At 70.6% G+C, this 56,901-nt stretch carries 50 protein-coding genes (2 of these 50 only partly in view); 15 read left to right on the top strand and 35 right to left on the bottom strand.

The window, feature by feature from the left end:
• Positions 1-15 precede the first annotated feature (15 nt).
• The 3 genes from AC1MEY_RS08500 to AC1MEY_RS08490 all read right to left on the bottom strand — a co-directional run bounded on the left by AC1MEY_RS08500 (position 16) and on the right by AC1MEY_RS08490 (position 6,771).
• Entirely contained in the window at positions 16-1,935 is a 1,920-nt protein-coding gene (locus AC1MEY_RS08500; RefSeq protein WP_480230232.1) for a hypothetical protein, read from the bottom strand.
• Between the two features lie 535 nt (positions 1,936-2,470).
• Complete coding sequence (locus AC1MEY_RS08495; RefSeq protein ID WP_480230231.1) at positions 2,471-4,396, bottom strand: cellulase family glycosylhydrolase; 1,926 nt, start codon at positions 4,394-4,396, stop codon at positions 2,471-2,473.
• 404 nt (positions 4,397-4,800) lie between these two features.
• Entirely contained in the window at positions 4,801-6,771 is a 1,971-nt protein-coding gene (locus AC1MEY_RS08490) for a cellulase family glycosylhydrolase (RefSeq protein WP_480230230.1), read from the bottom strand.
• A gap of 580 nt (positions 6,772-7,351) precedes the next feature.
• On the opposite strand from AC1MEY_RS08490, the gene AC1MEY_RS08485 reads away from it, so the two are divergent.
• Complete coding sequence (locus AC1MEY_RS08485; RefSeq protein ID WP_480231367.1) at positions 7,352-8,503, top strand: adenylate/guanylate cyclase domain-containing protein; 1,152 nt, start codon at positions 7,352-7,354, stop codon at positions 8,501-8,503.
• Here the strand turns inward: AC1MEY_RS08485 and AC1MEY_RS08480 are convergent.
• The 7 genes from AC1MEY_RS08480 to AC1MEY_RS08450 all read right to left on the bottom strand — a co-directional run bounded on the left by AC1MEY_RS08480 (position 8,500) and on the right by AC1MEY_RS08450 (position 15,307).
• Positions 8,500-8,997, bottom strand: coding sequence for a Dps family protein (locus tag AC1MEY_RS08480; protein WP_480230229.1), 498 nt, complete (start codon positions 8,995-8,997; stop codon positions 8,500-8,502). The two genes, AC1MEY_RS08485 and AC1MEY_RS08480, sit on opposite strands and share 4 nt — an antisense overlap.
• A 73-nt stretch (positions 8,998-9,070) precedes the next feature.
• The gene (locus AC1MEY_RS08475; protein WP_480230228.1) at positions 9,071-10,870 is read right to left on the bottom strand and encodes a DUF2339 domain-containing protein; all 1,800 of its coding nucleotides are present in this window, start codon (positions 10,868-10,870) and stop codon (positions 9,071-9,073) included.
• 58 nt (positions 10,871-10,928) lie between these two features.
• Entirely contained in the window at positions 10,929-11,588 is a 660-nt protein-coding gene (locus tag AC1MEY_RS08470) for a response regulator (protein ID WP_480230227.1), read from the bottom strand.
• Complete coding sequence (gene macS, locus AC1MEY_RS08465; RefSeq protein WP_480230226.1) at positions 11,575-12,717, bottom strand: MacS family sensor histidine kinase; 1,143 nt, start codon at positions 12,715-12,717, stop codon at positions 11,575-11,577. Before macS ends, AC1MEY_RS08470 begins: the two co-directional genes overlap by 14 nt.
• Positions 12,718-12,726: 9 nt before the next feature.
• Positions 12,727-13,479 (bottom strand): amino acid ABC transporter ATP-binding protein, encoded by a 753-nt coding sequence (locus tag AC1MEY_RS08460; protein ID WP_480231366.1) that lies wholly within the window; start codon positions 13,477-13,479, stop codon positions 12,727-12,729.
• A gap of 5 nt (positions 13,480-13,484) precedes the next feature.
• Positions 13,485-14,411, bottom strand: a complete 927-nt coding sequence (locus tag AC1MEY_RS08455; protein ID WP_480230225.1) for an amino acid ABC transporter permease — start codon at positions 14,409-14,411, stop codon at positions 13,485-13,487.
• An 8-nt stretch (positions 14,412-14,419) separates the two neighbouring features.
• The gene (locus tag AC1MEY_RS08450; protein WP_480230224.1) at positions 14,420-15,307 is read right to left on the bottom strand and encodes an ABC transporter substrate-binding protein; all 888 of its coding nucleotides are present in this window, start codon (positions 15,305-15,307) and stop codon (positions 14,420-14,422) included.
• A gap of 195 nt (positions 15,308-15,502) precedes the next feature.
• Here AC1MEY_RS08450 and AC1MEY_RS08445 point away from each other — a divergent pair, with 195 nt between their 5' ends.
• The 6 genes from AC1MEY_RS08445 (at position 15,503) to AC1MEY_RS08420 (ending at position 22,426) form a co-directional block, all read left to right on the top strand.
• The gene (locus tag AC1MEY_RS08445; RefSeq protein WP_480231365.1) at positions 15,503-16,111 is read left to right on the top strand and encodes an HdeD family acid-resistance protein; all 609 of its coding nucleotides are present in this window, start codon (positions 15,503-15,505) and stop codon (positions 16,109-16,111) included.
• An 88-nt stretch (positions 16,112-16,199) separates the two neighbouring features.
• Positions 16,200-17,648, top strand: coding sequence for a cytochrome ubiquinol oxidase subunit I (locus tag AC1MEY_RS08440; protein WP_480230223.1), 1,449 nt, complete (start codon positions 16,200-16,202; stop codon positions 17,646-17,648).
• A gap of 27 nt (positions 17,649-17,675) precedes the next feature.
• Positions 17,676-18,716, top strand: coding sequence for a cytochrome d ubiquinol oxidase subunit II (gene cydB / locus AC1MEY_RS08435; RefSeq protein WP_480230222.1), 1,041 nt, complete (start codon positions 17,676-17,678; stop codon positions 18,714-18,716).
• On the top strand, positions 18,713-20,341 hold the full coding sequence (gene cydD / locus AC1MEY_RS08430) for a thiol reductant ABC exporter subunit CydD (protein ID WP_480230221.1): 1,629 nt from the start codon (positions 18,713-18,715) through the stop codon (positions 20,339-20,341). The genes cydB and cydD overlap by 4 nt, the downstream gene beginning before the upstream one ends.
• A complete protein-coding gene (locus AC1MEY_RS08425) occupies positions 20,331-21,875 on the top strand; it encodes an ATP-binding cassette domain-containing protein (protein WP_480230220.1) in 1,545 nt (514 codons plus the stop codon). Before cydD ends, AC1MEY_RS08425 begins: the two co-directional genes overlap by 11 nt.
• A complete protein-coding gene (locus AC1MEY_RS08420) occupies positions 21,872-22,426 on the top strand; it encodes a DUF4190 domain-containing protein (RefSeq protein WP_480230219.1) in 555 nt (184 codons plus the stop codon). Before AC1MEY_RS08425 ends, AC1MEY_RS08420 begins: the two co-directional genes overlap by 4 nt.
• On the opposite strand, the gene AC1MEY_RS08415 is transcribed toward AC1MEY_RS08420, so the two are convergent.
• The 13 genes from AC1MEY_RS08415 to AC1MEY_RS08355 form a co-directional block, all read right to left on the bottom strand.
• Positions 22,423-23,307: an acyl-CoA thioesterase domain-containing protein gene (locus AC1MEY_RS08415; protein ID WP_480230218.1), complete on the bottom strand. Its 885-nt coding sequence runs from the start codon at positions 23,305-23,307 to the stop codon at positions 22,423-22,425. The two genes, AC1MEY_RS08420 and AC1MEY_RS08415, sit on opposite strands and share 4 nt — an antisense overlap.
• A 51-nt stretch (positions 23,308-23,358) precedes the next feature.
• Positions 23,359-24,780 (bottom strand): pyruvate kinase, encoded by a 1,422-nt coding sequence (gene pyk, locus AC1MEY_RS08410; RefSeq protein ID WP_480230217.1) that lies wholly within the window; start codon positions 24,778-24,780, stop codon positions 23,359-23,361.
• Positions 24,781-24,833: 53 nt separating this feature from the next.
• On the bottom strand, positions 24,834-26,342 hold the full coding sequence (locus AC1MEY_RS08405; RefSeq protein ID WP_480230216.1) for a glutamate synthase subunit beta: 1,509 nt from the start codon (positions 26,340-26,342) through the stop codon (positions 24,834-24,836).
• Positions 26,335-30,912: a glutamate synthase large subunit gene (gltB, locus tag AC1MEY_RS08400; RefSeq protein ID WP_480230215.1), complete on the bottom strand. Its 4,578-nt coding sequence runs from the start codon at positions 30,910-30,912 to the stop codon at positions 26,335-26,337. Before gltB ends, AC1MEY_RS08405 begins: the two co-directional genes overlap by 8 nt.
• 76 nt (positions 30,913-30,988) lie before the next feature.
• Positions 30,989-31,399: a DUF2752 domain-containing protein gene (locus tag AC1MEY_RS08395; RefSeq protein WP_480230214.1), complete on the bottom strand. Its 411-nt coding sequence runs from the start codon at positions 31,397-31,399 to the stop codon at positions 30,989-30,991.
• Positions 31,389-31,874 (bottom strand): TM2 domain-containing protein, encoded by a 486-nt coding sequence (locus AC1MEY_RS08390; protein ID WP_480230213.1) that lies wholly within the window; start codon positions 31,872-31,874, stop codon positions 31,389-31,391. The genes AC1MEY_RS08395 and AC1MEY_RS08390 overlap by 11 nt, the downstream gene beginning before the upstream one ends.
• 60 nt (positions 31,875-31,934) lie before the next feature.
• Positions 31,935-34,280 (bottom strand): prolipoprotein diacylglyceryl transferase, encoded by a 2,346-nt coding sequence (gene lgt / locus AC1MEY_RS08385; RefSeq protein WP_480230212.1) that lies wholly within the window; start codon positions 34,278-34,280, stop codon positions 31,935-31,937.
• Positions 34,277-35,068, bottom strand: coding sequence for a tryptophan synthase subunit alpha (gene trpA, locus AC1MEY_RS08380; protein ID WP_480230211.1), 792 nt, complete (start codon positions 35,066-35,068; stop codon positions 34,277-34,279). Before trpA ends, lgt begins: the two co-directional genes overlap by 4 nt.
• Positions 35,065-36,333, bottom strand: a complete 1,269-nt coding sequence (gene trpB / locus AC1MEY_RS08375) for a tryptophan synthase subunit beta (RefSeq protein WP_480230210.1) — start codon at positions 36,331-36,333, stop codon at positions 35,065-35,067. Before trpB ends, trpA begins: the two co-directional genes overlap by 4 nt.
• A gap of 36 nt (positions 36,334-36,369) precedes the next feature.
• The gene (trpC, locus tag AC1MEY_RS08370; protein WP_480230209.1) at positions 36,370-37,185 is read right to left on the bottom strand and encodes an indole-3-glycerol phosphate synthase TrpC; all 816 of its coding nucleotides are present in this window, start codon (positions 37,183-37,185) and stop codon (positions 36,370-36,372) included.
• Between the two features lie 92 nt (positions 37,186-37,277).
• Positions 37,278-37,877, bottom strand: coding sequence for a TIGR02234 family membrane protein (locus AC1MEY_RS08365; protein WP_480230208.1), 600 nt, complete (start codon positions 37,875-37,877; stop codon positions 37,278-37,280).
• The gene (locus AC1MEY_RS08360; protein ID WP_480231364.1) at positions 37,874-39,394 is read right to left on the bottom strand and encodes an anthranilate synthase component I; all 1,521 of its coding nucleotides are present in this window, start codon (positions 39,392-39,394) and stop codon (positions 37,874-37,876) included. The genes AC1MEY_RS08365 and AC1MEY_RS08360 overlap by 4 nt, the downstream gene beginning before the upstream one ends.
• Positions 39,395-39,451: 57 nt before the next feature.
• A complete protein-coding gene (locus tag AC1MEY_RS08355; RefSeq protein WP_480230207.1) occupies positions 39,452-40,162 on the bottom strand; it encodes a phytanoyl-CoA dioxygenase family protein in 711 nt (236 codons plus the stop codon).
• Positions 40,163-40,227: 65 nt separating this feature from the next.
• Between AC1MEY_RS08355 and AC1MEY_RS08350 the strand changes: the two genes are divergently transcribed.
• Genes AC1MEY_RS08350 through AC1MEY_RS08340 form a run of 3 tightly spaced genes read left to right on the top strand, consistent with a single transcriptional unit; the run spans position 40,228 to position 42,067 of the window.
• Positions 40,228-40,701: a peroxiredoxin gene (locus AC1MEY_RS08350; protein WP_480230206.1), complete on the top strand. Its 474-nt coding sequence runs from the start codon at positions 40,228-40,230 to the stop codon at positions 40,699-40,701.
• On the top strand, positions 40,701-41,492 hold the full coding sequence (locus tag AC1MEY_RS08345; protein WP_480230205.1) for an ABC transporter ATP-binding protein: 792 nt from the start codon (positions 40,701-40,703) through the stop codon (positions 41,490-41,492). Before AC1MEY_RS08350 ends, AC1MEY_RS08345 begins: the two co-directional genes overlap by 1 nt.
• Positions 41,489-42,067: a hypothetical protein gene (locus AC1MEY_RS08340; protein ID WP_480230204.1), complete on the top strand. Its 579-nt coding sequence runs from the start codon at positions 41,489-41,491 to the stop codon at positions 42,065-42,067. Before AC1MEY_RS08345 ends, AC1MEY_RS08340 begins: the two co-directional genes overlap by 4 nt.
• A gap of 15 nt (positions 42,068-42,082) precedes the next feature.
• Here the strand turns inward: AC1MEY_RS08340 and hisI are convergent, their stop codons facing one another.
• The 8 genes from hisI to hisD are packed head-to-tail and all read right to left on the bottom strand — an operon-like array spanning position 42,083 to position 48,611.
• The gene (gene hisI, locus AC1MEY_RS08335) at positions 42,083-42,430 is read right to left on the bottom strand and encodes a phosphoribosyl-AMP cyclohydrolase (RefSeq protein WP_480230203.1); all 348 of its coding nucleotides are present in this window, start codon (positions 42,428-42,430) and stop codon (positions 42,083-42,085) included.
• A 28-nt stretch (positions 42,431-42,458) separates the two neighbouring features.
• Positions 42,459-43,256 carry an imidazole glycerol phosphate synthase subunit HisF gene (gene hisF, locus AC1MEY_RS08330; RefSeq protein ID WP_480230202.1) on the bottom strand — a complete coding sequence of 266 codons (798 nt, stop codon included), beginning with the start codon at positions 43,254-43,256 and terminating at the stop codon, positions 42,459-42,461.
• The gene (locus AC1MEY_RS08325; RefSeq protein WP_480230201.1) at positions 43,253-44,080 is read right to left on the bottom strand and encodes an inositol monophosphatase family protein; all 828 of its coding nucleotides are present in this window, start codon (positions 44,078-44,080) and stop codon (positions 43,253-43,255) included. The genes hisF and AC1MEY_RS08325 overlap by 4 nt, the downstream gene beginning before the upstream one ends.
• A gap of 10 nt (positions 44,081-44,090) precedes the next feature.
• Complete coding sequence (priA, locus tag AC1MEY_RS08320; protein WP_480230200.1) at positions 44,091-44,837, bottom strand: bifunctional 1-(5-phosphoribosyl)-5-((5-phosphoribosylamino)methylideneamino)imidazole-4-carboxamide isomerase/phosphoribosylanthranilate isomerase PriA; 747 nt, start codon at positions 44,835-44,837, stop codon at positions 44,091-44,093.
• A gap of 6 nt (positions 44,838-44,843) precedes the next feature.
• Positions 44,844-45,467, bottom strand: coding sequence for an imidazole glycerol phosphate synthase subunit HisH (hisH, locus tag AC1MEY_RS08315; RefSeq protein WP_480230199.1), 624 nt, complete (start codon positions 45,465-45,467; stop codon positions 44,844-44,846).
• Positions 45,464-46,093 (bottom strand): imidazoleglycerol-phosphate dehydratase HisB, encoded by a 630-nt coding sequence (hisB, locus tag AC1MEY_RS08310; RefSeq protein ID WP_480230198.1) that lies wholly within the window; start codon positions 46,091-46,093, stop codon positions 45,464-45,466. Before hisB ends, hisH begins: the two co-directional genes overlap by 4 nt.
• Positions 46,090-47,226 (bottom strand): histidinol-phosphate transaminase, encoded by a 1,137-nt coding sequence (locus AC1MEY_RS08305; RefSeq protein WP_480230197.1) that lies wholly within the window; start codon positions 47,224-47,226, stop codon positions 46,090-46,092. Before AC1MEY_RS08305 ends, hisB begins: the two co-directional genes overlap by 4 nt.
• Positions 47,223-48,611, bottom strand: coding sequence for a histidinol dehydrogenase (hisD, locus tag AC1MEY_RS08300; RefSeq protein WP_480230196.1), 1,389 nt, complete (start codon positions 48,609-48,611; stop codon positions 47,223-47,225). The genes AC1MEY_RS08305 and hisD overlap by 4 nt, the downstream gene beginning before the upstream one ends.
• 46 nt (positions 48,612-48,657) lie before the next feature.
• Here hisD and AC1MEY_RS08295 point away from each other — a divergent pair, with 46 nt between their 5' ends.
• From AC1MEY_RS08295 to AC1MEY_RS08285, 3 genes are all read left to right on the top strand, one after another.
• On the top strand, positions 48,658-49,095 hold the full coding sequence (locus AC1MEY_RS08295) for a nitroreductase family deazaflavin-dependent oxidoreductase (protein ID WP_480230195.1): 438 nt from the start codon (positions 48,658-48,660) through the stop codon (positions 49,093-49,095).
• Positions 49,096-49,139: 44 nt separating this feature from the next.
• On the top strand, positions 49,140-49,775 hold the full coding sequence (locus AC1MEY_RS08290; RefSeq protein ID WP_480230194.1) for a LysE family transporter: 636 nt from the start codon (positions 49,140-49,142) through the stop codon (positions 49,773-49,775).
• 201 nt (positions 49,776-49,976) lie between these two features.
• Positions 49,977-51,308 carry a hypothetical protein gene (locus AC1MEY_RS08285; protein WP_480230193.1) on the top strand — a complete coding sequence of 444 codons (1,332 nt, stop codon included), beginning with the start codon at positions 49,977-49,979 and terminating at the stop codon, positions 51,306-51,308.
• Here AC1MEY_RS08285 and nadC read toward each other — a convergent pair.
• From nadC to nadA, 3 genes are read right to left on the bottom strand one after another with little or no spacing between them, the layout of a single operon-like run.
• Positions 51,305-52,162, bottom strand: a complete 858-nt coding sequence (gene nadC, locus AC1MEY_RS08280; RefSeq protein ID WP_480230192.1) for a carboxylating nicotinate-nucleotide diphosphorylase — start codon at positions 52,160-52,162, stop codon at positions 51,305-51,307. The genes AC1MEY_RS08285 and nadC overlap by 4 nt on opposite strands.
• Positions 52,159-53,760, bottom strand: coding sequence for an L-aspartate oxidase (locus tag AC1MEY_RS08275; RefSeq protein WP_480230191.1), 1,602 nt, complete (start codon positions 53,758-53,760; stop codon positions 52,159-52,161). The genes nadC and AC1MEY_RS08275 overlap by 4 nt, the downstream gene beginning before the upstream one ends.
• On the bottom strand, positions 53,757-54,806 hold the full coding sequence (gene nadA, locus AC1MEY_RS08270) for a quinolinate synthase NadA (RefSeq protein WP_480230190.1): 1,050 nt from the start codon (positions 54,804-54,806) through the stop codon (positions 53,757-53,759). The genes AC1MEY_RS08275 and nadA overlap by 4 nt, the downstream gene beginning before the upstream one ends.
• A gap of 46 nt (positions 54,807-54,852) precedes the next feature.
• On the opposite strand from nadA, the gene AC1MEY_RS08265 reads away from it, so the two are divergent.
• Positions 54,853-55,557, top strand: a complete 705-nt coding sequence (locus AC1MEY_RS08265; RefSeq protein WP_480230189.1) for an NUDIX hydrolase — start codon at positions 54,853-54,855, stop codon at positions 55,555-55,557.
• A gap of 49 nt (positions 55,558-55,606) precedes the next feature.
• Positions 55,607-56,901 carry the 5' portion of a lipase family protein gene (locus tag AC1MEY_RS08260; protein WP_480230188.1) on the top strand. It continues 58 nt past the right edge of the window, so the window shows 1,295 of its 1,353 coding nt (coding positions 1-1,295); the start codon lies at positions 55,607-55,609; its stop codon lies off the right edge, out of view.
• Positions 56,895-56,901, bottom strand: the final stretch of a protein-coding gene (locus AC1MEY_RS08255; RefSeq protein WP_480230187.1) for a DUF2567 domain-containing protein. It continues 659 nt past the right edge of the window; 7 of the gene's 666 nt are visible here — the last part of the coding sequence; its start codon lies off the right edge, out of view — the gene reads right to left on this strand; the stop codon is at positions 56,895-56,897. The genes AC1MEY_RS08260 and AC1MEY_RS08255 overlap by 65 nt on opposite strands.

Raw genomic sequence — 56,901 nt, 5'->3', positions numbered from 1 at the left:
AATGCGCCGGAACCCTCAGTCGTCGGTCGCACCGCTCGATGAATCCGACGCACCCCCACTCGCGCTTGCCGCATCGGAGTCCGCCGACGCCGTACCCGGGTCGGATGCCTTCGCATGCTTCGGACCGGACTTCGTCGCGCTGCTCGTCGACTCCGAATCGGCCGTCGTCGACCTGCGCGTCGAGGACCGGTCACCCGTCGTCGACATCCGGGACGTGGAGATGCCGGACGTCGAGCTGCCGGACTCGTCGCCGGCCTTCCCGGTGTCGGTCTGGTCGGTTTCGGTCTTCCCGGTGTCGGTCTTCGTGCTCGTCGAGCCGCCGTCCGCCGCGGTGTCGGAGTCGTCGCCGTCCGTGCCGGTGGGGTCCGAACCGTCCACCGCCGCGTCGTCTGCCGGCTCGACCGAATCCGTCTGCTCGTCAACGACTTCCGATGGCTCCGGTGTGACGTCGCTCGGGGCGGACACCGTCTCGATCGCGCCGGAGGCGGGTTCGGGTGCGGTGTCGATCGGTGTGGCGGCGGGCTCGGCGTCGGCCGCCGGCTCGCCTTCCGCCTCGGATGCGACGTCCCCGGAGACCGTCGCGTCGGTGGCGGGCTCGGTGTCGGCCGTCAGCGTGGCCATCCTTGCCGACTCCGGACCGACCAGAGCCGACGTGGTGACCACGGCCGCGGGCGCCGGAGCCGGGCGGACGCCGAACAGCCCCTGGATCGCCTGCACGATCGACTGGATGATCGATCCCGGGTTGAACATCTGCGAGAGCGCCTGGCTGAACGACTGCATCATCTGCTGGATCGCGGCGAAGAACTGCGCGATCGGATTCGCCGCGGGCTGCTGCGTCACCGGCGGCGGGAGCACCAGGTGGGTCTCGATCCACGTCTTCAGCATCGCGGCGGCTGCCTTGGGGTCCCAGTTGTTGTAGAAGAAGCCGTAGTTCGCCTGCGGGTCCACGCTCCCCAGCAGCTTGTCGCGCAGGTTGTAGAGGAACACGGGTCCGGCCTGGTCGCCGAAGGTCTGCCAGTAGTCGAGCATCTCCTTCAGCCAGGCGGCCTGCTGCAGCTCGGTGAAGCCGGTCTCGATGGGCGTCGTCGGTAGGCCGTACTCGGTGATCCAGATCTTCTTCCCCTGGATCATCAACTTGATGGCCTCGAGCTGCTGACGGGGTGTCAGCATCCAGGCCGGGCACGTGGGGCAGGTTCCCGTGATCGGGATCTCCTCGTTGTACGGGTGGATGGACAACGCGTCGAAGAAGTTGCCTGCGCCGGCCGCCATCATGCGCTGCACGAAGTCGACGGGGCTCATCGTGAAGCCGAAGGGATGGTTCTGGACGGTGCCCAACGCACCGGCGACCACCGTGGCGGTCTTGTCCAGCCCGAAGGCTGCGTCCTTGATGACGGGGTAGACGGCCTTCAGCAGAGCGGCGTAGGCCTCGGGATCGATCGGCGCCGAGAAGCCGACCCAGTTCGGCTCGTTCCAGATCTCGTAGGCGGACACCGTGTTCGCGTACTTGCCGACGAACACCTTCATGAAGTCGACGAAGGCCTCGACCTTGGGGGTGTCGGACCCCGGGAACAGGATGGTTCCGGGCCCGGGCGGGTTCGCCGCCGCCCACAGCGGCGTGGCGTTGATCTCGGCGAGGACGCCCATGTTGCGCGCCGCGGCCGCGTCCATCACGTCCTGGATGTGCGTCCAGTTGTACTGGTTGTCGAGCGGTTCGACGAGTCCCCAGGGAACGAAGACCCGAATGTTGGTGACACCGATCGACAGCATCTTGTCGAGCGTCTTGTCGATCTCCGCGCGGCTCATTCCGTAGAGCGGCGAATCAGCAATGCCGATGGTGGTGGGAGCAGCGGCGATCTCCGCGATCGGGACGTAATCGAACTCAGCCGCCAGACGCGGCGGCTGAATGAAGAGGCCACTGGCGTAGGCACTCGCCATCGCGACTGGTAGAGCAGCGATCACGCCGCGCGTCGCGATCGAGCGAAGCAGACGCCCCGTGGATGTTGCCATTGGAGTTCTCCCCTGAAAATTGTCGGCACCGTCATTCGGTAGCGAGAATTTACCCCGGCGTCAGCAAATTTGCGCAACCGAAAGGAGAAACCGGTGAATGGTATTGTTTTAACCATTGAAGCGCTCATATGAGCATTCCCACAAGTCGACTTATGGCGAAATTGGAACCACTTGGTGCGCGTCTGCTACAACCGTCAGTACGATGTGCGGCAGCACCCATATAGCGAGTTCAGGGCACTGCGATAACCTGCACGGCGATTACGATACGACGTAGCCGTTGTGCCGGTAATGGCGCGATCAGCAACTCCGACGTAGTGGTCACGGCCGATCCGAGCGGGCACGACGAGGAATTGACAGCCTCGGTCAGTGATCACATGAGAATTGGCCAGCAAACGCACGATGCCGCGACTCCCGTCATTCCGGGAGCCGCGGCGTCGCGTCGGTCGGTGGTGGAGGTGCGGAGTCAGTCGTCCGATCCGCTGTCCGCGGAGTCCGACGAAGCGCCGGACGACTCTGAGGCGTCGCCGGCTCCGGCCTTGGTCGCCGCCTTGGCGCGACCTGGCGTGCCCGCCGGGTTCGAGGTATCGGACGACGGCGACGAGGACTTCGTCGCCGTCGACGCGTCATCGTCGGTACGACTCGACGACGTGGAGCCCGAATCGCCGGCCGCCCCCTCCTCGTCGGCAGACGTCGAATCCGACTGCGACGGTGCCGGATCGGTGGTCGACGGCGACGGGTCGGGGTCGACCGGGTTGACCGACGACGAGCCCACCCCCGGTTCCGGGACCTCCGCGGGTTCGACCGGATCGGCGTCCTGCTCCTCGACAGCGGGTTCCTCGGCGACCGGTTCCTCGACCACCGGTTCCTCGGCGACCGGCGAGTCGGCCACCGGTTCCTCGGCGACGGGCACCGTGGCGTCCGGCTCGGCCGTCGCGGGCACGGGCGGCGCGTCGGCGTCCTCCACCTCACCGACTCCGAGCGCTCCGGATGCGTCGACGGCGTCGGTCGACGCGCTCAGCGAGACGAGTCGGGACGCCGCAAAGCCCGACACGTCGGCGGGATCGGGCCCGACCGCCGTCGAGACGGCCGCCGGCGCCTGCCCTCCGAGCGCTGCCAGGAAGTTGGTGATGGCCTGCACGATCGCTTGCACGAACTGCTGGATCTGCTGCACCAACGCTTGGAGGAACTGGGCGATCGGGTTGCCCGGAGTGCCCGGATCGGTGGGATCCGTCGGGTTGTCGAGCCAGTCCCGCAACTGCTCGATGATCGGCTTCTCGGAACCGTTGGAGTACCAGAGCCCGAAGTTGCCCTCGTCGAGGAAGGGCACCGCGGTGACCGAATCCCTTCCCGTATAGAGGAAGATCGGCCCGGCGCGGTCACCATAGTTGTCCCAGTAATTGAGCAGGTCCATGATCCACGCCGCCTGCTGAGTGGGGGTGATGGGCGGCGGTGCCGGCGTCTGGAGGTTGGGCGGGAGCGGTGTGTACGTCGGCACGCCGTATTCGGTGATCCAGAACTTCTTGCCGGCGAGCCCCCCTAGCGCCATCAGGGCCTCGACCTGCTCACGTGGAGTCAGGAGCCCCGGCGCACACGTGGGGCACGTCCCCGAGAACGGGATCTCCTGACTGTAGGGATGAACGGACAACGCGTCGAAGGCGGCGGCAGCGCCGGGGACGGCGAGCATCCGCGTCACGAACTCGACCGTGTTGAGCGTCCAGGCGCTGCTCTGAACGGTGCCCACCGCGCCGGCGACGACGGTCGCGGTGGCATCGATGCCCTTGAGGACCGGGTAGGCGGCCTTGATCAGTGCCGCATAGCCTTCGGGGCTGATCGGGTTGTAGAACTGCACGGAGTTCGGCTCATTCCAGATCTCGTACGCCGAGACGACGTCGCCCCACCTGTCGGCGAAGGCACCTGCGAACTCTGCGAACTTGGCCGGATCGGGCGGCTCGTTCCCCAACGGGAACGGGTTGACGGGGTTGGGTCCCGCGAAGGCTGCAGTCGCATTGATCTCGGCGAGTACGCCCATGTTCCGCGCCTGGGCCGCCTCCATGACGTCGTCGATCATGTCCCAGTAGTAGGTGTCGTCCGCTATCTCGATCAGGCCCCACGGGACGAACACCCGGATATTGGTGACGCCGATCGCGAGCATGTCGTCCAACTGCTCGTCGATCTGCGCCCTCGTCTGCCCGTACAGCGGGGACACGGCGACGCCGACCGTCGTGGGCGACGCGCTGATCTCCGCGACGAGTTCGATCTCGGCCGCCGTCAGACCCGGCGGTGGTAGGAAGATGCCGCTCGCGTAGGCACCCATCATCGCGACCGGGAGAGCCGCAACGACGCTACGGGTGGCGATGCTGCGAAGCAGCCGCCTCGTGGATGTTGCCATCGAAGTCTCCCTTGGTGGGCCGGAAATTGTCGGAGTCGTCAACCGATGCCGTCAATTTACGCCGCCGTTAGCAAAACGGAGGGAACTTCTCCGAAGCGATCGGCATGGTCCGCGCCGACCGCGTGCGGTGACGCCGGGCCGGCGCCGCAGGCGTTGGCGTCCCCGAATGGCCGCATCCTGAATGCCGTTGATCGACAGCCTCATTCGAGGCCAGGCCATCCTGCGGGCGCCGTCGGCGGGTTGCCGCTCGATGGCGACGCGACGCGATCGGGCACACCGCCCGTACGCGGTCGATCGCGTGCTCCTCGGCGGTGATCAGCAAACGCACGGTGAGATGAACGCAGACCGCCGCGACCCCTGAGAAGACAGGGGCCGCGGCGGCCTACGGGTGCGTGTGTCCGGTGCTACTCCCCCGCTCCCGATACCGAGGCGCCGACCGCCGCCGCGGGCTTCGCGCCGTCCGCCTGGCCGGCGCCGCGTCGGGTGGCGTGACGGGACGTGGTGCCGTCCGCGCCCCGGTCCGCCTTCGCGGGCTTCTCCGATGCCGGGGCCTTGGCTGGCTTGGTGTCGGCGGGCTTGGTGTCGGCCGGCTTCGTCGCTGCCGACTTCGTGTCGGCCGGCTTCGTGTCGGCCGGCTTAGTCGCCGCCGGCTTCGTGTCGGCCGGCTTGGTGTCGGCGGGCTTGGTGTCGGCGGGCTTGGTGTCGGCCGGCTTCGTCGCTGCCGGCTTGGTGTCGGCGGGCTTGGTGTCGGCCGGCTTCGTCGCCGCCGGCGCCGCTGCCTCCGGCTTCGTGACCGCGGGCTCGGTGGCAACCGGGGTGGTGGCCTCGGGCTCGACGGCTGCTGGCTTGGTGACCTCGACGTCGGCCGCGACGGGAGTGATCCCGGCGGTGTCGGTGGCGGGCGTGGTCGGGGCAGTCGACGCGGGCGAAGTGGCGCCGTCCGATGCCGCGGCCTCCTTGACGGGAGCGCCATCGGTGGCGGCGGGCGCCGCGATCTCCGTTCCCGTCTCGTCGACCGACTGCGTAACCGCCGCCAGCGTGCGTGCCTGCACCTGGGGAGCGGCGGTGGCGACCGGCGTCGCCGCCTGGGCGGCCATCTGTGCGGCCATCTGCGCCGCCCAGTTCGCGACCGCCTGGGCGATCGCCTGCGCGAGCTGCTGGGCCAGTGCCGCGAAGAACTGCGCGATCGGGTCAACCGGCGGGGTCACCACCGGGGGCACGACCACCGGCGGCACCGTCTGGCCGGGGTGGCTGGCGATCCACTGCTTGATGATGTCGGCCGCCAGCTTGGGCGTCCCGTCATAGTTGTAGAGGCCGTAGTTGTAGTCGGGCAGTGATGCACTCGGGGTGCCGGGCGCGTATTGGTCGCGCGTGGTGTAGATGAAGGCCGGCCCGGCCCACGCCAGCGTGGACCACTTCTGCAGGAAGTCCTTGATGTACGCGGCCTGCTGGGTCTGGGTCACGTTCGACGTGGGGAGCCCATACTCGGTGACCCAGACCAACTTTGCGCTCTGCGTCGTGCCGGGCGCCGAGTCGTAGAGGTCCATGAGGCTCTTGATCGCCTGCAGCTGGGCCAGCGGCGACAGCCCGTTGGTCACGCCCTGCGAGAAGGGCAGCGACTCCTGGTAGGGGTGAAACGCCAACGCGTCGAAGAACTTCGCGGCACCCGCCTGGTACATCCGCTGGACGTACTCGACCGGGTTCAGCGTGAAGTTGCCGAAACTCTGCACCGCGCCGAGTCCGGCGGCGACCACCGTGGCGGTCGGGTCGATCTGCTTCAGTTCGGGGTACGCGGCCTTGAGCAGCTCGGTGTAGGCCTCTGGCGAGATGGGCTGGTGGAACGCCACGTAGTTCGGCTCGTTCCAGATCTCGTACGCCGAGACGGTCTGGCCGTACTTGGTGGCGAAGTCCTTGACGAACTGAGAGAACTGCGCGATCTCCGGTTGCCCTGCACCGGGCAGCGTGCCCGCAGGCGCGGTCCATGCCGGCGTGCTGTTGATCTCGGCGAGGACGCCCATGTTCCTGGCGGCGGCGGCCTCCATGATCGTGTTCATGATCGACCAGTCGTAGCTGTCCTTCACCGGCTCGACGAAGGCCCACGGCACGAAGACGCGGACGTTCTGCACCCCGAGGGCCTGAAGCTGGTCGAGCTGCTTGTTGATCTCGGTGGGCGACAGGAAGTACAGCGAGGAGTCGGCGACGCCGACGGTGGTCTTCGAGACGTTGATCTCGGCCACCGTCTGGATGTCGTAGGACGCGCTACGCGGGACGACCGAGACCCCGCCGGCGTAGGCGCTCACCATGGCGACCGGGATGGCCGCGATGACCGATCGGGTGGCGATGCTGCGAAGCAACCCGGACTTCTTCTTCTTCATGGGGCTCCTATATACGTTCGTGATTCATCGGCACCGTCAGTGCGGTTGAGCCAAACCGTATACAGGCGACAGCAAATCCGCACAGTGATTGATCGCAACTTGTTTCGGGGTTTGCTAAATGGCCGACAGCTCAATTTGGCAGACGCTGCATTTCGGTCGCTCAGGTGCGGGTATAGCAAATTCATACCAACAGTCGCCTTACCTGGGATTTTACGGACTTTCGGCCCAGTAAGACCGGAGAAACCCCAGGATGATGGCCTTGTCGCGATACGACTGTCCGGCGCTACGAGTGTTCACTGGACACGCGTCAGACCGGTTAGCTGGCTATGGGCAATAACTACTCTTAGGTAGCAAGGAAACGGGGTATGTGAGCAAACATAAATTAACTTGTACGACGATATTTCGGGCAAGCATGCACGAGGCTGCGAGTTACGCTCATCACGTGGCGATCACGGGAGATCGATCATGGCCCGAGGGCGTACCGCACCTACGCCCCCGGGCGTCCTGCTCGCGTCCGCCGGCGCTCGAGCTGGCCGATGCGGGCCGCACCCGGCACCACGCGGAGTCCACCTCCCGCCAGATGCGGGTGCTGACGGTGACGACGCGGATCGCCGCAGTCGTCAGTGTCTTCTTCGGCCTGCAACAGTTCTTCGTCGTCGCCGACGCGCGGTGGTTGGCAGCGGTGAACCTCGCCACCGCCGCGGCGTTCCTCGCGGTGCCGCGGCTGGGCCGGTTCGGCGACCTGGTGCCCCCGATGGTGTTCGTGGCCGTCGCCTACTTGTCGATCACCGTGTCGGCGATCTACGTGGGCAGCGGGATCGGACTGCAGTTCTACTACGTGGTGGCCGCCACCATCGTCGTCCTCATCCTGGGGATCGAGCACATCGTGCTGGCGTCGGGATTCGCGATCCTCGGCGCCGTCACGGTCCTGCTGCTCGAGTCGTTCGTGCCGCACGACACCGGATCACAGCCGGCGTGGGCGTTCCGGCTCGGGTTCGTCGTCAACACGGTGGCGGCATGGGTGCTCGTCGTCGCGACGGTGTATTTCGCCCTGCGGGAGATCGCCCGCGCCGAGCGGGCGATGGAGACGGAGTACCAGCGATCGGAGTCGTTGCTCGCCAACATCCTCCCCATGTCGATCGCCGAGCGGCTCAAGAACCCCGAACACGGCGTCATCGCCGACAGGTACGACGACGCGTCCATCCTGTTCGCCGACATCGCCGGGTACACGAAGCGCGCGAGCGACACGACGCCGACGGACCTGGTGACGTTCCTCGACGCCCTGTACACCGACCTGGACGCGCTGGTCGATCGTCACGGGCTCGAGAAGATCAAGACGAGTGGGGACTCGTACATGGTCGTCAGTGGCGTGCCCGAACCTCGCGACGACCACCTCGACGCGTTGGCCGCGCTGGCCCTCGACATGGCCGACACCGTGGCCGGACTGACCGACCCGCAGGGGCGGGAGGTCCCCCTGCGGATCGGCATCGCCGCCGGGCCGGTCGTCGGCGGTGTCGTCGGATCGCGCAAGTTCTTCTACGACGTGTGGGGCGATGCGGTCAACGTCGCGTCGCGGATGGAGTCCACCGACGTCGAGGGACGCATCCAGGTGCCCTCCGACGTGTACGAGCGCCTGCGCGCCACCTTCACGTTCGAGGAGCGTGGCGACGTCGACGTCAAGGGCAAGGGCGTCATGCACACCTGGTACCTCACCGGCCGTGCCGCCGGCTAGACCTTGCGGTTCTCCGACTTGATCAGCCACGCGAGCTTCTCGAGCCCGTCGATCAGCTGATGCAGGATGTCGGCCGTGGACGGATCCTCCGCGTCGACCGCGTCGTGCACGTCGCGCATGGTGCCGACGGTCGCGTACACGCGGGTGGTGACCAGGTCGACGGCCTCGGACGTGCTGACCTCGTAGGCGGGGAACCGCGGCAGGGAGGTCGTCTCCGCGACCGTGTCCGACCGGCCGTCCGGGACGGCGTCGAGCGCCCGGAGTCGTTCGGCGATGGTGTCGCTGCCCGTGCGGGCGAAGTCGACCAGCTCGTCGAGTTGCAGGTGCATGTCGCGGAAGTTGGTGCCGACGACGTTCCAGTGCGCCTGCTTGCCCTGCAGGTGCAGTTCGACGAGGTCGACGAGGACCCGCTGCAGGCTCGCGGTGAGTGCCGGTGACGCCTGCACCCCGGTCACGTCGGCATCGTCGCGGCGGTTGGTCTTGATCTCGGTCATGGTTCGTCCCTTCTCTCAGTGGAATCAACGAACACCTGATGCGTGGTCATGGCCGAACACGGGGTGAGAGCACTCACACCTGGTGGTCCTGCTGGGACAGCAGGCGCGCGTATCCGGCGCCCATGCCGAGCAGCGCCAGCCCGACCACGATGAACACCACCACGCGGAAGATCCCGTCGAGCGTGCCGAGGTCGAAGACGAACAGCTTGCACATCGCCGCCGCCACCAAGGCCATCCCGCCTCCCACTGCGACCGACCGTTCGGCGCGTGGCAGCCGCACCGCATGGCGGAGCAGTGCTGCCGCGACGCCGATCCAGACGATGGTGGCCGCCACGTGCCCGGCGAAGAAGCCCTCGTCGCCGCCGCCGACGAGAACGCCGGCCGTGACCGTGAACATGGTGACGGCATAGAGGGCGCCGAGTCCGGACATCGCCCAGAAGATGCGGCTGACGTCGGCGTCGAGGCCACCGCGGGCCACCCACGACGACGAGATCACGACCGCGCACCCGACGGCGAGCAGGCTGCTGATCAGAGTGGACACGGCGTGCGGCACCGGTAGTGCGGTCGGGGTGACGAGCGTCCCCAGCGGCGCGGTGTCGAGGTAGTAGAGGGCGGCGACGGCGGTGAACGCGCTCGCCGACAGCCGCGCGACCACACTCGACCGGCCGGCGACCGCGACGGCGAGGGCCATGGTGAACAGCACCGGCGCCGCGACCGGGCCGTCAAAGGCCACCACGACTGCGACGAGTGCCGCGCCGGCCGACAGTGCGGCCCAGATCCGGCGAACCGGCGCCGTCACGCCGGGCAACCCGTCGCCGAGCAGCACCAGACCGAGGACCACCGCCGACAGGGCGCCGGCCAGTACCGCGGACGTCACGCGCCCGGCCGTCGTGGCCAGCCCGAGCACGGGAAGCGACCCCGCCGCGGCGAGCAGTGCCACGCCGCGGGGATGAGTGGAACTCGGAAGCAGGAGCAGCGCACCGAGGAACGCCAGGACCGCAGCGATCGCGCAGGCGCCGGCGATCCAGGCCGCGCGCCCCGGCGCCGGATCGACGGCCACCAGGACGACGAGCAGCGGGATGGTCGCGGCGGCGACGCGGGCGGCGTGCAGGGCCAACCAGTCCCTGCCGAGCTGGATCGGCAGCGCCGCGGCCGACAGCGCGAGCATGAAGCCCACGACGAGCAGCGTGATGCCGCCGACCACGGCGGGCGCCAGACCGATCAGTGGGACCAGCACCAGCAGCCCGAGGTGCTCGGAGTCCCACCGGCGGGCCAACGTCAGACCGGCACCGGCCACCACCGACGCGATCACCAATCCTGCTGCGGCGGCTAACCATTCGTAGATCGTCGTGACCGCGATGACGTCGAGGTAGGCCGCGGCGATGCCCGTCGACGCGAGCGCGATCGCGCCCACCCGTCCGCCGGGGCGGCGGTGCAGCGCCCACCCGGCGCCGACGAGTGCGGCGGACAGCACCGCGCCGGCTGCCACCCGGACGCCCGGCGCGAGGATGCCGGCCTGCGCGGCGAGCACCACCAGCAGCGCGACGCCGATGAGTGTCACCGCGACGCCCGCGACGGCGAGCGCCTTGCCGACCCACCCCTCGGACCGCACGGCGGCGGCCATGGGTGCCCGCGGAACCGGCGGCACCGCCGGCCGGGGCGGCAAGGGCGGGGCGGGCGCAACGTGCGCCGGCACGGCGGGCCAGGGGGCCGGAACGGGTTCGGCACGCGGGGCGGCGGTGGGGGCGGCGGACCGCTCCGCGACGATGCGGGACAGCTCGCGCAGGTCCGACGATGCCCGCGCCAGGTAGCTCGCCAGCACGGCGAAATCGGAGGACAGTCTGCCGATGATGGCCTGCTCGGGTTCGGTCATGACGCCATGCTGGCAGTTCACGGCAGGACGGCGGATGAGTAGTACTACCCGAAGCGGCTCATTCGTCGAGGCCGTGTTCGATGGCGTAGCGGGCCAATTCGACCCTGTTCGCGACCTGCAGCTTCCGGAACGTCGCCTGCACGTGGTTCTCGACCGTCCGGTGACTCAGCGACAGTCGCTCGGCGATCTGGCGCGCGGTGAGGCCCTTGGCGACGTAGCGCAGCACCTCGGTCTCGCGGTCGGTGAGGCTCGGCGTCGACGGACCGGCGTCCGGCGTGCGTGCCATCCGCCGGTACTCCCCCAGCACCAGGCCGGCCAGGCCCGGCGTGAACACCGCGCGCCCCTCGGCCGTCGACCGAACCGCCCGTGCCAGTTCGGTCTTCGACGCACTCTTGACGAGATACCCGGTGGCGCCGGCCTTCACGGCCTCGAGCACGTCGTCGCGCTCGTCGGAGGCGGACAGCACCAGAACCCGGGTGTCCGGGGACACCTCGAGCACGGCCGTCGTCGCCTGCGTGCCGGTGCCGTCGCCCAGGCGCATGTCCATCACGACGACGTCGGGTCTCGTGACCCCCGCGCGCCGACGGGCCGACTCGACACCGTCCGCGGTCGCGATCACGTCGAAGCCCTGCTCCTCGAGGTCGCGGGCCACCGCATCGCGCCAGATCGGGTGGTCGTCGACGACCATCACCGTGCACGTGCGTTCAGCGTCCGCCATCCACCTCACCCCTCCTCGGCACGGTCAGCTCCCACTCGGTGCCCTCGCCGGGCGCCGTGACGAGCCGTGCGGTCCCGCCCAGCCAGTCGAGCCTGCCGACGATCGACTTCGCGATGCCCATCCTGCCCTCGTCCACGGCCTGGTCCAGACGGCCGTCCGCGATACCCCCTCCGTCGTCGCGGACGCTGACCACCACCGCGTCGTCGAGGTCTTCGAGCAGCACGTAGGCCCGGGCCCCGGCGCCCGCGTGGGCGGCGACGTTGTCGAGCGCGTTGCGCACCGCCGCAACCAATTCGATGGCCACCGCGGCGTCCAGCGGCACTGCGGTCGCGGGCAGGCTCAGCGACACCCGGTCCGACTCGTGAGCCCGCAGGAGCGCGGCGACGTCCACCGTCGCTCCCCCGGTGGACGTCTCGTGCGAGCCCGCACTCACCAGTCGGCGCAGCGCCCTCTCCTGCTGGCCCGCCAGTTCGGCGAGTTCGGCCGTGCTGCCGCCGATCTCGCGGCCGCGACGCGCGACGAGGGCGAGCACCTGGATGGCGCCGTCGTGCACCTCGCGCGACAGGCGCTCCCGCTCCTCGACGGCGGCCGCGAGCCGCACCGCGCGTTCCAGTTCGGCGTGCGCACGCCGCGCCGTCAGCGCCGCCATGCCGACCGCGAGCCCCACGGCCAGCTCGATGACGACGGTGGCGTTGCGCCCCAGGTCGACGCTGACGTATCCCTTGAGGACGGCGTTGGCCACCACGACGACCAGTCCGGCGGCCATCCCGCCGACCGGACCCAGCAGGATCGCCGCCGAGATCGTGGCATTGGTGGCCCACAGCGTGGTCGGCCACGACTGGTTGTCCAACACCCACCGGTCGGAGGCGACGAGTTCGGTGGACAGGACGAGCGCGACGACCACGGCCAGTTCGGCGCCGACCCACGCCCGGCGCCGGCCGAAGCCCCGGAGGTAGGCGACGGCGCATGCCGCGCTCCAGGCGACGAGAACGCCGAACAGCACCCAGCCGGCGACCCGCCGGTCGAGGTCGTCGTTGACGGCGACCTGGAAGTACAGCGCGTAGCCACAACTCAGCAGCCGGAAGCCCTGCGCCGCCCGCCACAGCGGTGTGGCCGGGTCCTGCTGCACCGTCGCCGCCTACATCACCTTGGACAGGAAGGCCTTGGTGCGCTCGTGCTTCGGGTTGGCCAGCACCTCGCGGGGATTGCCGCTCTCGACGATCACGCCGCCGTCCATGAAGACCAGCTCGTCGGCGACCTCGCGGGCGAAGCCCATCTCGTGGGTCACGACCAGCATCGTCATGCCCTCTCCGGCAAGCTGTTTCATGACGGCCAGTACCTCGCCGACCAGTTCGGGATCGAGCGCGGAGGTGGGCTCGTCGAACAGCATCAGCTTGGGTTCCATGGCCAGGGCCCGCGCGATGGCCACCCGCTGCTGCTGCCCGCCGGAGAGCTGCGCCGGGTAGGCCTCCGCCTTCGGCGACAGCCCGACCCGGTCGAGCAGTTCGCGGGCCTTCTTCACTGCGGCCTCGCGCTTGACGCCCTTCACCTGCATCGGCGCCTCGGCGATGTTGTCCAGCGCCGTGCGGTGCGGGAAGAGGTTGAAGTGCTGGAACACCATCCCGATGTCACGTCGTTGCTTGGCGGCGTCCTTCGGGCTGATCTCGTGCAGCTTGCCGCCACGCTCGCGGTATCCGATGAGGTCGCCGTCGACGTAGAGCCGACCGGCGTTGACCTGCTCGAGGTGGTTGATGCAGCGCAGGAACGTGGACTTGCCGGAGCCCGACGGGCCGACGATGCACATCACCTGGCCCCGCTGCACCTCCAGCGTGACGCCCTTGAGTACCTGCAGTGCGCCGAAGCTCTTGCAGACCTGCTCGGCCTTGACCATGGTCGTCACGGGTGCGGCTCCCCCATCTGCGCCTTCGCCAGCGCCTCGAGCTGTTTGGTGGTCAGCTTCCGCGACGAACCGCGTGCGTAGTACTTCTCCAGGTAGTACTGACCGACCATGAGGACGCTCGTCACCACCAGGTACCACGTGGACGCCACCAGCAGCAGCGGCACGGGATCGAAGATGCGCGCGGCGATCTCGCGGGTCGCGATGCTGTAGACGTCGAACGCGTACGGCACGGCGGTGACCAGTGACGTGGTCTTCAGCATGCTGATGACCTCGTTGCCCGTCGGCGGGATGATCACCCGCATCGCCTGCGGCAGGACCGTGCGACGCATCGCCAGCCCCCACGACATGCCGAGCGCCGTCGACGCCTCGAGTTGGCCCTCGGGCACCGAACTGATTCCGGCACGGATGATCTCGGCCATGTAGGCGGACTCGTTGAGTGCCAGACCCAGCATCGCCAGCAGGAACGGGATGGACAGCGACTGCAGGTCGAGGGTGAAGAACGTCGGCCCGAACGGAACGCCGACTTGGAGCTTGGAGTAGATGACCGGGACCAGACCCCAGAACGCCAGCTGCACGTACACCGGGGTGCCGCGGAAGATCCAGAGGTACACCCACGACACCGAGCGGAAGACCGGGTTGTTCGACAGCCGCATGACCGACAGCAGCACGCCGAGCACCACCGCGATCACCATCGAGTAGACGGTCAGCTGCAGGGTGTTGAAGACCCCCAGCATGATGCGATCGTTGAAGAGGTACTCGCCGTAGGTCTTCCAGCCGTACGCGGGATTGGTGGCCGCGCCGTACAGGAACAGCGCGACCAGGATGACGATGACGCCCGCCGACACCCACCGCCACGGATGCCGTAGCGGAACGGCGTCGATGGCGGCTGGATCACTGGGTGGCGGCGGGGCGTCGACACTCATCGGGTGGGTCAGCTGACCGCGCCGTTGATGACGGGCTTGTCGATCATGCCGTTCTCGACGCCCCAGTTGGTCGCGATGGTCTTGTAGTCACCGCTCTCGATGAGGTGCTCGAGCGCCTTCTGCAGCGACTGCGCCAGCGGCGAGCCCTTCTTGACGGGCCAGCCATAGGGGGCAGCATCGAAGATTTCACCGGCGGCTTCGAGCTTGCCCTTGGTTTCCTTGATTGCATTCGACGTCACCGGCGAGTCCGCCGACATGGCGTCGGTCTGGCCGAGCACTACCGCGTTGGTAGCGGCGTCCTGACTATCGAACTTCACGATTTCGATAGCAGGCTTACCCGCATCGGTGCACGCCTTGCTCTTGGCCGGCAGCTCGTCGGTGTCCTGGTAGGTGGTCGCCTGGACCGCGACCTTCTTCCCGCACGCGTCGGTGGGGTTGATACCCGCCCCGACCTTTTGCGCCCACTGAGTGCCCGCGGAGAAGTAGGTGACGAAGTCGACCGTCTGCTCCCGTTCCTTGGTGTCGGTGAACGAGGACATGCCGACGTTGAAGCTGTCGCCCTGGATGGACGGGATGATCTTGGCGAAGTCCGCCTCGCGATACTCCGGGGTGAGTCCCAAGGTTCCGGCGATCGCGTTCATCAGGTCGACGTCGAAGCCGACGATCTTGCCGGACTCGTCCTTGAACTCGTTGGGCTTGTAGGGGATGTTGACGCCGACGATCAGCTTGCCCGACGACTTGATGTCCTCGGGCACGGTGTTGGCGATGTCGTCGACCTTGCTGGCGTTGGGCGCCGCTGCGGGACTGGTCGATGGTGCTGAACTCTCGGTGCTCGACGAACAGCCGGAAACGGCCAGAGCGCCGGTGGCGGCGAAGACCGCTGCCAGACGCCACATCTTTCCACGTGACACGAGTTGCCTCATCTTTCTACGTCGAGCCGTATCGGGGTTCCCTCCAGCGGAGGAGGTTAACGGCCATGCACCGTCCGCGCATGGCCGGTAATCGAACATTAACGACCCAGCGGCGCCGACCGAGGCGTTATCGACCACGACCGGCGTGGCCTGAGAGGAAAGCACGCTCGGCCGCGAGGCCTGTGCGACACTGCGGGCATGACGGCGCATTCGGCCCTGCCCTCGACTCCGAGTCTGTTGCCCCACCTGTGGAAATCGGTGCTCGTGTCGGGCGTGCTGGCACTCGCCCTCGGTGTCGCGGTGGTGGCCTGGCCCGACATCTCGATCACGGTCGCGGCCATCTTCTTCGGCGCCTACCTGTTGATCACGGGCATCGAACAGGTGATCTTCGCGTTCAGCCTGCACGTCGCGGCGGGCGGGCGGGTACTGCTGTTCATCAGTGGCGCGGCATCGCTGATCCTCGCCGTCCTGGCGTTCCGCCACCTGTACGACGCCGTGCTGCTGCTGGCGATCTGGATCGCGGTGGGCTTCATCTTCCGTGGCGTCGCGACCACGGTGTCGGCGATCAGCGACCCGACGCTGCCCGGCCGCGGCTGGAACGTCTTCGTCGGCGTCATCAGCCTGGTCGCGGGCGTCGTGGTGCTCGCCTCGCCCTTCGAGTCGATGGCGACCCTGGCGCTGGCCGTCGGCATCTCGCTGATCTTCCTCGGCATCATGGAGATCGTGGCCGCGATCGGCATCCGCAAGACCACGAACGCCGTGCCGCCGAGCGTCCCCACCACCGCCTGACGTTCACTGCGTCACGTTTCCGGGCCCGGCGCCCGCTGCCTACTACGATGTGTCGTAGATAGGGCAACGGAGCCCGGAAGAGGTGAACATGGACGCCCTCGACGTGTCACGGTGGCAGTTCGGCATCACCACCGTGTACCACTTCATCTTCGTCCCGCTGACCATCGGGCTGGCACCGCTCATCGCGGTGATGCAGACCGCCTGGGTGGTCACCGGCAACACCGCCTGGTACCGGTTGACCCGGTTCTTCGGCAAGCTGTTCCTGATCAACTTCGCCCTCGGCGTCGCGACGGGCATCGTCCAGGAGTTCCAGTTCGGCATGAACTGGAGTGAGTACTCCCGCTTCGTCGGGGACGTCTTCGGCGCACCGCTGGCCATGGAGGGCCTCGTCGCCTTCTTCTTCGAGTCGACGTTCATCGGGCTGTGGATCTTCGGGTGGACCCGGCTGCACCGGCTGGTCCACCTCGCGTGCATTTGGATCGTCGCGATCGCGGTGAACGCCTCGGCGTTCTTCATCATCGCCGCGAACTCCTGGATGCAGCACCCGGTCGGCGCCAGGGTCAACCCCGACAACGGTCGCGCCGAGCTGACCAGCATCGTCGCGCTGTTCACGAACAACACCGCGGTGTCCGCGTTCTCGCACGCGGTGGCCGGCGCCTTCCTCACCGCAGGCACCTTCGTGGCCGCGGTCTGCGCCTGGTGGCTGGTGCGCGCCCGCGACACCACCGAGTCGCGCACGATGTACCGGCCTGCCGCCATCCTCGGCTGCCTCGTCGCACTCGTCTCCGCGGGCGCGCTCGCCTACACCGGCGACGTGCAGGGCAAGCTGATGTTCGAGCAGCAGCCCATGAAGATGGCGTCCGCGGAGTCGCTGTGTCACACCGCGACCGACCCCGACTTCTCCATCCTGACCGTGGGCACCCACAACAACTGCGACAGCGTCACCCACGTGATCGAGGTGCCCTACGTGCTGCCGTTCCTCGCGCAGGGGCAGTTCGAGGGCGTCACCCTCGAGGGCGTCAACGACCTGCAGCAGCGGTACGAGGCGCAGTACGGTCCGGGCGATTACCGCCCGAACCTGTTCGTGACCTACTGGTCCTTCCGGGCGATGATCGGCCTGCTCGCCGTACCCGCGCTGTTCGCCCTCACCACGCTGTGGCTCACCCGGGGCGGCCGCATCCCCGACCAGCGCTGGTTGTCGAGGTTCGCGCTGCTGACCCTGCCCACGCCGTTCCTCGCCAACAGCGCCGGCTGGGTGTTCACCGAGATGGGCCGCCAGCCGTGGGTGGTGGTGCCCAACCCGACCGGCGATCCCGACCTCCGGCTCACCGTGGCGGAGGGCGTGTCCACCCACGGGGTGGGCCTGGTCCTCACCTCCCTGGTGGTGTTCACCGCCGTCTACGCGGTCCTGGCGGTCATCTGGTTCTGGCTGCTGCGCCGCTACGTCGTCGAAGGTCCCCTGGAGCACGACTCCGAGCCCGCGCCGCCGACCCCTCCGGGTGACGACGTGATCGCACCCCTGTCATTCGCGTACTGAGTCGTTCGCGCACCGAGGAGCACCGTCATGCAACTTCAGGACTACTGGTTCATCGCACTCGCCGCGCTGTTCCTCGGCTTCTTCGTGCTCGAGGGCTTCGACTTCGGCGTCGGGATGCTGATGCGGTTCTTCGGCGGCGACGCCGGTCCCGAACGGGAGCGCCACCAGCGTGCGGTGCTCAACACCATCGGACCGGTGTGGGACGGCAACGAGGTCTGGCTGATCACCGCGGGCGGCGCGATGTTCGCGGCGTTCCCCGCGATGTACGCCACCCTGTTCTCCGGGCTGTACCTGCCGCTGCTCGCGATCCTGGTCGCGATGATCGTGCGCGTCTGCGCCATCGAGTGGCGCGGCAAGATCGACGACCCGCGCTGGCGGTCGACGGCCGACACCGCGATCGCGGTCGGCTCGTGGGTTCCCGCGGTGCTGTGGGGGGTGGCCTTCGCTGCGATCGTGCAGGGCCTTCCCGTGGACGCCGACGCCCAGATCCGCCTCGGCATCACCGATCTCGTCACCGGCTACACGCTGCTCGGCGGCCTCACCACCGCCGGACTGTTCGCCTTCCACGGCGCGGTGTTCATCCGGCTCAAGACCTCCGGCGCGGTCCGCGACGAGGCGACGGCGTTCGCCGCGCGGCTCGCCCTCCCGGTGACCGGCGCCGTCGCCTGCTTCGGCCTGTGGACCGAGCTGGCACACGGCAACAGTTGGACGTGGCTGGTGCTCGGCGTCGCGGCCGTCGCCCAGCTGACGGCGGTGATGCTGGTGTGGAGCCGCGGTGGCGACGGCTGGTCGTTCGCGTGCACCACGATCGTGGTGGCCGCGCTCGTCGTCCTGCTCTTCGGGTCGCTGTACCCCGACGTGATCCCGTCGACCCTGAACCCGGCGTGGAGCCTCACGGTGGACAACGCCTCGTCCTCGCCGTACACGCTGCGGATCATGTCCTGGGCCGCACTGATCGTCACGCCGCTGGTCGTCGGGTACCAGGCGTGGACGTACTGGGTGTTCCGCCAACGCATCTCGGCCGACCGGATCCCCGACCCGACCGGTCTGTCGCGGCGCCCGTCATGATCCCCGCGAGCGCGTCCACGCCCGCGCGACGGCACCTCGCCGCCTCGGTGTGCTGCGGCGTGGTGCTCGCGGGCGCCTCCATCGCCGGTGCGGTCCTGCTCGCCCACGTCGTGGCGGGCGTCATCGGCGACCCGGGCACCCGCACGCTCGGCCACTGGGCGCCTGCGCTCGCGGCGCTCGCCGCCCTGTGGTCGGTGCGCGCCGCCGCGCAGTGGGCGCAGGCCAGACTCGGGCAGCGCGGCGCGACGTCGGCCATCGCCGAGACGAACGAGCGCATCCTGACCACCGTCACCGCGCTCCCGCCGCGACACCTTGCCGTCCTGCGCGACGACGCGGCGCTGCTCGTCACGCGTGGGGTCGACGGACTACGGCCCTACTACACCCGCTACCTGCCCGCCGTCGTCCTCGCCGGGATCGTCACGCCCGCAGCCCTGGTCACCATCGCCTACTACGACCTCGGGTCGGCCGTGGTGGTGCTGATCGCGCTGCCGCTCATCCCCCTGTTCATGGTGCTGATCGGGCTGGTCACCAGGGACCGCTCGGCGGCCTCGCTGCAGGCGATGGGCACGCTGCAGGCCCGGTTGCTCGACCTCGTCGCGGGCATCCCGACGCTGCGCGCGCTCGGTCGCGCCGACGGCGCCGCGCCACGCATCGCCGAACTCGCTGCAGCGCATCGCCGCTCGGCGATGGCGACGCTGCGCATCGCCTTCCTGTCGTCTCTGGTGCTGGAACTGCTCGCCACGCTCGGCGTGGCCCTGGTCGCGGTGTCGGTGGGCCTGCGCCTGGTGTTCGGCGAGATCCCGCTCGCCCATGCGCTGACCGCGCTCCTGCTGGCGCCCGAGGTGTTCTGGCCGCTCCGCCGCGTCGGCGTCGAATACCACGCCGCCCAGGACGGGAAGACCGCCGCCGACCGCGCCGCCGCCCTCCTCGACGGCATCGCCGACCCGCCGGCAGCCACGGGCACGGTCGACGCCCGCGGCGCCACCATCGAACTCGACACCGTCACCGTCGACGGACGGGACGGCCCCGCACCCGACCGACTGTCGGCGACGCTCGCACCCGGCGCCGTCACCGTGCTCACCGGTCCCAACGGGGCGGGCAAGAGCACCGTGCTGCAGACCGTCCTCGGCCTCACCCCGCCGTCGCAGGGCCGGGTACTCGTCGACGGACGCGACGTCGCCACCCTCGACCGCACGCAGTGGTGGGCACAGATCTCCTGGCTGGCGCAGCGTCCGGTGCTGATCCCGGGCACCGTCCGCGCCAACCTCGACCTGTTCGGCACCCTGCCCGACCTCGACGGCGCCTGCCGCGCAGCGGGTTTCGACGACGTGGTCGCCGGCCTGCCCGACGGTCTCGACACCGAGATCGGCCGCGACGGCGTCGGGTTGTCCCTCGGGCAACGCCAACGGCTCGGGCTGGCCCGCGCCCTCGGCTCCCCCGCGCCGATCCTGCTCCTCGAAGAACCGACCGCACACCTCGACGACGACCTCGAGCGACGCGTGCTTCGGGCCATCGCCGGCCGCGCCCGCGAGGGCGCCACCGTCGTCGTCGTCGGACACCGCGCCGAGGTGACGTCGATCGGCGACCGCGTCATCACCGTCGGAGGTGCGAGCCTTGTCCGCTGACACCGTCGGCACCGACACCCTCGCCGCCGACACCACCGCGGCCGTCGCGCTGCTGCGCCCCCGGCTGCCCCGTCTCGCCGCGGCGATCGCCCTCGGCGTGCTGTCGCTCGGCAGTGCGCTCGCACTCGCCGGCGTCGCGGCGTGGCTGATCGCCCGGGCCTGGGAGATGCCCCCCATCCTCGACCTGACCGTCGCGGTGGTCGCCGTGCGCGCACTGGGCATCTCGCGCGGCCTGCTCGGCTACTGCGAGCGCCTGGCCACCCACGACACCGCGCTGCGCGCCGCCGGACACGCCCGCACCGAGACCTACCTCGCACTCGCGCACGCGCCGACCGAGACCGTGATGCGCTGGCACGGTGGCGAACTGGTGTCCCGCCTCGGCGGATCGGTCGACGAACTCGCCGACGTCCTGGTCCGTTCCGTGCTCCCGATGGCGGTGGCCGCCATCCTGTCGACGGCAGCGGTGATCGCCGTCGCGGTCATCTCGCCCGCCGCCGGCGCCGTCCTGCTCGCGGGCCTCCTCGTCGCGGGGGTCGTGGCGCCCTGGGCGGCGGCCAGGGCCGCGACCGCCGAGGAGACCCACGCCGCCGCCGAACGGTCGTCACGGGACACCGCCGCGATGGCGGCCCTCGACCACGCGGGCGAACTGCTCGTCGCGGGCCGCCTGGCCGACGTCGTCGCCGAAACCGCACGCCGACAACGGGCCTGGGGTGCGGCCGCCGACCGTGCCGCACGCCCGGCGGCCACCGCCGTGGCGATGCCGACCCTCGCCGTCGGCGTCAGCGTCCTCGGCGCCGTCGTCGCGGCCATCACCCTGTCGTCGACGCTGTCGCCCACCACCGCGGCGATCCTGATGCTGCTGCCGCTGTCGGCGTTCGAGGCCACCACCGCTCTGCCCGGCGCCGGCGTCCAGCTGGTGCGGGCCCGCGTCGCGCTCCGACGACTCGCCGGGCTGACCGCCCCCGCCGTGGTCCGCCCCCGCCCGGCCGCCGACCCTCCGGTACTCCTGCCCGGGCACCGCCTCGCCGTGGTCGGGCCCAGCGGCAGCGGCAAGACCACGCTGCTGATGGCGATCGCCGGCGACCGACGATCCCTGACCGCAGGCTTCTTCGCCGAGGACGCACACCTCTTCGAGACCACCGTTCGCGACAACCTCCTGGTCGCCCGCGGCGACGCGACCGATCGGGACCTGACCGACGCGCTCCGCACCGTCGGACTGGATGCGTGGCTCGACGGACTCCCCGACGGCCTCGGCGCCATCCTCACCGGCGGAGCAGCCGCCGTCTCCGCCGGACAGCGCAGACGGCTCCTGCTCGCCCGGGCACTGATCTCGGACTTCCCCGTGGTCCTGCTCGACGAACCCACCGAGCACCTCGACGCCGCCGACGGCGCGCGGCTGCTCGCCGAGATGCTGACGCCGGGCGCGATGTTCGACGCCACGCGCACCGTCGTCGTCGCCACCCACCACCTGCCCGACGACCTCGACTGTCCCGTCGTGCGGGTCGACGCCGGCGGGTACCCTCGGCAGGCATGACCGGATATCCGGGCGGGTATCCACCGCCAGCTGGGCCCGAAGGACAGCAGCCGCCGCAGCAACAACCGTTCCCGCAGCAGCCCTTTCAGCAGCCGCCCCCGGGATACGGTCCCTACCCGTACGGGCCACCCGGATACGGCTACGGCTACGGCGCACCGCCGCCGCAGGCGCCGCGCAACGGTCTCGGCATCACCGCGCTCGTCCTCGGCATCGTCGCGCTGCTCGCGTTCTGGTCGGTCGTCGGCGGCATCCTGCTCGGTGCGGCCGCGGTGATCGTGGGCCTGATCGCGCGGGGCCGCGTCACGCGCGGCGAGGCGAACAACGGCGGGGTGGCCATCGCCGGAATCGCGTTGGGCGCGTTGGCGATCGTGGTGTCCGCCGCGTTCCTCGCGGTGTGGGCCGGGGTGTTCGAGGAGGTCGGCGGCACCGACTACCTGGACTGCGTCCAGCAGGCCGGCGACGATCAGCAGGCACTCGACCGGTGCATCGACCAGCTCACCGAGCGCGTCGACGGCCAGTTCAGCACCGCGCCGTCCACGCCGTCGCGCTAGCGTCCCGGGAAGTGCTTGACGATGCCTTCCTGCACCACGGTCGCCAGCACGCGTCCGGACTCGTCGAAGAAGTGCCCGGTCCCCAGGCCGCGTGATTCGGCGGCCACCGGCGACGTCGTGGAGTAGAGCACCCACTCGTCGAAGCGGATCGGGCGGTGGAACCACACCGAGTGGTTCATCGTCACCGCGAAGATCCGATCGAACCCCCACGACAGGCCGTGGGTGGTGATGATCGAGTCGAGCACGGTCGTGTCCGAGGAGTACACCAGCGCCGCGGCGTGCAGCACCGGATCGTCGGGCATCTCCCCCTGGGCGGTCATCCACACGCGGTTGTGGGCGAGCCGCTGCCCCTTGTCGCGCATGACCCACGCCGGATCGTTGGTGTAGCGCCACTCGATGGGGCGCAACGCCTCCGCGAAGTGCGGCACGGTCTGCTCGTAGCCGCGCAACACCTCGTCGATGTTCGGCAGGTCGTGCGGCGGCTCGACGACCGGCACCTCGACGTCGTGCTCGAGGCCGCGCCCCCCGGCCAGGTGCGACACCAGCGCGCACCCGAGCAGGACGCCGTCCTGCGTCACGTCGACACGGCGGTTGGCGAAGCGGCGCTCGTCGCGCAGTCGGACCACCGTGAACTCGAGGTCCCGGGTGGTGTCGCCGCCGGCGATGAAGTGCATCGACAACGCGCTCGGCGGCAGCGACGCCCCCACCGTCCGGCTCGCGGCGACGAAGGCCTGCGCCATCATCTGACCGCCGAAGGTCCGGATCGGGTTCTTGCTCGGGTGGGCGCCGGTGAACGCGTCGTCCCCGACGCGGGTCAGGTCGAGGACGCGGAGCAGTTCACCGAAGTCCGGGTGCCTGCCCGCCGTACGAGCGCCGGTCACCCGAACCTCCTCGTCATGTTCGTCGGGTCCGATGCGCCGTGGGTCCGGCGATCAGGCGTGGTCGTCCTCGCCGATCCGGTGCACGTGGATCAGGTTGGTCGAGCCTACTGTGCCGGGAGGCGCACCCGCGACGATGACCACCAGGTCGCCGCGCTTGTAGCGGCCGAGCGACAGCAGCGACTCGTCGACCTGCCTGATCATGCCGTCCGTGGTCTGCATGTGCGGCACGATGAACGTCTCGGTGCCCCACGTCAGCGCGAGCTGGCTGCGCACCTCGGGCAGCGGCGTGAACGCGAGCAGCGGCAGCGGCGTGTGCAGCCGGGCCAGCCGCTTGACGGTGTCGCCGGACTGGGTGAACGCCACCAGCGCCTTGGCATCCAGACGCTCCCCGATGTCGCGGGCGGCGTAGGAGATGACGCCGCGCTTGGTGCGGGGTACGTGGGTCAGCGGCGGGGCCGCGGTCGAATTCTCCTCGACGGCGCTGACGATCCGCGCCATGGTCCGGACCGCCTCCAGCGGGTACTTGCCGACCGAGGTCTCCCCCGACAGCATTACCGCGTCCGCGCCGTCGAGCACCGCGTTCGCGACGTCGGACGCCTCGGCGCGCGTCGGGCGGGAGTGCTCGATCATCGATTCGAGCATCTGCGTCGCGACGATCACCGGCTTCGCGTTCTCGCGGGCCATCTGGATCGCCCGCTTCTGCACCAGCGGCACCTCTTCGAGCGGCAGCTCGACGCCGAGGTCACCGCGCGCGACCATGATCGCGTCGAAGGCCAGCACGACGGCCTCGAGGTCGGCGATGGCCTCCGGCTTCTCCAGCTTGGCGATCACCGGGACCCGGCGGCCCACGCGGTCCATCACCTCGTGGACGAGTTCGATGTCCGCCGGCGACCGCACGAACGACAGCGCCACCAGGTCGACGCCGAGTTCCAGGGCGAACTCGAGGTCGGCGATGTCCTTCTCCGACATCGCGGGGACGGACACGTTCATGCCGGGCAGGGACAGGCCCTTGTTGTTGCTGACTCGGCCGCCCTCGGTGACGGTGCAGACGACGTCGTTGCCGTCGATGTGCTCGACGACGCAGCCGACGTTGCCGTCGTCGATGAGGAGCCGGTCACCCGGCGATGCATCGATCGCGAGGTTCTTGTACGTGGTGGACACGCGGTCGTGCGTGCCCATGAAGTCGTCGACGGTGATCCGGACCGTCTCGCCGGCCACCCACAGGGTGGCACCGGTGGCGAACCGGCCCAGCCGGATCTTGGGGCCCTGCAGGTCGGCGAGGATGCCCACCGCGCGTCCCGTCGCGTCCGACGCGTGCCGGACACGCTCGTAGTTCAACTTGTGGTCGGCGTGGTCGCCGTGGCTGAAGTTGAGTCTGGCGACGTCCATGCCCGCCTCGACGAGCGCCTTCAGCATCTCGTCGCTGCCGGTCGCCGGGCCGAGGGTACAGACGATCTTTCCGCGTCTAGTCACGTCTGGCGAGCTTACTCGTTGATCGATTCAGATGACGAGTTCAGAGGACGGCGTCACACTGCCGCAAGAGGTAGCGCACCCGGCCTGACCGGCGCGGGAAGATCCGACTCGCCCATCAGGAACACGTCGACCGCGTGCGCGGCGCTGCGGCCCTCCGCGATGGCCCACACGATCAGCGAGGCGCCGCGGTGCGCGTCCCCGCAGACGAACACGCCCGGCGCGTCGGTCTGCCAGTCCGAACCGCACGGCAACGCACCGCGTCCGTTCAACCGCAGGTTCAGGTCGTCCAGCAGCCGCATGTGCTCGACCCCCTCGAAGCCGATCGCCAACAGCGCGAGATCGCACGGGATTTCGATCGGATCGCCGACCGCGGTGATGACGCGGCGTCCGTCGGCGTCGCGCTCGACCCGCACCTCGGCGATCTCCAACGCCCGCACGTGACCCCGGTCGTCGCCGATGAACCGCTGCACGGCCACCTCGTAGCGGCGCGCGCCGCCCTCGGCGTGCGCCGGGGACAGCCGCGTGCTCAGCACCATCGGCCAGGTGGGCCACGGCGAACTCGCCTGGTCGCGTTGCTCGGGCGGCTCGGGGTTGTAGTCGAGCTGCGTCACCGAGGCCGCGCCCTGCCGGTGCGCGGTGCCGAGGCAGTCCGCGCCCGTGTCGCCGCCGCCGATGATCACCACGTGCCGGCCCTCCGCCGAGAGCGGCGACCTGCCGTCGCCCTCGCACTCGCGGTTGGCGGGCACCAGGTGCTCCATCGCGAGGTGCACGCCCTCGAGCTGCCTGCCCTCGACGCCGTTGTCCCGCGCGCGCAGCGCCCCGACCGCCAGCACCACCGCGTCGTGCTGGGCGCGCAGGGCCTCGACGCTCAGGTCGACGCCGACCTCGCAGTCGGTGACGAACCGCGTGCCCTCGGCCCGCATCTGCGCCAGGCGCTGGTTGAGCGTCGACTTCTCCAGCTTGTACTCCGGGATGCCGTAGCGCATCAGGCCACCGATCCGGTTGTCGCGCTCGTAGACCGTGACGTGGTGGCCGGCCCGCGTGAGCTGTTGTGCCGCAGCCAGTCCCGCGGGACCCGATCCGACGACGGCGACGCTCCTACCCGTCGAGATCGCCGCGGGCTGCGGCTCCACGATGCCGAGCTGCCACGCGTGGTCGGCGATCGTGTTCTCGATGCGCTTGATGGTGACCGCGCCGCCGGTGGTCTCGTCGGAGATCGACAGCACGCACGCCGCCTCGCACGGTGCCGGGCACAGCCGACCGGTGAACTCCGGGAAGTTGTTCGTGGCGTGCAGCCGGTCGCTCGCCGCGTCCCACCGGCCGCGGCGCACCAGGTCGTTCCACTCCGGGATCAGGTTGCCCAGCGGACAGCCCGCACTTCCCGAGTGGCAGAACGGGATACCGCAGTCCATGCACCGTCGGGCCTGATCGGACACCTCGGCGGCACGCTGCACCGGATCCTGGCGCTCGTACACCTCCCGCCAGTCGCCGACCCGCTCGTCGACGGGGCGCTTGGCCGCCTCGACCTTGGGCACCTTCAGGAATCCGGTGGGGTCAGCCACGGGTCGCCTCCATGATCGCCGCGTCCACGTCGCGACCCTCGGCCTTGGCCATCCGGGTCGCCTGCAGCACGCGCTGGTAGTCGGTGGGCATGATCTTGGTGAACTGGGCGCTACGCCGCGGCCAGTCCGACAGCAGCGACCTCGCCACGGTGCTGCCGGTGAGATGGGAGTGCGCCGTGACGATCTCGCGCAGCCACTCCAGGTCCTCGGACTCGGGGCGCTGCAGTTCCACCATCGCCGGGTTGACGTTCGCCGGGTTCAGGCCCAGCACGTAGGCGATGCCGCCCGACATGCCCGCCGCGACGTTGCGTCCCGTCCGGCCGAGCACCACCACCCGGCCGCCGGTCATGTACTCGCAGGCGTGGTCGCCGACGCCCTCGGCCACCGCGATGGCCCCGGAGTTGCGCGCGCAGAACCGTTCCCCCACCCGGCCGCGCAGGTACACCTCACCGGACGTGGCGCCGTAGAGCAGCGTGTTGCCGGCGATCACGTTCTCCTCGGGGATGAACAGGACGTCGTCGGGTGGTCGCACCACCACGTGCCCGCCCGAGAGCCCCTTGCCCACGTAGTCGTTCGCGTCGCCGATCAACTCGATCATGATGCCCGGCGGGAGGAACGCGCCCACCGACTGTCCCGCGGACCCGGTGAGCCGCACGTGGATGGTGTCGGCCGGCAACCCCTGTGCGCCGTAGCGACGCGTCACCTCCGCGCCGAGCATGGTGCCCACGGTGCGGTTGACGTTGCGCACCGGGAGGTCGAGCCGGACCGGATGGGCGTCCTCGAGGGCACCCTCGGCGAGCGCGATGAGCGTCCGGTCGAGCGCCTGGTCGAGGGCGTGGTACTGGTCGGTCGTCTTGCGGCGCGGGGTCTCTCCGCCGTGGGCATTGGTCGGCATCGCGAAGATCGGGCTCAGGTCGAGTCCCTTGCTCTTCCAGTGCGCGACGCCGACGGCGGTGTCGAGCACGTCCGCCTGGCCGACGGCCTCGTCGATGCTGCGGAAGCCCAGTTCCGCCAGGTACCGGCGCACGTCCTCGGCGATGAACCGGAAGAAGTTCACGATGAACTCCGGCTTGCCGTTGAACCGGGCGCGCAGCTCGGGGTTCTGCGTCGCCACCCCGACCGGACACGTGTCGAGGTGGCACACCCGCATCATGATGCAGCCGGCGACCACCAGCGGCGCGGTGGAGAAGCCGAACTCCTCGGCGCCCAGCAGGGCCGCCACGATCACGTCGCGTGCGGTGCGCATGCCGCCGTCGGCCTGCACGGTGATGCGATCGCGCAACCCGTTGAGCATCAGCGTCTGCTGCGCGTCGGCCAGGCCGATCTCCCAGGGCAGCCCGGCGTGCTTGAGCGACGTCAACGGCGCCGCGCCGGTGCCGCCGTCCCACCCCGAGATGAGGACGACGTCGGCGTGCGCCTTGGAGACGCCGGTCGCGACGGTGCCGACGCCCACCGAGCTGACCAGCTTCACGTGGATGCGCGCCTGGTCGTTGGCGTTCTTCAGGTCGTGGATCAGCTGCGCCAGATCCTCGATCGAGTAGATGTCGTGGTGCGGCGGCGGGGAGATGAGCCCGACGCCCGGCGTCGAGTGCCGCGTCTTGGCGATGTTCGGGTACACCTTGTAGCCCGGGAGTTGGCCACCCTCACCGGGTTTGGCGCCCTGGGCCATCTTGATCTGAATGTCGGTGGCGTTGACCAGGTAGTCGCTGGTGACGCCGAACCGGCCGGAGGCCACCTGCTTCACCGCGCTGCGGCGCCTCGGGTCGTAGAGCCGGTCGACGTCCTCACCGCCCTCACCCGAGTTCGAGCGGCCGCCGATCTGGTTCATCGCGATGGCCATCGTCTCGTGCGCCTCGGCCGAGATGGACCCGTAGCTCATGGCGCCGGTGTTGAACCGGGTGCAGATCGACTCCACCGACTCGACCTCGTCGAGTGGCACGGGTGCCCGGCGGCCCGTCTTGAGTTCGAAGAGCCCGCGCAGGGTGCCGCCCTCGCGGGACAACCGGTCCACCTCGTCGGTGTACTGCGCGAAGACCTCGTCGCGACCGGTGCGGGTCGAGTGCTGGAGCAGGAACACGGTTTCCGGGGTGAACAGGTGCAGTTCGCCCTCGCGGCGGAAGGCGTATTCGCCGCCCACCTCGAGGCGCCGGTGCACGCGTTCGGTGGGGTTCTCCGGGTACGCGCGGCGGTGCCGCAGCTTGACCTCTTCCGCGACGACGTCGAGTCCCACGCCGCCGAGGCGGCCCGGCGTCCCCGTGAAGTACTCGTCGATGACGGCACGGTCGAGTCCGATGACCTCGAAGGCCTGTGCGGCGGTGTAGGACGCGACGGTGGAGATGCCCATCTTGCTCATCACCTTCATCACGCCCTTGCCGAGCGCCTTGAGGTAGTTGCGTACCGCCGTCGTCGTCTCGACGCCGGTGAGTTCGCCCTCGCGGATCAGGTCCTCGATGGACTCGAACGCCAGATAGGGGTTGACCGCCGCGGCGCCGAAGCCGATGAGCAGCGCGATGTGGTGCACCTCGCGGGCGTCGCCGCTCTCGACCACCAGCGCCACGGTGGTGCGCTCCTTGGTGCGCACCAGGTGGTGGTGCACGGACGACACCGCCAGCAGCGACGGGATCGGCGCCCGGGTGTGATCGGAGTCGCGGTCGGAGATGACCAGCGTCCGTGCGCCATTGGCGATCGCCTCGGACGCACGGGTGCGGAGATCCTCGATGGCCTCGGCCAGACCCTCGCCGCCACGCTCGACGTCGTACAGCGCCCGCAGCACGGTGGTCCGCAGGCCGGGGTGCTCGCCGTCGTCGTTGATGTGGACGATGCGGCTGATCTCGTCGTTGTCGAGGACCGGCCACCGCAGCAGGATCTGCCGGCAGGACGCCGGCGTCGGCATCAGCAGGTTGTGCTCCGGACCCATCACGCGGGCCATCGACGTCACGATCTCCTCGCGGATCGCGTCCAGCGGCGGATTGGTGACCTGGGCGAACATCTCGACGAAGTAGTCGTAGAGCTGGCGGGACCGCTGCGAGAGCACCGCGGCCGGGGTGTCGGTGCCCATCGATCCGAGCGGTTCGCCACCCGATGCGGCCATGGGGGTCAGCAGGATCCGCAGATCCTCCTCGCTGTAGCCGAACGCGATCTGACGCCGCACCACCGAGTCGTGGTCCGGCTGCATGCGGCCCCGGTCGGGCAGGGTCGCCACGTCCAGCAGACCCGCGTCGAGCCATTCGTCGTACGGGTGGGCGGCGGCCATCTCGGCCTTGACCTCGTCGTCGCCGATGATCCGGCCCGCCGCGGTGTCGACCAGGAACATGGTGTTGGGCTCGAGCCGGCCCTTCGCGACCACCTCGGCCGAGGAGATGGGCAGCACGCCGCTCTCGCTGGCGAGGATCACCCGGTCGTCGATGGTGCGCCACCACCGGCCCGGCCGTAATCCGTTGCGGTCCAGCACCGCCCCGACGAGCGTGCCGTCGGTGAAGGTGACGCACGCCGGTCCGTCCCAAGGCTCCATGATCGACGCGTTGAACTGGCAGAACGCCTTGCGCGCCGGGTCCATCGTCGTGTTGTTCTCCCACGCCTCCGGGATCATCATCATCACCGCGTGCGGCAGGCTACGACCCCCGAGGTGCAGCAGCTCGAGCACCTGGTCCAGCGACGCGGAGTCCGATGCGTCGGGGGTGCAGATCGGCGACAGCCGGCCCAGATCGCCGGGCAGCAGCGGGCTCTCGAGCATCGCCTCGCGGGCGTGCATCCGGTTGCGGTTGCCGCGCACCGTGTTGATCTCGCCGTTGTGGGCGACGAACCGGAACGGGTGCGCCAGCGGCCAGGACGGAAAGGTGTTGGTGGAGAAGCGGCTGTGCACGATCGCGATGGCACTCGTACACCGCTCGTCGCGGAGGTCGGTGAAGAACAGCGGCAGTTGCTTCGTGGTGAGCATGCCCTTGTAGGTCATCGTGCGACTCGACAGGCCGGTGAAGTAGACGCCGGTGCGAGCCTCGTCGTCGCTCGGCACGTGGCCGGCGCGCTTGCGCAGCGGGTAGACCCGTCGATCGAGATCGATTCCGCCCGGACGCATTCCGTCGACCTCGGGAGCGGTGACGAAGTACTGCGCCATGAAGGGCATGCAGCCGCGGGCCGTCTCACCCAGGTCGGCGCCGTCGGGATCCACGGGCATCGGCCGCCAGCCGAGCGTGACGAGGCCCTCGTCCTCGGCGATCCCCTCCACGCGCCGCATCGCCGCGGCCCTGTCGTCGGCGTCCATGGGGAGGAAGCAGACTCCGGCCGCGAAGGTGCTCCTCCCGTCGGCGTCGGGTGCGGGGAGGTCGAAGTCGACGACCTCGCGCAGCAGGTCGACCGGGAGTTGCATCAGGATGCCCGCGCCGTCGCCGCTGTTGGTCTCCGCGCCGGCGGCACCGCGGTGGTCGAGGTGCTCGAGGGCCAGCAGTCCGTCGGCCACGATGCCGTGGGATCGGCGTCCCTTGATGTCGGTGACCATGGCGACGCCGCACGAATCGGATTCGTGGTCGGGGTCGTACAGACCCTGGGCAACGGGCAGAGCCGAGAACAGCATCGAGGTGTACCTCCGCAGTCCGGAAAAAGTTCGTCCGGGACTGCACCGGCCCGTAGCCGAGTCTAACAGCGGACCCTCAGGTCCACCCTTCGGCGAACGTCGGGACCAGCGGGAATCCGGGCCAGTTGCGCAGGACCGTCCACGCGACCGCGGCGAGTGCGATGACGACGATCGCGGGGACCGGCATCAGCCGCAGTCCACGGCGCCACCGGACCACCAGCCAGAGGACGAGCAACGGCACGCCGACGAGGGCGAACGCGTTGTCGGTGACCGCGGCGCCGAGGTCGCCGTGGAGCAGATCGTGGGTCATGCGGAGCCCGCCGCAGCCGGGACAGTTCCACCCGGTCAGCGCACGGAACGGGCACGGGGGGAAGAGGAAACCCGGGCGGTGCGGATCGGCCAGCCCGATGTAGGCGAGGCTGCCGGCGACCAGTGCGCCGGTGCCGATCGCGATGGCAGGACGGCGCGACGTCGCGCTAGGTGCCATCGCGGAGCGGGCGGCCCTCGGGATCTCGGACCTTGTCGGTCAGGATGAGGACCGCGTCGATGATGCCCCAGATGACCGCGGCGATGCCGCACGTGACGAGTCCGACGACGAGCTGGATGACGCCCATCTTCGTGTCGCCGAGGTAGAAGCGGCCGATGCCCAGGACGCCGACCAGGCCCACCAGCTGGAGCAGTCCGGCGACGAGCTTCGACTTCTCCGAGTACGGCTCACCGGTCAGCGGATGCCGGCCGAAGGGCGCCGACGGGTCGTAGTAGCCGCCGCCGGGCGCGGGCGGCGGGTATTGCGGCGGCTGGCCGGGCTGCGGCTGGTAGCCGGGCGGCGGCGGGTAACCCGGCTGCTGCGGGTAACCCGGCTGCTGCGGGTATCCGGACTGGTCCTGATAGCCGGGTGGCGGCGGGGTGGGCGGCGTCGACGCGGACCAGTCTTCGCGACCACCGAACTGCGGTTCCGTCATGCGCTCAGCATGCCAGACGGGCCCGTCGTCCGGTGGGACCGATCGACGGGACCGCCGGCGTCATCGCCTGGTGCGCTGCCAGAACCGCCGGCGCGGCGGCGGCACGAAGGTGGTGGTGCTCGGCGGCGTCGTGGGCGTCGCGTCCGGGGTCTCGGACTCGGCCGCGACGTCGTCGGCCAGCGCGTCCGCATCGTCGGCACCCTCGGCGGCGGCCGCGTGCACCTCCGCCGCATCACCCTCGGCAGCGACCACCTCGTCACCGTGCACCGAACCCAGACCATCCTCGGGCGCAGCTTCGGTCGACTCGACTTCCGATTCCGGCTCCGGCTCCGGCTCGGTCGTCTCGGACTCGGCCGCCACGTCGTCGGCCAGCGCGTCCGCATCGTCGGCACCCTCGGCGGCGGCCGCGTGCACCTCCGCCGCATCACCCTCGGCAGCGACCACCTCGTCACCGTCCACCGAACCCAGACCATCCTCGGGCGCAGCCTCGGTCGACTCCAGCTCCGACTCCGGCTCGGGCTCCGCGTTCAGCGCCTCGGCGACCTCGGTGCCCTCGACGGCGACGGGTGCGGGTTCGTCACCGACGTCGTCGGCCAATGCGTCTGCGTCGGCGGCACCTTCGACGGCAGCCGCGTGCACCTCCGCCGCGTCACCCTCGGCGGCTACCACCTCGTCACCCTCCACCGAACCCAGACCGTCCTCGGGCGCAGCCTCGGTCGAGTCGGCCTCGCCCGCCACGTCGTCGGCGATGGCCTCGGCGTCCTGGGCGCTCTCGGCAGCGGCCTCGTGCACCTCGACGGCATCGTCCTGGGCCGCGACGACCTCGTCGCCGTCGACCGAGCCCAACCCGTCCTCGGGCCGAGCCGCGCCGGCCTCGGCGTCTGCCTCGTCACCGGCCTCGGCGAACGCCACCGCTTCCGCGATGTCCTCCGACGACGCCGTCTCCACCTGCTCGGCCAGATCCTCGGCCTCGTTCTTCGCCTCCGACGCACCGGGATCGGCGTCGGCCGGGATGTCGTCCGGAACCACGATGGCCACGTCACCGTCCACGCCCACGACCTCGGCGGGCTCACCGGCCACGTCGTCGGCGATGGCGTCGGCATCCCGGGCGCCCTCCGCGGCCGCCTCGTGCACCTCGACCGCGTCGTCCCGAGCCGCATCCACTTCGTCGCCGTCCACCGAACCCAACCCGTCCTCGGGCCGAGCCGCACCGGCCTCGGCGTCTGCCTCGTCACCGGCCTCGGCGAACGCCACCGCTTCCGCGATGTCCTCCGACGACGCCGTCTCCACCTGCTCGGCCAGATCCTCGGCCTCGTTCTTCGCCTCCGACGCGCCGGCATCGGCGTCGGCCGGGATGTCGTCGGGAACCACGATGGCCGTCCGGGTGTCGCCGGTGTCGTCCACGTTCGCGTCGGCCACGTCGTCGGCGGACTGGTCGCGCTCGTCCTCGCGGCTCGCGACGACCGCGGCGGCCACCACACCGGTGGTCGCGGCGGCGGCGGTCACGCCCTCGGCGACGTTCTCGAGCGGCGAGTAGGCGTTGCCCCGCAGCGTCTCCGGCGCCTCGCGGCCCTTGGTCGCGACCATCACGTAGACCACGGCGGCGATGAAGACGAACGTCGAGGTGAACGTGTTCACTCGAATGCCGGTGTCGGCGATGGTGGTCGCGTAGTCGCTGCGCATCAGTTCGATCCAGAAGCGTCCCAGGCAGTAGCCGGCGACGTACAGCGCGAACAGCCGGCCGTGCCCGATCTTGAACCGTCGATCGATCACCAGCAGCAGTGCGACGATCGCCAGGTTCCACAGCAGTTCGTAGAGGAACGTCGGGTGGACGACCTCGACGAGCCGGCCCGTCGACACGCCGTTCAACGAGTCCGGAACCCCTGCGGCGTTGCGGCGTTCGTAGACCTCGAGACCCCACGGCACCGTCGTCGGCCGACCGTAGAGTTCCTGGTTGAAGTAGTTGCCGAGGCGACCGATGGCCTGCGCCAGCAGGATTCCGGGCGCGATGGCGTCACCGAATGCGGGCAGCGGTATCCCCTTCTTCCGGCACCCGATCCACGCACCCACGCCGCCCAGCGCGACGGCACCCCAGATGCCGAGGCCACCGTCCCAGATGCGCAGGGCAGCGCCGAACCCCCTGCCGGTGGGACCGAAGTACGTGGTCCAGTCGGTGAGGACGTGATAGAGGCGGCCGCCGATGAGACCGAACGGCACCGCGTACAGGGCGATGTCGTAGATGACGCCGGGCTCGCCCCCGCGGGCGGTCCAACGCCGATCGCCGAGGATGAGGGCGGCCACGATGCCGGCGAGGATGCACAGCGCGTAGGCCCGCAACGGGAACGCGCCGAGGTGCCAGACGCCCTGGTCGGGACTCGGGATGTAGGCCAGCAGTGTCGTCGTCACGCGGAGACCCTCTGTCGGACGCCCTCGGCGAGTTCCGCGGTGAGCGCCCGCACGGCGGGCAGACCGTCGGCGAGTGCGGTGACGAGCGCCGACCCCACGATCACGCCGTCGGCATAGGCGCCGATTTCGGCGGCCTGCTCACGGGAGCGCACGCCCAGGCCGACGCCGACCGGGATGTCAGAGATCTCCTTGGCGCGGGCGACCAGTTCCGGCGCGGCGTTGGACACGACGTCGCGCGCACCCGTCACACCCATCGTGGAGGCGGCGTAGACGAAGCCGCGGGACGCCTCGACCGTCGCGGCGAGCCGTTCGGGCGTGGACGACGGCGCGATCAGGAAGATGCGGTCGAGACCGTGTTCGTCGGACGCGGCCATCCACTCGTCGGCCTCGTCGGGGATCAGGTCGGGCGTGATCAGCCCGAGCCCGCCGGCGGAAGCCAGGTCGCGGGCGAAGGAGTCGATGCCCCAGCGCAGCACCGGGTTCCAGTAGGTCATGACGACCGCGCGGCCGCCGGCGTCGCTGATCGCCTCGACCGCCGCGAGTGCGTCGCGCACCCGGACGCCGTTGCGCAGCGCCGTCTCGGTGGCGGCGGCGATGGTGGGCCCGTCCATCCCGGGATCGGAGTACGCGACCCCGACTTCGATGATGTCGCAGCCGGATTCCACCATGGCGACCATGGCCTCGATGGACGTCGACACGTCCGGGTAGCCGGTGGGCAGGTAGCCGATCAGCGCCGAGCGGTCCTCGGCACGGCACGTCGCGAAGATGTCTGACAGCGTGCCGGTCATGTCGTCGGTCCCTTGTCGTCCAGCAGGTCGAACCACTTGGCGGCGGTCTCCACGTCCTTGTCGCCGCGGCCGGACAGGTTGATCAGGATGATCGACCCGGGGCCGAGCTCGACGCCGAGCTTGAGCGCGCCGGCGATCGCGTGCGCCGACTCGATGGCCGGGATGATGCCCTCGGCGCGGCACAGCAGGGCCAGCGCATCCATCGCCTCGGTGTCGGTGATCGGGAGGTACTGCGCGCGACCCAGGTCCTTGAGGTACGCGTGCTCGGGCCCGACGCCCGGGTAGTCCAGGCCCGCCGAGATCGAGTGCGACTCGATGGTCTGGCCGTCCTCGTCCTGCAGCAGGTAGGAGAACGAGCCCTGGAACGCACCCGGCGTCCCGCCGGTGAAGGTGGCGGCGTGCCGACCGGTTTCGACGCCGTCACCGGCGGCCTCGTATCCGACGAGCCGGACCGCGGGATCGTCGATGAAGCTGTGGAAGATCCCGATCGCGTTGGATCCGCCGCCGATGCAGGCGGTGACCGCATCCGGCAGGCGTCCGGCCTGATCCAGGATCTGCGCGCGGGCCTCCATGCCGATGATGCGCTGGAAGTCGCGGACCATCGTCGGGAACGGGTGCGGTCCCGCGGCCGTGCCGAAGCAGTAGTAGGTCTCGTCGGCGTTGGACACCCAGTCGCGGAACGCCTCGTTGATGGCGTCCTTCAGCGTCTTGGAGCCGGACTCCACGGAGACCACGCGGGCGCCGAGCAGGCGCATCCGTGCCACGTTGAGCGCCTGGCGGGCGGTGTCGACCGCGCCCATGTAGACGACGCACTCGAGCCCCAGCAGCGCGCACGCCGTGGCGGTGGCCACGCCGTGCTGGCCCGCGCCGGTCTCGGCGATGACGCGCTTCTTGCCCATCTGACGTGCCAGCAGGGCCTGACCGAGGACGTTGTTGATCTTGTGAGACCCGGTGTGGTTGAGGTCTTCTCGCTTCAGAAAGAGACGTGCTCCACCGGCGTGCTCGCTGAGCCGCTCCGCCTCGTAGAGCGGTGAGGGACGGCCGGTGTAGTGCCGCTGCAGATCGTCGAGTTCGTCGAGGAACGTCTGGTCGGTGCGCGCCTTCTCGTAGGCGGCGGTGACCTCCTCGATGACGGCCATCAGCGCTTCGGCGACCAGACGGCCGCCGTACGCGCCGAAGTGCCCCCGGGCGTCGGGATCGTGGGCGGTGGGTTCGGCGATGGCCGCGCTCGAGCGCGGCAATTCAGGACCGGATGACAAGGACATCTCGACTTCTCTCCGCGCAAGCGGCTCTTCGCCAGGTCAGCGAGAGGGTTTTGGGCAGGACGGGTGAGTACCCGCCGTGACCAGGTCGGCAACCGCACTGCGCGGATCGCCACTGGTGACGAGTCCCTCACCGACGAGGACGGCATCGGCGCCGGCTCCCGCGTAGGCCAGCAGGTCGGCCGTGCCGCGCACGCCGGACTCGGCGACGCGGATGACATTGGAGGGCAGACCGGGTGCGATGCGGGCGAAGCAGTCGCGGTCGACCTCGAGGGTCTTCAGGTCGCGTGCGTTGACGCCGATCACGCGCGCACCGGCGGACAGCGCACGGTCCGCCTCCTCCTCGGTGTGGACCTCGACGAGCGCGGTCATCCCGAGGGATTCGGTGCGGTCGATCATCGACACCAGAGCCTGCTGCTCGAGGGCGGCGACGATCAGCAGCAGCATGTCGGCACCGTGCGCACGGGCCTCGTGGATCTGGTACGGACCGATGACGAAGTCCTTGCGCAGCACGGGAATCGACACCGCGGCGCGCACGGCGTCGAGGTCGTCGAGCGATCCGTGGAAGCGACGCTCCTCGGTGAGGACGCTGATCACGCGGGCGCCACCGGACTGATAGGCCCGGGCCAGATCGGCGGGATCGGCGATGGAGGCCAGCGCGCCGCGGGACGGGCTCGCGCGCTTGACCTCGGCGATGACCCCGATGCCGTCCTCGCGCAGCGCAGCGAGCACGTCACGCGGAGGCGCGGCGTGCTTGGCCTTGTCCTTGACGTCGGCCAGGCTGAGCGCGGCCTCGCGGACGGCAACGTCGGCGCGGACTCCCTCGATGATGGAGTCGAGCACGGTGCCCGTCATGAGCCGTCGGTGTCCTTCCGGGAATTACCGGCCACCCCGATGCCGCCGGATTCTTCTGCTTCGAAGCGTAACCGCCGACGAGCCGTCCGTCGTCACCGACCCTCGGTGCGCTCCGTGGTCGGGTCGCGCCCCTCGTCGAGGGCATCCCAGATCATCCGCTCGCTCATCCCGGCCCCCGCGGGACCCTCGGCATCGCGGATCGCGTCCTCGCGCCGGGTCGCGGGCGCGACGTACTTCGACGCCGCGGCCGGCCGGGTCGCCGCCCGCAGCAGCAGCACCGCGCCGGCCAGGGTGAGCACCGCTGCCACCAGCACCAGCACCGCGCCGGAGTACTGCCGATCGCTCGCCGTCAGCGCGACCACCGGCACGTCGGCCACCGACGCGGCGTATTCGGCGACGTCCGGCATCACCCACAGCGAGATGGCCAGGTACGCCATCCCCGCGCTCACCACGGCGAGCAGCACCGCCAGGATGCGCAGCGCCCAGCCCCGGACCGCCAGCGGCGCGAGCGTGGCCGCAGCGAGCAGCGCCGCCACCGGCACCAGCGCCGCGGACCAGGTCGAACCCGTCAGCGTCGTCGTCTTCGGCTGGCCGAGCCCGTCGGCCGACTCGAGCACCGCCCACGTCATCCGCGACGCACCCCAGACGCCGACTGCCGCCAGCAGCAGGAGCAGCTGCCCGATGCGCGTCACGGCTCGGCCAGGGTCTCGGCGGCGGCGATGGCGCTGAGCACGGCCCGCGCCTTGCTGGCCGCCTCGTTGAACTCGTACGGGCCGTTGGAGTCGGCCACGACTCCCCCGCCTGCCTGCACGTAGGCGGTGCCCGACCGCATGAGCGCCGTCCGGATCGCGATCGCGAAGTCGGCGTTGCCCGCGAAGTCGAGATAGCCCAGCACGCCGCCGTAGAGACCGCGGCGGGTCTTCTCGACCTCCTCGATGAGCTGCATGGCCCGGACCTTCGGCGCGCCCGACAGGGTGCCCGCCGGGAAGCAGGCCGTGACGGCGTCGAGGGCGGTCCTGCCCTCGGCGAGGTGGCCGGTGACCGTCGAGACGAGGTGCATGACGTGGCTGTAGCGCTCGATGTGGCTGTAGTCCTCGACGCGGACGGTCCCCGGCCGGCACACCCGGCCCAGGTCGTTGCGGCCAAGATCCACCAGCATCAGGTGCTCGGCGCGTTCCTTCTCGTCGGAGAGGAGTTCCTTCTCGAGCAGGACGTCCTCCTCCTCGGTGTCCCCACGCCAGCGGGTGCCGGCGATCGGATGGGTGGTCGCCTTGCCGTCGGCGACCGTGACGAGCGCCTCGGGACTGGACCCCACGACCGAGAAGTCGAGGTTGCCGTCCGCGTCCGGCACGTTGAGCAGGTACATGTACGGGCTGGGGTTGGTGACCCGCAGCATCCGGTAGACGTCCAGCGGATCGGCGGCGGTGTCCATCTCGAACCGCTGCGACGGCACCACCTGAAATGCCTCGCCGGCCTCGATGTCGCCGACGAGTTTGTCGACGATCGCCGTGTACTCCTCGACCGTGCGCTGCGAGCGGTGGGTGGGCGTGGGCCGGCTGAAGGTGGCGACGGTCGATCCGAGCGGCTTGGCCAGCGCCGCCGTCATCACGTCGAGGCGGCGCACCGCGTCGTCGTAGGCCTCGTCGACGCGCTCGTCGGTGCCGTTCCAGTTCACCGCGTTCGCGATCAGGGTGATGGTGCCCTCGTGGTGGTCCACGGCGGCCACGTCGGTGGCCAGCAACAGCAGCATGTCGGGCAGCCCGAGGTCGTCGACGGCGAGTTCGGGCAGGCGCTCGAGCCGACGCACCATGTCGTAGGCGAAGAAGCCGACCAGGCCGCTGGACAGCGGCGGCAGACCGGGCAGCTGGGCGGTCTCCAGCAGCTCCAGGGTCGCGCGCACCGCGCGCAGCGGATCGCCGCCGCTCGGGGCGTCCCGGGGCGTGACCCCGAGCCACACGGCCTCGCCGTCGCGGACGGTCAGCGCCGACGGGGCGCCGGCACCGATGAAGGACCAGCGCGACCACGACCGTCCGTTCTCGGCGGACTCCAGCAAGAAGGTGCCCGGCCGGTTGTCGGCCAGCTTCCGGTAGGCCGACAGCGGGGTCTCGCTGTCCGCGAGCAGCTTGCGGGTCACGGGCACCACGCGATGCTCGGCGGCGAGCGCCCGGAAGTCCTCGCGCGAGGTCGTGACGGCGAGCGTGGATGGCAGGGCGGTCGAGGGCACGGGTCGATTCTCCCAGATCGGGGACCGGCTGCCGCGAGACAGCTAGCCGAACGCCGACGCCAGGGGCGTGGACGCGCCCGGCTCGACGGGCTCGGTCAGCACGACCGGCGCCTGCGCCATGAACCTCGGCGTGCGGCCGCGATGCTCGTCGGCGGCGTGCACGGTGAACGGGTGCACCAGATAGACGTCGCCGGGCGCACCGGTGGCGTGGTGCACCGGTCGGCCCGCACTGGCCCGATCGACGATCGGTCCGGCCACGAACGGGTCCAGTCCCTCGGCGCCGAGGACGCGCGCGACGTCGCGGTGCGATCCCGCCCGGATCCTCGTCGGCGCGTCGTCGGGGCCGACGTCGGACAGCAGGGTGAGCACCAGCACGGTGTGCGGCCGTCCGCTGACCGTCCAGGCCCCGTCCGGTCCCGGCGTGTTCGCGTCGACGTGCCAGCCCCGGTCGTCCGCCGTCGGCGGGACCGGGAACCGGACCGGGACGTTGCCCACCGACCCGCGCGGCCGCCACCGACCCGCGCCGCAGACGGTGTCCAGGGCGGCCGCCAGCACCGGACTGGCGACCAACTCACCGAACGGACCCGCACCGGTGAGGTCGGCCGTCCACCGCACCGGCTCCGTCCACGCGCCGTCGGGCGACAGTCCCAGTCGGTTCCACAGCAGGTCCCGCGCGGCGTCGGCGACGGCACGCGGGACGGTGCGCTCCACCCGCACGTAGCCGTGCGCGAGAAAGGCGTCGAGGTCGGTCATCGGTGCGAGCCTCGCATCGCGGTCGGCGGGCCGCCAGCGAATTTCCGGGCGTAACGTCTTCGATCATGACCTCTCTCAAGCAGGGTGACCGCGTCGACGAGTTCGAGCTTCCCGATCAGACGGGCACCGTGCGGAGCCTGACCGGTCTGCTCGCCGACGGGCCCGTCGTGCTGTTCTTCTACCCCGCCGCGATGACGCCGGGATGCACCAAGGAGGCCTGCCACTTCCGCGACCTCGCCTCGGAGTTCGCCGCAGTCGGCGCGAGCCGGGTCGGCATCAGCGCCGACGCCGTCGCCAAGCAGGCCCAGTTCGCCGAGCAGCAGAAGTTCGACTACCCGCTGCTGTCCGACGCCGACGGGACGGTCGCCACCCGGTTCGGCGTCAAGCGCGGACTGCTGGGGAAGCTGATGCCCGTCAAGCGCACCACCTTCGTCATCGACACCGACCGCACCGTGCTCGAGGTGATCGCCAGCGAGTTCAGCATGGACACCCACGCCGACAAGGCGCTGGAGGTGCTGCGGCAACGTCAGTCCGCCTGATGGGTCCGGTCCTCGAACTCGCCGACGTCACGTTCCGCCGCGACGGCAAGCAGATCATCGACGGCATCTCGCTGACGGTCGCCGCCGGTGAGCACTGGGCGCTGCTGGGTCCCAACGGCGCGGGCAAGAGCACGCTGCTCGGTTTCTGTGCGGCGCAGACGTTCCCGACGACGGGAACGGTGCGGGTGCTCGACGCCCAGATGGGCCGGGTCGACCTGTCGGCCCTGCGCCACCACATCGGCCACGTCGACCCCAGACACCGGCTGCGGAGTCCGTTGACCGTGCGCGAGGTGGTGCTGACGGGCATCACCGCCACGGTCGACCTGCCGATGCGGTGGGCGCCGACGGCCGACGAGGTCGCGCGTGCCGACGCGATGGTCGAGTCGGTGGGCCTGCGGCTGCGAGCCGACGACCAGTGGCCGACGCTGTCGCAGGGCGAGCGCGGCCGAGCGCTGATCGCACGAGCCCTGGTGTCCGAGCCGCGCCTGCTCCTGCTCGACGAACCGACCACGGGCCTCGACGTCGCCGCACGCGAACAACTGCTGGAGACCATGGACGCACTCGACGACACCCATCCCGACGTGGCGTCGATCCTGGTGACCCATCATCTCGAGGAGCTGCCGACCACCACGACGCACGCCATCCTCATCGCCGACGGCCGGACGGTGGCGTCGGGTCCGGCACGGGAGGTGGTGACCACCGACCACGTGACGGCCGCGTTCGCGTACCCCGTCGAGGTCGGATTCTCCGACGGCCGGTGGAGCGCCCGCGCGAAGTCGAGCCACCGGTGATCGCCCGTCTCGGCGCGACGGCCGTCGCGGGTATCGCCCTCGCCGCCGCCCTCGCGGGCTGCTCGGGGTCCTCGCCATCCGCCGACGCACCCGCGACCGCCTCGACCGACCCGGCGTCGTCATCGGCGCCGGCCGCTCCCGCGACGCCGCGGCCGCTCTCCGACTTCGTCGAGGACGCCACCGCGCCCGGCCAGAACCCGTTCTACTCCTTTGGGACACCGAGCGGCCAGATCCAGTGCCGGGTGGTGGACGGCAGCCTGGCGTGCCAGACCGACGAGCATCCGCACACCGTCGCCGAGAGCGCGCTGTGCGGCTTCTATCCGGGCGAGGAACAGGGACGAGCGCGGCGGTTCGGGTTCCTGGAGCAGCGACCGACGCCATGCGCGACCATCATCCAGGGCGACGGCTTCCGCTCACCGCACACGCTGGCCTACGACGAGGCGGTGTCCGCCGACCTGTCGCCGGGGCGCACGGTCACCTGTTCGTCGGCCGTCGAGGGGCTGACGTGCACCCTGGCCGGCGGAACCGGGCCGCGGGGCTTCGTCCTGTCGGTCGACGCGTTCACCGTCTTCTGACGTCGGCCCGACCGGCTAGCGCTCCGGCGCCAGCAGTTCGTCGGCGTCGAAGCACGTGTGCTCGCCGGTGTGGCAGGCCGCGCCCACCTGGTCCACGTCGAGAAGCACCGTGTCGCCGTCGCAGTCGAGACGCACCGAGTGCACGTACTGCGTGTGGCCCGACGTCTCCCCCTTGACCCAGTACTCGCCGCGCGACCGCGAGAAGTAGGTGGCCTTGCGCGTCGCCAGGGTGCGGGCCAGCGCCTCGTCGTCCATCCACGCCACCATCAGCACCTGGCCGGTGCCGTGTTCCTGCGCCACGGCGGCGAACAGGCCGTCGGCGTTGCGCTTCAGCCGCCCCGCGACGTTCGGATCCAAGCTCATCGGGCCACACCGCTCTTCGCGCGAGCGCTCATCGCACCACGATCCCTTCCGCGGCCATCGCCGACTTCACCTGGCCGATGGTGAGTTCCTTGAAGTGGAAGACGCTCGCCGCGAGCACCGCGTCGGCGCCGGCCTCGACCGCATGCGCGAAGTCACCGGCCGATCCCGCACCGCCGCTGGCGATCACCGGCACCGTCACCGCGGCGCGGACGGCCCGCAGCATCGCCAGGTCGAAGCCGGCCTTGGTGCCGTCGGCGTCCATCGAGTTGAGCAGGATCTCGCCGACGCCCAGTTCCGCTCCGCGCCTGGCCCATTCGACGGCGTCGATGCCGGTGCCGCGGCGGCCGCCGTGCGTGGTGACTTCCCACCCGGACGGGGTGGGCGTCGAGCCGGCCGGCACGGTGCGGGCGTCGACCGACAGCACGATGCACTGCGAACCGAACTGGCGGGACAGTTCCGCCAGCAGTTCCGGCCGCGAGATGGCCGCGGTGTTGACCGACACCTTGTCGGCACCGGCGCGCAGCAGCGTGTCGACGTCGTCGATGGAGCGCACGCCACCGCCGACGGTGAGCGGGATGAAGACCTGTTCCGCGGTGCGCCGCACCACCTCGAGCATCGTGCTGCGGCCCGAGGACGATGCCGTGACGTCCAGGAAGGTGAGTTCGTCGGCGCCCTCGGCGTCGTAGACGGCGGCCAACTCCACGGGATCGCCTGCGTCGCGGAGGTTCTCGAAGTTCACGCCCTTGACCACGCGGCCCGCGTCGACGTCGAGGCACGGGATGACGCGGACGGCCAGGCTGTCGCCTGCCGTGCCGTCGTGGTTCACCGGTAGTCCTCCGGCGACCCGATCGACTGGGCGATCTCGAGGATCTCGGCGTGGACGTCGGGTGCGCCGCCGACCGCCGACAGCGAGGACGGCGTCCACCGTTCGCCGGCGAGGTCGGTGACCACGCCTCCCGCGGCGCGGACCAGCGCCACCCCCGCGGCGTGGTCCCACACGTGGTGACCGAAGCTGATCGCGCCGCCGAGGATTCCCGCTGCGGCATAGGCGAAGTCGACGCCGGTGGCACCGTGCATGCGGATGCGCGAACACTTGCGACTGAGCTTCTCGAGGAACGCCACCCGGTACGGGCCGGGGAAGCGACCGCGGGAGGCGATGTTGAACGTGCCGGAGCCCACGATGCACTCCGAGAGGTTGGCCGAGCCGAGCCGCGGCTGCTCGACGCCGTTGAGGTACAGCGGCTGTCCGACGACCGCGGTGTAGCGCTGATCGGTGAACGGCAACCACGTCAGGCCCGCCACCGGCTCGCCGTCGCGGAGCAGACCCAGCAGGATCGCCGCGGTGGGCAGGCCCGCCGCGTAGTTGAAGGTGCCGTCGATCGGGTCGAGCACCCACACCAGGTGGGAGTCGATGTCGGCGCCGCCGAACTCCTCGCCGTGCACGCCGATGCCGGTGGCCGATTCGAGTGCGGCCACCACTTGGCGCTCGATGGCGAGGTCGACCTCGGTGGCGAAGTCGTCGCCCTTCTTGGCGACGGCGGACTGCGCGCGGTGTCCTTCGATGAACGGCGTGGCGGCCTCGTCGAGGATCCCCGTGGCCAGGCTCACCAGGGCGTCGAGGTCCACGTCGTCCGGCGCTGTGTCGTCCATGACCGGCCGCCTAGCGACTGACCGCGTCCAACGCCTGCGGCAGCGTGAACCGCCCGGCGTAGAGCGCCTTGCCGACGATCGCCCCTTCGACACCGCGGCCGGTGAGGGTGGCGATGGCCTCGAGGTCGGCGATGCTGGACACGCCGCCGGACGCGATCACCGGCGCCCCGGTGCGGTCGGCGACCTGGCCGAGCAGGTCGAGGTTGGGCCCGTCGAGCGTGCCGTCCTTGGTGACGTCGGTGACGACGAAGCGCGAGCAGCCCTCGCGGTCGAGGCGTTCCAGGACGTCCCACAGGTCGCCGCCGTCGGTCTCCCACCCGCGGCCGCGGAGACGGTGCTGCCCGTCGACGATCTTCACGTCCAGCCCGACCGCGACCTTGTCGCCGTGCTCGGCGATCACCTTGGCGCACCACTGCGGGTTCTCCAGCGCCGCGGTGCCGAGGTTGACCCGCGCGCAGCCCGCGGCGAGGGCCGCGGTGAGCGAGTCGTCGTCGCGGATGCCGCCGGACAGTTCGACGGCCACGTCGAGCTTCGCGATGACCTCGGCGAGCAGTTCGCGGTTGGAGCCGCGGCCGAACGCCGCGTCGAGGTCCACCAGGTGGATCCACTCGGCGCCGTCGCGCTGCCAGCCGAGAGCGGCGTCGAGCGCGGAGCCGTAGTCGGTCTCGCTGCCGGCCACGCCCTGGACGAGGCGGACGGCCTTGCCCTCGACGACGTCGACGGCGGGCAGCAGGATCAGCGGGTTCTCAGCAGACACGTCGGATCACCCTAGTTCCTTCAGCCAGTTGGCCAGCAGGGCCGCACCGGCGTCGCCGCTCTTCTCGGGGTGGAACTGGGTGGCCCACAGCGGCCCGTCCTCCACCGCGGCCAGGAATCGCACGTGGTGGTCGGCCCAGGTGAGCTTTGCGGCCGGATCCCCCTCCCACGTCTGCGCGGCGTAGGAGTGCACGAAGTAGAAGCGGGTCTCGGGGTCCAGACCGGCGAACAGCCTGGTGTCCTCCGGCGCCTTCACCACGTTCCATCCCATGTGCGGGATGACGGGCGCGTCGAGCCGGACCACCGAACCGGGCCACTGGGCACAGCCCACCGATTCGACGCCGAACTCGACGCCCCGGGCGAACAGGATCTGCATGCCGACGCAGACCCCCATGACGGGCTGGTCGTTGGCCAGCCGCGCGGCGATGATCTTCTCGCCGCCGATCTCGCGCAGGCCGGTCATGCACGCCTCGTAGGCCCCGACGCCGGGCACCATCAGCCCGTCGGCGGCCGCGGCGGCGGCCGGGTCCGCGGTGACCACCACGTCGGCGCCCACGCGTTCCAGGGCGCGCTGCGCGGACCGCAGGTTGCCCGAACCGTAGTCGAGGACGACGACGGACTTCTTGGTCACAGAGTGCCCTTGGTGGACGGCACGCCCGAGACGCGCGGATCCGGCTCGACGGCCTGACGAAGCGCGCGGGCGACGGCCTTGAACTCGGCCTCGGTGATGTGGTGCGGATCGCGACCGTACAGCGTGCGGACGTGCAGGGCGATCCGCGCGTTGTAGGCCAGCGACTCGAAGACGTGGCGGTTGATCACCGTGTGGTACGGCGCGCTGGAACCCGCAATCGTGAAGTGCACCATGAACTCCGGCTCGCCGGTGTGCACGAAGTAGGGCCTGCCCGACACGTCGACGGCAGCGTGCGCCAGCGTCTCGTCCATCGGGATGAAGGCGTCGCCGAAGCGACGGATGCCGCGCTTGTCGCCGAGCGCCTCACCGAGCGCCTGACCCAGCACGATCGCGGTGTCCTCGACGGTGTGGTGGCCCTCGATCTCGACGTCACCCGTGGCATGGACCGTCAGGTCGAAGCTGGCGTGGCTGCCCAGCGAGGTGAGCATGTGGTCGAAGAACGGCACGCCGGTGCTGATGTCGGTCCTACCGGTGCCGTCGAGGTCGATCTCGACGACGATGTCGGATTCCTTCGTCTTGCGTTCGACCCTCGCGCGGCGAGCCGGTGCGTTCGCCGGACTGTTCATCGTGGCACTCCTTGGGGGCTGCTGGTGGTCGTCAGGTGGGTCTCCGCCAGCCGGGCGCTCGCGTCGAGGAACACGTCGTTCTCCTCGTCGATGCCGACGGTGGCACGCAGGTAACCGGGGATGCCCACGTCGCGGATCAACACGCCGTCGTCCAGGTAGCGCTGCCAGGCGGCGGGGGCGTCGGCGAACTCGCCGAACAGGACGAAGTTCGCGTCGCTGGGAATGACCCGGAAACCCATGGTGGACAACGCGTCCGCGATGCGGTTGCGCTCGGAGATCAGCGTCGCGACGCTGCCCAGGGTGTCGTCGGCGTGGCGCAGCGCGGCCCGCGCCGCAACCTGCGTCACCACCGACAGGTGGTAGGGCAGCCGGACCAGCAGCAGGGCGTCGACGACCGCGGGAGACGCGACCAGGTACCCGAGCCGGCCGCCCGCGAACGCGAACGCCTTGCTCATGGTGCGCGTCACGACGAGCTTGGCGGGGAAGTCCGCGAGCAGGTGCACGGCACTGGGCTCGGAGGAGAACTCGCCGTACGCCTCGTCGACGATGACGATGCCCGGCGCGGCCTCCAGCAGCCGGCGCAGGTCGGCCAGCGAAACGCTCTGTCCGGACGGGTTGTTGGGGCTGGCCACGAAGACCACGTCGGGCCGGCGCTCGGTGACGGCCGCGACCGCGACCTCGACGTCGAGACCGAAGTCTGCCGAACGGCTCGCCTCCAGCCAGTCGGTCTGCGTGCCGTCGGAGATGATCGGATGCATCGAGTACGACGGCACGAACCCCAGCGCACTGCGCCCGGGACCGCCGAACGCCTGCAGGAGCTGCTGCAGGATCTCGTTGGATCCGTTTGCGGCCCAGACGTTGTCCGTGCCGACGGCCACCCCGGTCTGGGTGGTCAGGTAGCCGGCGAGGTCGCTGCGCAGGAGCACCGCGTCGCGGTCGGGATACCGGTGCAGTTCCGAGGCGGCGTCGCGCACCGAGGCGGCCACGTCGTCGATGAGCGCCTGGGTGGGCGGATGCGGGTTCTCGTTCGTGTTGAGCCGCACGGGAACCGACAGTTGCGGGGCGCCGTAGGGCGACTTGCCGCGCAGGTCGTCTCGCAGGGGCAGGTCGTCGAGCGTGATCCGTCGGGTCACTTGCTGAACCTCCGCCGAACCGCCTCACCGTGGGCCGGCAGGTTCTCGGCGTTGGCCAGCGTGATGACGTGACCAGCGACGTCCTTGAGGGCCGCCTCGTCGTAGTCGACGACGTGGATGCCACGCAGGAACGTCTGGACGGACAGACCGCTCGAGTGCCGCGCACACCCGGCGGTGGGCAGCACGTGGTTGGAGCCCGCGCAGTAGTCGCCGAGGCTGACGGGCGACCACGCGCCCACGAAGATGGCTCCGGCCGAACGGATCCGGCGCGCGACGGCGGCGGCGTCCACCGTCTGGATCTCGAGGTGCTCGGCGGCGTAGGCGTTGACCACGCGGATCCCGGTGTCGAGGTCGTCGACCAGCACGATGGCCGACTGCTCCCCGGACAGCGCGGTGGTCACGCGCTCGCGGTGCACGGTGGTGGCCAGCTGTGCGGCCAGCTCGACATCGGTGGCGTCGGCCAGTTCCGGGCTGGTGGTGACGAGCACCGAGGCGGCCATCGCGTCGTGCTCGGCCTGGCTGATCAGGTCGGCGGCGACGTGGACGGGGTCGGCCGAGTGGTCGGCGAGGATGCCGATCTCGGTGGGGCCCGCCTCGGAGTCGATGCCGACCTCGGACCGGCAGATCCGCTTGGCGGCGGTGACGTAGATGTTGCCGGGGCCGGTGATCATGTCGACGGGTGCGAGTTCGGTGCCGTCGGTGTCGGTGCCGCCGTAGGCCATCAGCGCCACGCCCTGCGCGCCGCCGACCGCCCACACCTCCTCGACGCCGAGCAGTGCCGCGGCGGCGAGGATGGTCGGGTGCGGCAGGCCGTGAAAGCGCCCACCCGGATCCGACTGCGGCGGACTCGCGATGACCAGCGAGTCGACCTCCGCGATCTGGGCAGGCACCACGTTCATCACGACGCTCGACGGATAGACCGCGTTGCCGCCGGGAACGTACAGGCCGACCCGCTCGACGGGCAGCCACCGCTCGGTGACGGTGGCGCCGGGGCCGAGCGTGGTCGTGGTCTCGGTGCGGCGCTGGTCGGCGTGCACGGCGCGGGTCCGCTCGATCGCGACCTCCAGCGCGGCGCGCACCTCCGGGTCCAGCGTCTCGAGCGCGGCCGTCAGGCCGGCCGTGGGCACGCGGACCGCCGCGGGCCGCAGGCCGTCGAAGCGTTCGCCGTACTCGAGCGCCGCCTCGGCACCCCGTTCCACGACCGCGTCGACGATGGGTCGCACCGTGGGGAGGACCGAGTCGACGTCGACGCCGCCGCGGGGCAGCACGGCCCGCAGCCGGGCCACCGACAGCGTCTCGCCCCGCAGGTCGATGCGGCGCAACGTCGGGGACGTCCCGGCGACTTCGTCCGAATCAGGTGACGAGCTGTTCACGGCTACCTCCATGCTGTCTATTGTCCCAGAGCAGACCAAATCGAATTCGGGAGCCGTCATGTCCACGTCGTCGTCGAGGAAAGACCACCCCAACAACGCACCGGGCGTACCCATGCTGATGCCGGTGTGGTTGGAGCGCTTTCAGATCAAGTACGTCAACCCGCTGCTGCGGCCGCTGTCCAAGCGGATGCCGGGCTTCGCGGTGATCAGCCATCGCGGGCGCACCTCGGGCCGGCCGTTCGAGACCATCGTCACCGCGTACCGCAAGGACGACGTCATCGCCATCGGGCTGATGCACGGCAAGACCAACTGGGTGAAGAACGTGCTGGCCGCCGGCGAGGCCGACATCCACGTCGGTCGGCAGGACCTGCACCTGGTCAACCCGCGCGTGCTGCCCGCGGGCACGGTGGATCCGACGCTGCCGCGGATGGCGCGCACGCTCGCCAAGCGGCAGGGCACCTTCGTCGCCGACGTCGCTGCCGCACCGCGCGCCTGAAAGTCGCTTGAGCGGTGCCGCGCCCGGCTGCGACACTTCGAGCCATGACGTGGGAACTGTGGCTGGCCTTCCTCGGTGCGGCGATCCTGATCGCTATCTCGCCGGGTGCGGGCGCCATCCAGTCCATGGCTACCGGGCTGACCCACGGCGTGCGCCGCGGGTACTGGAGCATCCTCGGCCTCGAGGTGGGGCTGATGCTGCAGCTCGCGCTCGTGGCACTAGGCCTGGGCGCCGTCGTCACCAGCTCCATCGTGGCGTTCACCGTGATCAAGTGGGTGGGCGTCGCATACCTGCTGTACCTGGCGGTCCGGCAGTGGCGCGCGGCCACGCACGACCTCGGCGAGAAACTCGACGCCGGCCACGACGGCGGCAGGCTGGCACTGGTCGCCCGGGGCTTCCTGGTGAACGCCACCAACCCCAAGGGCCTGGTCTTCTTCCTCGCCGTGCTGCCGCAGTTCGTGGTGCCGACGGCTCCGCTGCTCCCCCAGTACCTCGCGATCGGCGTCACGATGATCGCGGTCGACGTCGTGGTCATGGGCCTGTACACGCGGCTGTCGGTGCGGTTGCTGCGCATCATGCACACCCCCCGCCGGCAGACGCTGGTCAACCGCGTGTTCTCCGGACTGTTCGCGACGGCGGCGGTCCTGCTGTCCCTGGTGCGGCGCGCCGCGACCGCCTGACGGTCCCGTCGCCCAGTCCCGGGGGGATGATTCCAGTGACGTCGTCGAGCTGTCTTTGCGTCCCTCCTAGCTCGCTGAAATGACGTCGCCGTCGATCTGGGCAAATTAACCGGCGATTTCGTGAACGGATGTTTACCTGTGCCCGCGGGTGCGGTACAAACGATCGGTCACACACATCGCCGACGCACGGGAGAGCACCGGATGTCCTTGGGGACGAGTACCGCCAGCCGATCCACGATCTTCACCGCCGCACTGGCCGTCGGGGTGATCACGGCCGTCGGCAGCTCCGCCCCCGGTGGCGTCCGACCCGCTCCGGAACCCACTACAGCCGCGGCGTACGCACCCGCCCTCACTGCACTGGCCACGCCGACCGGCCTGCTGGAGGCGAGCCTCGTCGGGCCCGCCGCCGCTGCCGCGTCGACGACTACGACCGCCGGCACCGCCGTCCCCGGCGCGGACGCCACCGGCGCGGTCTCCGGCGGCGGGGCCGCACCGGCCCGCACCGGCTTCGTCGCGATCCCCGCACTGCGCACGGCGGCTCCGTCCGCGCCGACGGGCGGCGGCCCGGCAGACAATGGCCGGTCGGCCCTGGCGCCGTCGGCGACGCTGGCGACCACCCCGTCGCTGTTCCTCGCGCCCGGCGCACCGACGTCCGCGATCCCCGCCCCCGCGCTCGGCGACGTCGTCGGCGCGATGTTCAAGATCTTCGTCAGCAACGGCGGGCCGGGTGAGAACGGCGGCCTGCTGATCGGCAACGGCGGCGACGGTCTGCCCGGCCAGAACGGCGGCAACGGCGGACTCCTGCTCGGCAACGGCGGCAACGGCGGGTTCGGCACGCGCGGCGGCAACGGCGGCGACGGCGGCAACGCCGGACTGTTCGGCAACGGCGGCACCGGCGGAACCGGATCGATCATCGCCGTCGGCTTCGGCAACGCGTCCGGAGGCGACGGCGGCCGCGGCGGCAACGGCGGCATGGTGGCGGGCACCGGCGGCGCAGGCGGTGCGGGCGGCGTCGCGTACACGGTCGCCGGCAACGCCACCGGAGGCGACGGCGGCGCGGGCGGCAGCGGCGGCGGATTCTCCGGCGACGGCGGGTCCGGCGGCGAGGGTGGCCAGGCTCAGGGCACCGGCACGGCCACCGGCGGCGCCGGCGGTAACGGCGGGTCGGCGGGCACCGTCGGAGACGGCGGCGCGGGCGGCGCGGGCGGGGCGGCCACCGCACCGACCGACGCTACGGGTGGCACCCCGGGCACGGGCGGCCGGGGCGGCACCACAGCCGGCACCCGCGGACCCGACGGCGCTCCCGGCACCTCGGAGACCACCTCCACCTCCACCTCCACCGCCGCCACCTCCGCCCGGTCCACCGCCACGACGGGATCGGCAGCAACGGCGTCGGGCGTCACGGCGAAGTCGGGCACCGAGACAGCCGGCACCGCGAAGTCGGGCACCGCGAAGTCGGGCACCGCGGAGTCGGGCTCCGAGAAGTCGGGTTCGTCGACGTCGGGTTCGTCGACGTCGGGCGCCGCGGACTAGACGTCGAGCCCGACGTCGAGCACCCGCACGGAGTGGGTGAGCGCGCCGACGGCGAGGTAGTCGACGCCGGTGCCCGCGTACTCGGCGGCCGACTCGAGCGACAACCCTCCGGAGGACTCGAGCAGGGTGCCGGGCGCCCGGGAGTCGCGGCGCTGCACGGCGATCTGGGTCTGCCACACCGGGAAGTTGTCCAGCAGGATCAGTTCGACGTCCTCGCCGAGGATCTGGTCGAGCTGTTCGAGTGAGTCGACCTCGACCTCGCACGGCAGGTCGGGGGCGATCGTGCGGACGGCCTTCAGCGCCTCGAGCACGCCGCCCGCTGCCGCCACGTGGTTGTCCTTGATCAGCGCGGCGTCGCCCAGACCCATCCGGTGGTTGACCCCGCCGCCGACCCGCACGGCGTACTTCTGCAGGATTCGCAACCCCGGCAGGGTCTTTCGCGTGTCGCGGATCGCGGCGCGCGTACCCGCGACGGCGTCCACCCAGTGCGCGGTGGCCGTGGCGATGCCGCTGAGGTGGCAGACCAGGTTGAGCATGGTGCGTTCGGCGGTGAGCAGTCCGCGGGTCGGCGCCTCGACGCGCAGCAGCGCCGCGCCGGCGTCGAGCCGAGTGCCGTCCTCCACCTGGTCGAGCACCCGGTAACCGCCGGCGCCCAGGACCTCGTCGAGCACCATCAGCGCCACCTCGACGCCGGCGGCGACCCCGGGTTCCCGGGTGACCATCGCGGCGATCGTCGTGGCGTCGGCGGCGACGGTCGCCTCGGTCGTCACGTCGGGGCCGTAGCGCAGGTCCTCGGCGAGGGCCCGCCCGATGGCGGCGGCCGCCTCCGCGCGTTCGGCATCGGAGAGCCTCATGCACACACCTCCACGGGTCGATCGGTGGTCCGGCCGACCGTCGTACGCCCCTGCTCGTCGCGGACGAGCGTGCTCGACGCCTGTCCGGGATCGGTCGAGGGGTGGTCGGACCGGTGGTGACATCCCCTGCTCTCCGTACGGTCGATCGCGGCTGCGGCGACGGCCCGCGCGGCCGCCGTCAGAGCGGCGTCCTCGAGGTCGGCGCGACCACGCAGTGGTCGCGGCGTCGCGGTGTCGAGCAGGCCGGTCAGTCGGCGCAGACCGTCGGCGTCGCGCACCACGCCCGCGTCGCGGGACATCGCCTGCTGCAGGTCGCCGCGGGGCAGCGTCAGCCGTGGTTCGACGCTCGGCGCAACCACCGGCGTCGGCCCCGCCGCGACCGCGTGGCTCGCCGCGGCGCGACCGGCCCGCCCGCCGACCACCAAACCCTCGAGGAGGCTGTTGGACGCGAGCCGGTTGGCGCCGTGCATGCCGGTGCGTGCGACCTCGCCGGCGGCGAACAGGCCGGCCAGTTCGGTACGGCCCGACACGTCCGTGACCACGCCACCGCAGCTGTAGTGGGCGCCCGGCACCACGGGGATGGGCCGCACCGCGGGATCGATGCCCGCCGCGAGGCACGCGGCGGTCACCGTCGGGAAGCGCGCCGCGACGTCGACGACCGCGCGGGCGTCGAGGTAGACGCAGGCGTCGCCGGTGTCGGCGAGCCGCGCCTCGATCGCCGCGGCGACGACGTCGCGCGGGGCGAGGTCGCCCATGGGGTGCACGCCCGCGGTGACCGACCGGCCGCGCGCGTCGATCAGGCGCGCGCCCTCGCCGCGCAGCGCCTCGGTGATCAGCGGGCGCCGGCCCGCCGCGTTGCCGTCGAACAGCATGGTCGGGTGGAACTGCACGAACTCGAGATCGCTGACCGCAACCCCGGCCCACAGCGCGAGCGCCACGCCGTCGGCGGTGGAGCCGTCCGGATTGGTGGTGGCCGAGTACAGGTGGCCGAGCCCGCCGGTGGCCAGGATGACCGAGGGGGCGTGCACGACGCCGAGCCCGTCGCCGTCGTGCACCAGGACGCCGGTCACGGCGTCCGCGGTCCGGAGCACCTGCAGCGCAACGTGATTGCGTCGCACGTCGAGCAGATCGGCGGCGCGGTCGAGGGCCCGCTGCACCTCGGCGCCCGTGGCGTCGCCGCCGGCGTGCACGATCCGGCGGCGGGAGTGGCCGCCCTCGCGGGTGAGCGACCACCGGCCGGGTTCCGATTCGTCGAACCGCGCGCCGTCACCCACCAGGTCGGCGATGGCGCCGTATCCGTCGGCGACGATCGACGTCACCGCCGCCGGGTCGCACAGCCCGCCGCCAGCGGCGAGGGTGTCGGCGACGTGCGCCTCCACCGAGTCGTCACCGTCGGGGAGGACGACCGCGATGCCACCCTGGGCGTAGAACGTGGCCGTCGCCCCGGTGGTCTCGGGCGCCTTGCTCAGCACCACGACGCGTGCGCCCGAGCGCTGCGCCGCCAGCGCGGCGGCGAGGCCCGCGACACCCGTGCCGATCACGACGACGTCGGCGCGCTGCTGCCACCGGTCGCGCCCGCCGCAGGAGGTGGCGGTCATTCTCCGCCGCCGGGCTGCCCGATCTCGATCATCCGCTGCACGCTGGCCCGCGCCAGTCGCGCGGTCTCGACGTCGACGTGGACCTCGTCGGCGCCCTCGATGAGGCACCGCAGCAGCGCCGCGGGCGTGATCATCTTCATGTAGCCGCACGACGCGCGGTCGTTGACCGCGAGGAACTCGACGTCCGGTGCGGCACGGCGCAACTGGTGCAACATGCCGACCTCGGTGGCCACCAGCACCTGGCGGGCGGTGGTCTGCCTCGCGGCGTCGAGCATGCCGCCCGTGGACAGGATCTTCACGCGGTCGTCGGGCACGGCGCCCTCACCCGCGAGGTACAGCGCCGAGGTGGCGCAGCCGCACTCGGGGTGCACGAACAGTTCCGCGTCGGGGTGGCTGCGCGCCTGCGCGGCGAGTTCGTCGCCGTTGATGCCGGCGTGTACGTGGCACTCGCCCGCCCAGACGTGCAGGTTGGTGCGGCCGGTGATCCGGCGTACGTGTGCGCCGAGGAACTGGTCCGGGCAGAACAGCACGTCGCGGTCGGCGGGGATGGACGCGACCACCTCGACCGCGTTCGACGAGGTGCAGCAGACGTCGGTCAGCGCCTTCACCGCGGCGGTGGTGTTCACGTAGGACACCACGACGGCGTCGGGGTACTCCGCCTTCCAGGCGCGCAGGTCGTCGGCGGTGATCGAGTCGGCCAGCGAGCAGCCGGCGCGCTGATCGGGGATCAGCACGGTCTTCTCGGGGCTGAGGATCTTCGCGGTCTCGGCCATGAAGTGGACGCCGCAGAACACGATGGTGTCCTCGGGTGCCTCGGCGGCGACGCGGGACAGCGCCAGCGAGTCGCCCACGTGGTCGGCGATGTCCTGGATGGCGGGCAGCTGGTAGTTGTGCGCCAGCAACGTCGCGCCGCGCAGGTCGGCGAGCCTGCGGATCTCGGCGGCCCACTCCTCGTCGGCGACGACGCCGCCGTAGCCACCCGGGCCGTCGGTGATCCGTGCGGCCCATCCGCCGCCTGACTCCGCCGTGCGGTCCAACACCGTCATGGCCGTCTCCTTTGACTCGGGAGGTTTTCGACTTATGATCGAAAACATGCCTCATCGTAGCACCTCCCACGAAGTGCTGGCCGTCGTGTTTCAGGTCCGCCACCTCGACACCCGCACCCCCCGACTCAGCGTGCTGCTGTGGGAACGCGCCATGGATCCGCAGCGGGGTGCATGGTCGCTTCCCGGCGGTCAACTCCGCGACGACGAGGACATGACCAGCTCCGTGCGCCGACAGCTGGCCGAGAAGGTCGACCTCCGCGAGCTGGCCCACCTGGAGCAACTCGCGGTGTTCAGCCAGCCGGATCGGGTGCCGGACAGCGTGTTCGGCGGCCGCGCCATCGCCTCGACGTTCCTGGGACTGGTGCCCTCCCCCGCCGAGCCGGCGCTCCCGCCCGACACCCGGTGGCATCCGGTCGACGCACTGCCGCCGATGGCGTTCGACCACCAGACGATGGTCACCAACGCCCACGCGCGCCTCAACGCCAAGCTCTCCTACACCAACATCGGCTTCGCGCTCGCGCCCCGGGAGTTCGCGCTGTCGACCCTGCGCGACGTCTACGGCGCCGCGCTCGGATACCTGGTCGACGCGACCAATCTGCAGCGCGTCCTGGTGCGCCGCGGCGTCATCACGCCCACCGGAACCACCGCGAAGTCGGGCCGCAGCGGCGGGCGGCCCGCGGCCATGTACCGCTTCATCGAGTCCCGCTACCGGGTCACCGACGAGTTCGCCGCACTGCGGCCACCGAGCTGAAACGCCGACCCTGCTTGGACCTAAGGGATCCGTAAGAGACAATGGCCGGATGGATTTTGGCAATGCGGCCGAGGCAACCGGCGCCGAGTGGATCGGCCAGGTCCCTCACCAGGAACTTCAGCCGCGCCAACGGCCACAGCTACCTGATCGCGATCCGTTCTACCTGCCCCCGGACGGCTTCGAGCACGCCCGTCCCGGCACGGTGCTGCGCTCGCGCGACGTGTCGCTGGCATTCATGGGTCTGGTACCGCAGAAGCTGAGCGCCACGCAGCTGCTGTATCGGACCGTCGACATGAACGGGCTCCCCGATACGACCGTCACCACGGTGATCGTGCCCACGGAGCGCGACAGCGTGCGGCCGTGTCCGATCGTGTCCTACCAGTGCGCGATCGACGCCATCTCCGGCCGGTGCTTCCCCTCGTACGCCCTGCGCCGGGGCGCCAAGGCCGTCGGCGCGCTGGCACAGTTCGAGTTCCTGCTCATCTCCGCGGCGCTCGCCGAGGGCTGGGCGGTCTCGGTGCCCGACCACGAGGGCTCCGACGGCATCTGGGGCGCACCGCGCGAACCGGGCTACCACATCCTCGACGGCCTGCGTGCCGCCCTGAACTTCGAGCCCCTCAACCTGTCGGACGAGGCGCCGGTCGGCCTGTGGGGCTACTCCGGCGGCGGCCTCGCCACCGCGTGGGCCGCGGAGACCTACGGCGAGTACGCGCCGGAACTCAACGTCGTCGGCGCCGTCCTGGGATCCCCCGTGGCCGACCTGGGCAGCGCGTACAAGCGCCTCAACGGCAGCCTCTTCTCCGGACTGCCCGCGATGGTGGTCGCCGCGCTCACCCACGTCTATCCGGAACTCGACCGCGTGATCGACCAGCACGCGACGCCCGACGGCAAGAAGATGCTGGCGCGCGTCCACCGGATGACCACCGCGCACGCCGTGCTCTGGCTGATCCGCAAGGACATGGACGACCTCGTCGACCGGCCGCTTCAGGAGATCCTCGACACGCCCGAGGTGCAGCACGTCTTCGACAGCATCAAGCTCGGCACCAACACGCCCACGCCGCCGGTGCTGATCGTGCAGGCCGTGCACGACAAGATCGTCTCGGTCGACGACATCGACCGGCTGAGCGATACCTACGAGCGCGGCGGCGCGCACGTGACCTACCACCGCGACATGTTCAGCGAGCACATGCTGCTGCACCCGCTGTCCGCGCCGATGGCGCTGCGGTGGCTGCGCGACCGCATCAACGACCGGCCGCTCTCGGAGAACCGTCTGCGCACGCAGTGGCCGACCATGCTGAACCCGTCCACCTACCGCGGCATGCTGCGGCTCGGCCTGATCAGCGC

It is taken from the genome of Mycobacterium sp. PTI7, from assembly GCF_056679845.1.
Note: the sequence above shows the minus strand (reverse complement) of the source record. Positions and strands in the feature narration are given on the sequence as shown.

What these genes read in the sequence shown, in the direction of transcription:
- trpB (WP_480230210.1), bottom strand. Translation starts at nt 36,333, where the DNA reads ATGTCCTTGTCATCCGGTCCTGAATTGCCGCGCTCGAGCGCGGCCATC.
- AC1MEY_RS08420 (WP_480230219.1), top strand. Translation starts at nt 21,872, where the DNA reads ATGACCGGATATCCGGGCGGGTATCCACCGCCAGCTGGGCCCGAAGGA.
- AC1MEY_RS08275 (WP_480230191.1), bottom strand. Translation starts at nt 53,760, where the DNA reads ATGACCGCCACCTCCTGCGGCGGGCGCGACCGGTGGCAGCAGCGCGCC.
- AC1MEY_RS08390 (WP_480230213.1), bottom strand. Translation starts at nt 31,874, where the DNA reads ATGACGGAACCGCAGTTCGGTGGTCGCGAAGACTGGTCCGCGTCGACG.
- nadC (WP_480230192.1), bottom strand. Translation starts at nt 52,162, where the DNA reads ATGAGGCTCTCCGATGCCGAACGCGCGGAGGCGGCCGCCGCCATCGGG.
- AC1MEY_RS08450 (WP_480230224.1), bottom strand. Translation starts at nt 15,307, where the DNA reads ATGTGGCGTCTGGCAGCGGTCTTCGCCGCCACCGGCGCTCTGGCCGTT.
- hisD (WP_480230196.1), bottom strand. Translation starts at nt 48,611, where the DNA reads ATGGAGGTAGCCGTGAACAGCTCGTCACCTGATTCGGACGAAGTCGCC.
- AC1MEY_RS08485 (WP_480231367.1), top strand. Translation starts at nt 7,352, where the DNA reads ATGCGGGTGCTGACGGTGACGACGCGGATCGCCGCAGTCGTCAGTGTC.
- AC1MEY_RS08295 (WP_480230195.1), top strand. Translation starts at nt 48,658, where the DNA reads ATGTCCACGTCGTCGTCGAGGAAAGACCACCCCAACAACGCACCGGGC.
- AC1MEY_RS08325 (WP_480230201.1), bottom strand. Translation starts at nt 44,080, where the DNA reads ATGGACGACACAGCGCCGGACGACGTGGACCTCGACGCCCTGGTGAGC.
- AC1MEY_RS08475 (WP_480230228.1), bottom strand. Translation starts at nt 10,870, where the DNA reads ATGACCGAACCCGAGCAGGCCATCATCGGCAGACTGTCCTCCGATTTC.
- AC1MEY_RS08395 (WP_480230214.1), bottom strand. Translation starts at nt 31,399, where the DNA reads ATGGCACCTAGCGCGACGTCGCGCCGTCCTGCCATCGCGATCGGCACC.
- AC1MEY_RS08460 (WP_480231366.1), bottom strand. Translation starts at nt 13,479, where the DNA reads ATGGTCAAGGCCGAGCAGGTCTGCAAGAGCTTCGGCGCACTGCAGGTA.
- cydD (WP_480230221.1), top strand. Translation starts at nt 18,713, where the DNA reads ATGATCCCCGCGAGCGCGTCCACGCCCGCGCGACGGCACCTCGCCGCC.
- AC1MEY_RS08350 (WP_480230206.1), top strand. Translation starts at nt 40,228, where the DNA reads ATGACCTCTCTCAAGCAGGGTGACCGCGTCGACGAGTTCGAGCTTCCC.
- AC1MEY_RS08480 (WP_480230229.1), bottom strand. Translation starts at nt 8,997, where the DNA reads ATGACCGAGATCAAGACCAACCGCCGCGACGATGCCGACGTGACCGGG.
- cydB (WP_480230222.1), top strand. Translation starts at nt 17,676, where the DNA reads ATGCAACTTCAGGACTACTGGTTCATCGCACTCGCCGCGCTGTTCCTC.
- AC1MEY_RS08500 (WP_480230232.1), bottom strand. Translation starts at nt 1,935, where the DNA reads ATGGCGAGTGCCTACGCCAGTGGCCTCTTCATTCAGCCGCCGCGTCTG.
- trpC (WP_480230209.1), bottom strand. Translation starts at nt 37,185, where the DNA reads ATGACGGGCACCGTGCTCGACTCCATCATCGAGGGAGTCCGCGCCGAC.
- trpA (WP_480230211.1), bottom strand. Translation starts at nt 35,068, where the DNA reads ATGACCGGCACGCTGTCAGACATCTTCGCGACGTGCCGTGCCGAGGAC.
- AC1MEY_RS08490 (WP_480230230.1), bottom strand. Translation starts at nt 6,771, where the DNA reads ATGAAGAAGAAGAAGTCCGGGTTGCTTCGCAGCATCGCCACCCGATCG.
- AC1MEY_RS08355 (WP_480230207.1), bottom strand. Translation starts at nt 40,162, where the DNA reads ATGACCGACCTCGACGCCTTTCTCGCGCACGGCTACGTGCGGGTGGAG.
- hisB (WP_480230198.1), bottom strand. Translation starts at nt 46,093, where the DNA reads ATGAACAGTCCGGCGAACGCACCGGCTCGCCGCGCGAGGGTCGAACGC.
- hisI (WP_480230203.1), bottom strand. Translation starts at nt 42,430, where the DNA reads ATGAGCTTGGATCCGAACGTCGCGGGGCGGCTGAAGCGCAACGCCGAC.
- AC1MEY_RS08470 (WP_480230227.1), bottom strand. Translation starts at nt 11,588, where the DNA reads ATGGCGGACGCTGAACGCACGTGCACGGTGATGGTCGTCGACGACCAC.
- AC1MEY_RS08345 (WP_480230205.1), top strand. Translation starts at nt 40,701, where the DNA reads ATGGGTCCGGTCCTCGAACTCGCCGACGTCACGTTCCGCCGCGACGGC.
- AC1MEY_RS08440 (WP_480230223.1), top strand. Translation starts at nt 16,200, where the DNA reads ATGGACGCCCTCGACGTGTCACGGTGGCAGTTCGGCATCACCACCGTG.
- gltB (WP_480230215.1), bottom strand. Translation starts at nt 30,912, where the DNA reads ATGCTGTTCTCGGCTCTGCCCGTTGCCCAGGGTCTGTACGACCCCGAC.
- AC1MEY_RS08290 (WP_480230194.1), top strand. Translation starts at nt 49,140, where the DNA reads ATGACGTGGGAACTGTGGCTGGCCTTCCTCGGTGCGGCGATCCTGATC.
- AC1MEY_RS08265 (WP_480230189.1), top strand. Translation starts at nt 54,853, where the DNA reads ATGCCTCATCGTAGCACCTCCCACGAAGTGCTGGCCGTCGTGTTTCAG.
- nadA (WP_480230190.1), bottom strand. Translation starts at nt 54,806, where the DNA reads ATGACGGTGTTGGACCGCACGGCGGAGTCAGGCGGCGGATGGGCCGCA.
- AC1MEY_RS08285 (WP_480230193.1), top strand. Translation starts at nt 49,977, where the DNA reads ATGTCCTTGGGGACGAGTACCGCCAGCCGATCCACGATCTTCACCGCC.
- AC1MEY_RS08455 (WP_480230225.1), bottom strand. Translation starts at nt 14,411, where the DNA reads ATGAGTGTCGACGCCCCGCCGCCACCCAGTGATCCAGCCGCCATCGAC.
- AC1MEY_RS08495 (WP_480230231.1), bottom strand. Translation starts at nt 4,396, where the DNA reads ATGGCAACATCCACGAGGCGGCTGCTTCGCAGCATCGCCACCCGTAGC.